Source organism: Variovorax sp. HJSM1_2, from assembly GCF_049316285.1.
GTDB lineage: Bacteria > Pseudomonadota > Gammaproteobacteria > Burkholderiales > Burkholderiaceae_C > Rhodoferax_B.
The window spans coordinates 1-55,318 of the sequence record NZ_JBMOXA010000025.1 but is presented as its reverse complement, the minus strand read 5'-3'; the positions used below and the strand labels follow the sequence as shown (position 1 = coordinate 55,318).

Here is a 55,318-nt window from a genome sequence, read left to right as displayed (position 1 = left end):
GCTTCGCCAGCCCCTTGGCCAACTTCAGGTTAAAGGAATCCTTGCGCAAGCTGCCAACAATGACAGCGACCTTGATCTGGGCCATGAAACACTCCAAAGTTGAATGTCGAAAATAACCAGCACGCCGCTGCGCTCGCAGCAAACGTCGCCACATCATCGCCGCTTTGCAAAAGGCTAGCAATTTGCTGTGGCCTGTTGGCGCGGGCTCTCCGCTTGACTCCAAACCAAAAGGGCTTGCTCGCAGGTCTGGGTGTATTGCAGCAGCTTTTATTTTGATAGCACCCCAGGTCAGCAGGCATTTCCCAGCGCGCTTGGCGGACATGCCAAGTCTGCGATCATCGCCCCATGAGTTCCACGTCTGCGCCCTCCGCTTCCCACCCTGCCCTGGTCGCCTGCCTGTGCGCCGATTGGTGCGGCAGCTGCCGCGAGTACCAAGACCGCTTTGCCGCGATGGCCAGGCAGTTTCCTGGCGCCCGTTTTGTCTGGGTGGATATCGAAGACGAGGCCGAGCTGGTGGACCCGGTGGAGGTCGAAAACTTCCCCACGCTGCTCGTCAGCGTTGATGGCCAAGCCACCTTTTTTGGCAGCATTACGCCGCAAGCCGAAACACTGGAGCGTCTGGTGCGTGCGCAACTGGATGCCAACCCCGCGCCCTTGAAGGACACGGCCATACAAGCGCTTGCGCTGCGTTTGCAGCAGCACACAGCGGCTTAAACCGCAAACCCAAGCTCAAGCTACTTTTTTGGCAGAGGTGATGGCGCGGCTGGGCCCAGCTCACTTTCGTCTATGGACAAATAGCGCTGCACCACGGCAAAAAAGCTGTCGTAAAACTTCTCTGAAGAGATGGTTTCACTGGCGATACGCACCATGGAGTCGTTGCTGGCAGAGAGCGGCACGGACACCGAGCCCAAGGCGCCCACCCCCAGGCTGGCCGAGTTGTTGCTCTTCTTGAGCGCGTAACGGTCTTGCAGCGCGGTGACAAAGCCCAGCGTCAGTTGCCCATCGCGGCTCTCGGGTGCACACACCACACGGATTTCCATCTGCAGATGGGTCTCGTGGTCGGGCTGAAAACTCTTTTGCCCCTGTACCTGCTCGGTGCTGCTGGAGGTGATCACATACCCCTGGCTCAGCAGCGCGCGGCGCGACGCCTCACAGGTCTGCTTGGGCGAAGCGTCGAACAAACGGGTGAAGGTTTCCGATGAGTTGAAGTTTTCCTGCATGGGCACCGACTGCAGCGGCATGGAACACCCCGCCAGCCACACAGCGCCCCCGAGCCCGCACCAGGCCCAGCGACGCACAGACATTGACCAGCGAGAAAAGATGCGAGGCAAAACCGTCAAAGAAAGGCACTCCATTCAGAAATCGTAGTGTGTCGGGACTTCCGATAAAACCGAAAGTTCCAACGGCCGTATCGCGCCCATCCAGATCGCACGGTCGCGGTGGTCAACCAGATCGTTGCCGGTAACCGGGTGGATGAACACCACCAGGCCATTTCTATGCAGGGTCAACCACGGTATCAATTCTCCGAAAACCGGCGGCGCAAATGCCAGTTGGCAGCTCCAGTCGGGATGTGGTCCTACAGGTTTTTCATGCACGCGGCCCATCTTCAGCTTGAAAAGGCCAGCGGCTTGCTCACACAGCGCACGCGCTTGCGGCAAGGTAGTGGCATCAAAATACACATGCGCGTGATAGCCCATGATGCGCGGCGCATTGGAGAACGACGGAGTGGTCATGCAGGTAGCCGTGAGAGGAAGCAAATCCCCATTCTGCACGCTATCAACGCGCCACAAAGCAGACGGGGCCAAAAGAATCGCTTCTTTTGGCCCCGTGGTAAAGCAGTGGTTAAAAGGCGGTAAACCGCCCGTCAACAATGCTTCAGCTTATCTCAAACCGGCTTAGAAACCCGTCAGAACCGAGCCCTTGAACTCGGTCTTGATGAAGCTGCGCACAGCGTCCGAATGGTAGGCCTTGACGAACTTGGCGACCCAGGGCTGGCTCTTGTCCTGCTCGCGTACCACCAGAATGTTCACGTAAGGCGACTTGGCGCTTTCCTGGGCGATGGCGTCCTTCAGCGGATCCAGGCCGGCGGACATGGCGAAGTTGGTGTTGATGGCCGAGACTTCCAGATCGTCGAGCGAGCGTGGCAGTTGCGCGGCTTCCAGTTCCACGAACTTGATCTTCTTTGGGTTTTCGGTCACATCCAGCGGCGTGGCCTTCAGGCCGGCTTCGGCACGCACCTTGATCAGGCCCAGCGACTGCAGCAACAGCAACACGCGGCCACCATTGGTGGGGTCATTCGGAATGCCGAACTTGGAGCCGTCCTTCAGATCCTTCAGGTCCTTGATCTTCTTGGAGTAGATGCCGATGGGGTACAGCACGGTGTCGCCCACGGCCACCAGCTTGTAGCCGCGGTCCTTGACTTGCAGGTCGAGGAAGGGCTTGTGTTGGTAGCTGTTCGCATCCAGGTCACCCGAGGCCAGCGCGGCATTGGGTTGGATGTAGTCGCTGAACTCCACGATCTGGATCTTCAGGCCGTCTTTTTCGGCAACCTTCTTGACCTGCTCCATGATCTGCGCGTGGGGGCCGGCGGTCACACCCACCTTGATGGAAGACTTGTCTTGGGCGAACGCCGCACCGGCGAAGGTCACGGCCACCGCAGCGGCGATCACGGATTGGAGAAGAGCACGTTTTTGCATGGAAATCCTTGGCTTGAAAACTAAAGAAAAAATCAAATCGCTTATTTGTGGCTGAGCCGGCGCACCAACCAGTCGCCACCGCTTTGCAGCAGTTGCACGAACAGAATCAGCACGATGACCACGGCCAGCATCACTTCGGGCAGAAAGCGCTGGTAGCCGTAACGAATGCCGAGGTCACCCAGGCCGCCGCCGCCCACGGCACCGGCCATGGCGGAGAAGCCGGTCAGGCTCACCAGGGAAATCGTCAGGCCGGCCACAATGCCCGGCATGGCTTCGGGCAACAACACCTTCCAGACGATCTGGCTGGTGCTGGCGCCCATGGCCTGGGCCGCCTCAATCAGCCCGTTGTCGACTTCGCGCAGCGCGGTCTCCACCAGACGCGCGACAAACGGCGCGGCCGCAATCGTCAACGGCACGATGGCCGCTGCAGTGCCAATGGACGAGCCGGTGATCAAGCGCGTGAGCGGAATGATGGCCACCAACAGGATGATGAAAGGCGTGGAACGAACGGCGTTGACCACGCCACCCACAATGCGGTTCACGGCAAGGTTTTGCAGCACGCCGCCCTGGTCGGTGAGGCGCAGGAACACACCCAGAGGAATGCCGATCAAGGCCCCCACAAAACCCGAAATGCCGACCATCACAATGGTTTCCCACAGCGAGGTGGCAAACAAGTCGAGCAAGGCGTCGGTAAAACTAGCGAACATGGTTCAACTCCCCTGCTGGTGCACTCGCGGCGGCAGCCGTTACTTCCTGGACAACAACACCGGCTCCGCGCAGCGCGGCCACAGCGGCCTGCAGTTGTTCACGCGCGCCCTTGGCGAATACCGCCAGGCTGCCGAATGGCTGACCTTGCACTTCGTCGATCTGGCCATGCACGATGCTCAAGTCCAGGCCAAAACGCTGGATCAGCTCGGAGAGCAATGGCCGGTCCGAACCCTGGCCGGAGAACGACAAACGCAGCAGCTGCGAAGACTGTGTGCTGTCGGCCGCCTGCTGGTCCTGCATCAACACACGAATCCGCGCGAGCACACTCTCGGGCAACTCTTGGGGCACGATTTCGTCGATCAAGCTGCGCGTGGTCGCATGTTGCGGGCGAGTGAACACGTCGATCACCGGGCCACTTTCCACGATGCGACCGGCGTCGATCACCGCCACCCGGTCGGCGATCTGTTTGATCACCTGCATCTGGTGGGTGATGAGCACAATCGTCAGGCCGAATTCCTGGTTGATGCGTTTAAGCAAGCCCAGAATCGAACGTGTCGTTTCCGGGTCCAGCGCCGAAGTTGCCTCGTCGCACAACAACACCTTGGGCCGGCTGGCCAACGCGCGGGCAATCCCGACACGCTGCTTCTGGCCGCCGCTGATCTGCGCGGGATAACGGTCGGCCAATTCGCTCAGGCCGACCAACTCCAGCAAAGGCTCGACACGGGCCTTGATGTCGGCGGCGTTCAGGCCGGCAAATTCCAGCGGCAGGGCCACGTTGTCATAGACGGTACGCGAAGACAGCAGGTTGAAGTGCTGGAACACCATGCCAATGTCACGCCGCGCCTGGCGCAGGGCCGCGCCATCAAGTGTGGTCAGGTCACGGCCATCGACCAATACCTGGCCGGCACTGGGATGGCTCAGCAGGTTGATCACGCGCACCAGCGAGCTTTTGCCCGCGCCGCTGCGGCCGATGATGCCGTACACCTCGCCTTGGCGAACCTCCAGGTCTACGCCTTTCAGTGCTTCTACAGGGCCTTTGGATCCCTTGTACGTTTGGACTATGCCCCGGAGCTCTATCATGGAAAACTGACTCTTGCAGCGCGCGCTAAGCGACGGCTGCGAAAAATGGATAAGTAAGAAATTTACATGCTCTTCTAACGATCTCAAAATATTAATAAATAGTATTCTTAGATCGAAAAGATGTTTGGCTGCGCAAAAGCCAATCTGGCAGCCTCAAACTTCAGCATGCTTTCTCGCGGTAGCGCATCAGGCGATTGCGAGAGCGGCTAGCATTTTAGTAGCGTCTGTCGGCAATACCCCAGGCTGCGCTCGGATGCCCCTACAGCTGTCTACGGGCCTTGAACGGCCAGGCTATGCTCAGGCGCTCTGCAACAATCCGCCATCCCTGGCTTTTCCATGCATCTACAAGGCGTTCTCTTACATGTGGCCGGCCTTTGGCTACTGTCCGTTCTGGACGCCACCGGCAAATGGCTGGTGATGGGCGGCGTCTCGGTGCTGATGGTGGCGTGGTTTCGTTATGTGGTGCACGTGGCGCTGATGGCGGCCATCGTTGTGCCCCAGCGCGGCCTGAGCATTTGGCGCACCCACAGCCTGGCCTGGCAGATGGTGCGCGGGACCTGCATGATCGCCACCACGGTTTTGTTTTTCAGTGTGCTGGGGCGCCTGCCGCTGGCCGAAGGCACGGCCATGAATTTTATGGCACCGCTATTCTTGATGGCCATGGCACCATGGCTGCTCGGCGAGCCGCACCGTTTACACCGCTGGGTGGGCGTGCTCGGCGGCTTTGTGGGCATGCTGATTGTGGTGCGTCCGGGCGCGGAGCTGGACCCGATTGGCATCGCCTTGGGCTTGCTCACGGCGCTGGTATTTGCGTTCTTCCAGATGGCCACGCGCCGCGTCGGGCGCGACGACCCGCTGACCACCAATTTTTACGGCGGCGTGTTTGGTGCGCTGGCGCTGACGCTCGCCCTGCCCTGGTTCTGGTCGGTCGACGGCCTGAGCACGGCGCAATGGCTTTTGCTGGCCTCCACCGGCGTTACCGGTTTTTTAGGGCATTGGCTGCAAATCACGGCCTATAGCCGCACACCCGCCACCCTGCTGGCCCCTTTCAGCTACCTGCAAATCCTGGCGGCCACGACCCTGGGCTGGCTGCTGTTCAACCAATTGCCTGGGCGCACCACGGCTTTGGGCATAGGGCTGATCTGTGTTTCGGGCCTGGGTGTGGTGCTGGTAGAGGTGTTGCGCCACAAACCACTGACGCCCGCCAGCACCCCAAGCGAAGAGACTGGCGCCAACAAAAAAGCCAATGGATAGACGCCGCGAGGCACCAATCCATTGGCTTTTTTGCATCCGACGGGCTAGCACCGGGGTGCCACGCCAAGCGGATCAAGCGATACGCTTAACCTTGGCGAGCGCGCTTGCCTGGGTTCTTCTTGCTGCGCGTCGCCACGCCGCGTTCCAGGCTACGCTTTTGGCCACGGCTGACGGGCAGCGAGTAACCTGGCAGAGGAATTGGCTTGGGCGCGCAGCGGTCGCTTTCGGTACGAATGATTTTTGCCATGACGGACTCCGGTGAAAAAATGAGGTGAACGGGAAAAACCCAGTATTAGGCCACAGACTGGACGGACTTTCGCCCGGACAGCCAATCTAATGCTGGGTTTAGAGCTGAACTCGATTGCCTTGAGCCACTGTTGAAGGCTCCGCTTAGCTCAGGAAGCCGCTTCGTCCATTGCCTTGCAGGAAGGCGAACAGACCACTTGCGACGTACCCAGCAGCTTACGTGTGGTCATCAGCGAGCGGGTACGGTGTTTGCCGCACAGAAAACAGGACATCGTGGCGCCGCCAAATGAGGACGCCACCGCAAACGGCGAACCGGATGCTTTGGACTTGTAACGCAGGCCATCGGCCAACATTGTGGTTTTAACTTCGGACTTGGCCATGGAGCCCTCCTTTGGGTTCGCCATGCATGGCGCGTTGAATGGAATCTCTCGCCAGCCGTTCCGCGGCCAACGAGGCGTCGAGTGACGATCGGCATAAGCCGGCCACGTCGTAATACAAGTTTTCATACAGCTCTGCAGCTGCGGGGTGAGCGTCAAGCAATGCGCCCAGCTCAGCGCCGTGCGGAATCAGATGCAGCTCGTTCATGAGGTGGTCCACCACTGAACGGTACTGCGCTGCTCCTACGGGTTTGGTGCTGTTCTCGAGTCGATCAAGCAGCTGAGCCAGCACACGGGTGACAGTCAAGTCTGCGATTTTAAACTGGTTAGCGGCATCGGTATTCATGTAGGGTATATGAGGCGCATCAACTGGGTTACAAGATGCGCAGTCTGATGCACAGCTTGTCGTGCACATCGGGCCGTTTTCAACGGTATACACCCAGCTGTCGCAACAGGTCCGCGGTCTCGAACATGGGCAAGCCCATGATGCCGGAGTAACTGCCGCTGATATGGCTGATAAAGGCCGCCGCCGCCCCTTGAACCGCATAGGCACCGGCTTTTCCCATGGGCTCACCACTGGCCACATAGCCCTGGATCTGCGCCTTGGTGAGGGGTGCAAAACGCACCCGCGAATCGCTCAAGGCCTGCAAGCGTTTGCCGCGGTGCTGCAGCGCCACGGCGGTCAGCACGCGGTGGGTTTTACCTGCTAGTTCTGACAGCATGCGCTGCGCGTCAGCGCCATTTTCAGGCTTGCCGAAGATGCTGCGCCCCATCGCCACCGTGGTATCGGAACACAAAATCGGCGCCATCGGCAGCTTGCGGCGCTTCAGCCGGGCCACCGCCGCGTCAAGTTTTAGGCCTGTGACGCGCTTCACATAAGCGGAAGGCGCTTCGTTAAGCATAGCAAGCTCGAGGCCTTCCGCATCTTCATCCGCGTCGGGCAACAGCAATTCGTGGGCCACGCCCAGCTGCTCCAGCAGTTGGCGGCGGCGTGGGCTTTGGGAAGCCAGGTAGATAAAAGCGCTCATGCAGCAAAAAAAGTAAAAGAATCAGGCAGGTTCGTCTTCACGGGCCACGGCGGCCACCGGCATGTCCGGGGCGTTGTCATCGGACTCTTCTCCCAGGAAACCACCGCTCTGGTGCGCCCATAACCTTGCGTACAAGCCGTTTAAGGCCAACAGGCTGTGGTGGTCGCCGGTCTCGACAATCTGCCCTTGGTCCAGCACCACCAGCCGGTCCATGGCCGCGATGGTCGACAGCCTATGGGCAATGGCGATCACGGTTTTGCCCTCCATCAAGCGGTACAGGCTGTCCTGAATGGCCGACTCAACCTCGGAATCCAGTGCACTCGTGGCTTCGTCAAGCAACAGAATCGGCGCGTCTTTGAGCATCACGCGTGCGATGGCGATGCGCTGGCGCTGCCCTCCCGAAAGCTTCACACCACGCTCGCCCACGTGTGCGTCATAAGCCCGGCGGCCCTTGGCGTCGCTCAAGTCCTGGATGAAGTCGTGTGCCTCGGCCCGGCGCGCGGCGACCAGCATCGCCTCGTCACCCGCATCAGGCCGGCCGTACAGAATGTTGTCGCGTACCGAACGGTGCAACAGCGAGGTATCTTGCGTGACCATGCCGATCTGCGCGCGCAGGCTTTCTTGCGTGACCAGCGCCACATCCTGCCCGTCAATGAGAATGCGCCCCTGATTCACGTCATAAAAGCGCAGCAGCAAGTTGACCACGGTGGATTTGCCCGCCCCGGAGCGCCCCACCAGACCAATCTTTTCACCCGCCTTGATGTGCAGCGACAAATCCTTGAGCACCTGCCGCTGCTCAGCACCCGCGCCGTAGGAGAACCCCACATGTTCAAAGTGCACGTCACCACGCGTCACCTGCAGCGGCTTGGCTTGAGGCGCGTCCTGCACGGCATGAGAGCGCGACAGGGTTTGGATGCCGTCCTGCACCGTGCCCACATGTTCAAACAGCGCGGCCATTTCCCACATCACCCAATGCGAGATGCCATTGAGCCGCAAAGCCATGGCCGTGGCCGCCGCCACCGCCCCAACCCCGACCTGCCCCTGAATCCACAGCCACAGCGCCACACCTGCGGTTGACAGCGTGAGCAGCACACTCAGCAGCTGGTTGACGACCTCGAATCCACTCACCAGCCGCATCTGGCGATGCACCGTGACTAAAAATTCCTGCATCGCCGAACGTGCGTAACCGGCTTCGCGCCCGGCGTGTGAAAACAGTTTGACGGTCGCGATATTGGTATAGGCATCGGTGATGCGGCCCGTCATCAAGGAACGCGCATCGGCTTGGGATTTCGACACCTTGGCCAGGCGCGGCACAAAGTAACGCAACGCCACACCGTACAACACGGCCCAGGCGACAAACGGCAGCAGCATCCATAAATTGAACGCACCCGCCACCCCCACCATGGTCACAAAGTAAATCGTGACGAACACCAGAATGTCGCCCAGGATGAGGCACACGTCGCGCACGGCCAAGGCGGTTTGCATCACCTTGGTGGCCACACGGCCGGCAAACTCGTCCTGGTAGAAGGCCATGCTCTGGCCCAGCATCAAGCGGTGAAACTTCCAGCGCAACAACATGGGGAAGTTGCCCGCCAGTGTCTGGTGTTTGATGAAGGTCTGAAACGCCACCAACAACGGGCTGGCAATCAGAATGCCAGCCAGCAAAAGCAGGCTCTTGTGTTCGCGCGCCCACAACTCGGCCGGCGGTACGTTCGACAACCAATCAACGATGCGCCCCATCATGGCGAATAGCAGTGCCTCAAAGGCTCCGACCACCGCCGTCAGCAGGGTCAACGCCAGCACATAGCGGCGCACGCCATGGGTTCCGGCCCAGATAAAAGCGAGAAAACCGCGCGGAGGCGGCTTGGGCGGGGCATCGTCGTAAGGATGCACCAGAGATTCGAACCAACGTAGCATCACCCGAGTATCCCTGGGAATGCTTTAGACGGCCTTGGTGGTAGCGAGAAGGCCCACCGCCTTTACTGGTTAGCCGTGAAGCTGCAACAGACATGCAACGCCAAAACGACTCGCACCATTCGCACTATTCGCGGTGGTAAGGATGGTTGGCGTTGACCGACCAGGCGCGGTACAGCTGCTCGATCAGCAGCACCCGCACCATGGCGTGCGGCAAGGTCAGGTCCGACAGGCGTATGCGCTCATGCGCGGCTTGGCGGAACGCGGGCTCCAAACCATCCGGGCCGCCTATGACCAAGGCCACATCGTCACTTTCCAACTGCCAATGCTTGAGTTTGCCAGCCAGCGCCAGCGTGGTGAGCGTGGTGCCGCGCTCGTCTAGCGCCACCACGCGTGCGTTGCGGCCAATACTGCTTTGAATCGCCGCCTCTATACGTTCACGCTCGGCGGCCAGCAGCGTTTCCAGGGACTTGGAGCCGCGTGGCTCGGTCTTGACGGCCTTGAGTTCGACCTTGAGCTCTGACGGAAAACGTTTGGCGTAATCGTCGTAGGCCGTTTGGGCCCAATCGGGTACCCGCTGGCCCACGGCCACAATCACCAGCTTCACAGCAAAACCTTTTGTTTAGGCTTTGCGCGCCGTCGTCTTCTTGGCGGGGACCTTGGCTGCGGCCTTCTTGGCTACCGTCTTCTTGACGGCGGCTTGCTGGCGTTGCACCGAGACAGGCGCCTTGACCACCACGGTCTTGATTGGCACGGCTTTGGCAGGGGCCTTGGGCGCGGCCTTCTTGGCTGCGGTTTTAGGCGCAGCAGTCTTGGCAGGTGCCGGCTTGGCCGCAGCGCGCTTGCCCGTAGGCAAGACTGGACGCTCAGGGGCCAGCAATGCAGCTTCCGTCTCTTGGCGTTCTTTCTTCGCCTGAGCAGGTGTGAGCTTGCGCGCCACCTTCTTCGCTGGCGCCTTGGCTACAGGCTCGGCGGCCTTGGGCAAGGGCTTGGCCGCACCCAGCTTCAAGCGCACAGGCTTTTCACCCCAGAGTTCCTCGAGGTGGTAGTACTGGCGGATGGCGGGTTGCATCACGTGCACCACGGCCGAGCCGCAATCCACAATGATCCATTCACCGTTGTCTTCACCCTCGACGCGTGGCTTGGGGAAGCCAGCGTCACGCACCGCATCACGCACGCTGGCGGCAAGGGCTTTGGTTTGACGGTTGGAAGTACCCGAGGCCACCACCACGCGCTCGAAGAGCGGCGACAAGTGCTCGGTGTTGAAAACCACAATGTCTTGCGCCTTGACATCTTCCAGACCATCAACGATGGCCCGCTGAAGTTTTTGTGTGTCTTTTTTGGCGACAGATTCGGTTTGTGTTTCAGAGGTCATCGAGCAGTTTGGTAAAGATGATGTTGTTCAATATAGCGCGCAACGGCTTCGGGAACCAGATGATTGATCCCCTGTGTTGCGCCTACACGCTGGCGAATATTGGTGGCACTGACGTCAGTGGCGGGCAAAAACAAGGCCTCAAACCGGCCTGCGGCGCTCTCGGCGGGCAGGCTCTTGACGTCAAATAGAGTGCTAACGCCGCTTGAATCGGCGCGCTCAGCTACCGAAATTATAGCGATTTGCAAAATCTCCTGCCAGGCATGCCAAGTCGGCAGCGCGCGCGCCTGGTCGGCGCCTATCAAAAGCAGCAGTTCGGCATCCGGCATTTCGGCCCGCAACTCGCGCAAGGTGTCGACGGTATAGGTCGGGCCCGCGCGCAAAATCTCGCGCCCATCGACCACCACGTTCGCCTGCGACGCAAAGGCCAGACGCGCCATCGCCAGGCGGTGTTCGGGGGCACTCAAGGTACGCGTTTTGTGCCATGCCTGGCCGGTGGGAAACACACGCACCTGGTCCAGCCCGTGCTGCTGTATGGCCGCGTGCACCAGCGCGAGGTGGGTGTTGTGGGGTGGATCAAATGCGCCACCAAACACCCCAACCCGCCTAGGCCGCGCAGGCGCTGGGCTCAAATCCACTCCCGCGCCGTGAGGAAGTGGCCGGTCAAGGCTTGCTCAGCCGACCCCGGCTCAGCCTGGTATTGATAAGACCATGCGGCAAGCGGCGGCATAGACAGCAGGATCGATTCGGTGCGCCCACCCGACTGCAGGCCGAAGTGGGTGCCCCGGTCCCACACCAGGTTGAACTCCACATAACGCCCGCGGCGGTAAAGCTGGAACGCACGTTCGCGTTCACCATAAGCGGTGTCACGCCGGCGCGCCACGATGGGCAAGTAGGCATCCAGGAAAGCCGAGCCCACGGCCTGCGTCATGGCCATACTCTGCGCCTGGCCCAGCTCGGCAAAATCGTCAAAAAACACACCACCAATGCCACGCGGCTCGTTGCGGTGCTTCAGATAGAAATAGTCGTCGCACCACTGCTTGAAGCGCGGGTATTTGTCGTCGCCAAACGGCGCCAGACTGTCATGGCAAACACGGTGAAAGTGCTGCGCGTCTTCGTCAAAGCCATAGATGGGCGTGAGGTCCATGCCGCCGCCAAACCAGCAGACCGGGCTCTTCCCCTCGGGGGTTGCCGCGATCATGCGCACGTTCATGTGCACCGTCGGCACGTAAGGATTGCGCGGGTGAAACACCAGCGACACGCCCATGGCCTCAAATGGCGCACCGGCCAATTCTGGCCTGTGCTGCGTGGCCGAAGGCGGCAATTGCGGGCCGCGCACATGCGAAAAACCGCACCCGGCGCGCTCGAACAGCGCGCCGTTTTCCAGGATGCAGGTAATGCCCTGGCCCTGCAGCTTCTCGCCCGGTGGTTTCTCCCAGGCATCGGTCAGAAAGCGGCCACCATCCAGGGCAGCCACTTCGCTGACGATGCGCTGCTGCAATTGCAGCAGATAGGCGCGCATGACTTCGGGTTGAAGTGCCACAGATTCAGAAGCGATGGGCGCCACAGCGGCGCCGAATGCCGTCATCCGCGCGCGGCGCGGTGGCCGATGTCGCGCCGGTATTGCACGCCGTCGAACTGGATGCCACGCGTGACCTCGTAAGCCCGCGCCTGCGCTTGTTTGACGTTGTCGGCCAATACCGTCACACACAATACGCGCCCACCCGAGGTCGTCACCTTGCCATCAGCTTCGGCTGTGCCAGCGTGGAACACCATGGCATCGGCCTCTTCCTTAGGCAGGCCGGTGATCACGTCGCCCTTGCGCGGGCTCAGTGGATAACCGTGGGCGGCCAGCACCACGCCCAGCGCGACGCGGCGGTCCCATTCGAGCTCGACCGTGTCCAGGCGGCCATGGCTGCCAGGTTCGGTCGCGGCCCAGAAGACTTCGAACAGATCGGACTTCAAGCGCATCATCAGCGGTTGGGTCTCGGGGTCACCCAAGCGGCAGTTGAATTCCAGCGTCTTGGGGCGTCCCTGGGTGTCGATCATCAAGCCGGCGTACAGGAAGCCGGTAAAGGCGATGCCGTCTTTTTCCATGCCCTTGATGGTAGGGATGATGATCTCGCGCATGGCGCGGGCGTGTACATCGGCCGTGACCACGGGTGCGGGCGAATACGCGCCCATGCCGCCGGTGTTCGGGCCCTTGTCGTCGTCCAGCAAACGCTTGTGGTCCTGGCTGGTAGCCAGGGCGGTGACGTTTTTGCCGTCGCACATGACGATGAAGCTGGCTTCTTCGCCCTGCAAAAACTCTTCGATCACCACGCGTGCGCCGCCTTCGTTGTGCGTCACACCCAGGGTGTTGTCGACCAGCATGAAGTCAATGGCTTCGTGCGCTTCGGCCAACGTGGTGGCGACCACCACACCCTTGCCTGCGGCCAGGCCGTCGGCCTTGACCACAATGGGCGCCCCCTTCTTGTCAACGTAGGCGTGGGCCAACGCTGGGTCGGAGAAGGTTTCAAACTCCGCCGTGGGAATATGGTGGCGCTGCATAAACGCCTTGGAAAAGGCTTTCGAGCTTTCCAGTTGTGCAGCGGCCTTGCTGGGGCCAAAAATCCGCATGCCGTGGGCACGGAATTCGTCGACCACACCGCCCGCCAACGGGCCTTCAGGGCCCACCACGGTCAGGGCTATGCCCTCTTTTTGCGCCCATTCGCGCAGCGCCACGATGTCGGTAATGGGCACATTGGTGAGCTGGTCGTCCAGCGCCGTACCGCCGTTGCCGGGTGCCACAAAAACCTCGGTCACCCGGGCGCCTTGTCTGAGTTTCCACGCCAGGGCGTGTTCGCGGCCTCCGCCGCCTATTACGAGTACTTTCATTCGGATATTGCGGCGTTGTGAAACACTTCTTGTACGTCGTCCAAGTCTTCTAGTGCGTCCAGCAGTTTCTGCATGCGCACCGCGTCGTCACCCGCCACCTCAACGGTGTTTTCCGCGCGCATGGTGACTTCAGCCACCTCGGGTTTCAGGCCAGCGGCCTCCAGCGCGTTCTTCACCGTTTCAAATTCTGCTGGCGCAGTGAGCACTTCGATGACGCCATCGTCGTCGCTCACTACGTCCTCGGCGCCAGCTTCCAGCGCCACTTCCATCACCTTGTCTTCGTCAGTGCCAGGGGCAAACACCAGTTGGCCACAATGCTTGAACTGGAAAGCCACCGAGCCTTCGGTGCCCATATTGCCACCGAACTTGCTGAACGCGTGTCGTACATCAGCCACGGTTCGCACGCGGTTGTCGGTCATGGTGTCCACAATCACGGCCGCGCCACCGATGCCGTACCCTTCGTAACGAATCTCTTCGTAATTCACACCTTCTAGCGCGCCGGTGGCTTTGTCGATGTTGCGTTTGACTGTGTCTATGGGCAAATTGGCCGCCTTGGCCTTCTCCACCGCGAGGCGCAGGCGTGGGTTTGTACCCAGATCGCCGCCACCCAGGCGTGCGGCCACCATGATTTCCCGGATCACGCGGGTCCAGATCTTGCCTCGTTTTTCATCCTGGCGACCTTTACGGTGCTGAATGTTTGCCCATTTACTGTGTCCGGCCACGAGTAGTTCTCTTTCGTTTGATTTAATCTACGGAGGATTTTACTTTCCCCCCCGGCGACTTCGCTGACAACCTGTCCAGGATAAATTTCATGGCCGAGCCCCTACTGATTGCCAAGAACGCCACCGCCGAGTGCTTTTTGCTGCCCAACCTGGCCAACCGCCATGGTCTGATCACCGGCGCCACCGGCACCGGCAAGACCGTCACGCTGCAAACCATGGCCGAACAGCTGTCGCGCATTGGCGTGCCGGTCTTCATGGCCGACGTCAAAGGCGACCTCACCGGCTGCAGCCAGGCCGGCAGCATCAGCCCCAAGCTGGCCGCCACACTCAAAGAGCGCGGCATAGAGCCCCCCACAGCGCAAGCCTGCCCGACCACGTTATGGGACGTGTTTGGTGAGCAAGGTCATCCGGTGCGCGCCACGGTGTCCGACATGGGGCCGCTGCTGCTGGGCCGCATGCTGAATTTGAACGAAACCCAGTCGGGGGTTTTGAACCTGGTGTTCAAGATTGCCGATGACAACGGCCTGCTGCTGCTCGACCTGAAAGACCTGCGCGCCATGCTGCAGCATGTGGGCGAAAACGCCAGCCAGTTCACCACCACCTACGGCAATATCAGTGCCGCCAGCGTGGGCGCCATCCAGCGCGGGCTGCTGCAGATCGAGGGCCAGGGCGGCGACAAATTCTTTGGCGAGCCCATGCTCAACATCAGCGACTTCATGCAGACCGACAGCAACGGCCACGGCATGGTCAACATTCTGGCGGCCGACAAGCTGATGAACTCGCCACGCCTGTATGCCACCTTTTTGTTGTGGATGTTGTCCGAGCTGTTCGAGCAGTTGCCCGAAATCGGCGACCCCGACATGCCCAAACTGGCCTTCTTCTTTGACGAGGCCCACCTGCTGTTCAACGAAGCACCCAAGGTGCTGGTGGAACGTATTGAACTGGTGGTGCGCCTGGTGCGCTCCAAAGGCGTGGGCGTTTATTTTGTGACGCAGAACCCGCTGGACATCCCCGACTCGGTGCTCGCCCAGTTGGGCAACCGCGTGCAGCACGCCCTGCGCGCCTTCACCCCGCGCGACCAAAAGGCCGTGAAGGCCACGGCCCAGACCATGCGCCCCAAGGCGGGCTTGGACATCGAAGCCGCCATCACCGAGCTGGGTGTGGGCGAAGCCTTGGTGAGCTTTCTGGACACCAAGGGCCGGCCGACGGAAACCGAGCGCGTCTACGTGTTCCCCCCGGGCAGCCAGCTCGGCCCGATTACCCCGGCACAACGCCAGGCCTTGCTGCAGAACTCGCTGGTCGCCGGGGTGTATGAAAAAGCCCAGGACCGAGAATCGGCTTACGAAATCCTCAAGGGCCGAGCCGAATCGGCTGGCACAGCCCCCACTGCGGGTGCCGGCAAAGGCGGCGTGGCGGCCAAGGAAGACGGCGGCATGATGGGTGAACTCAACGAGCTGCTGTTTGGCTCCACGGGCCCGCGCGGCGGCAAACGTGATGGTTTGGCGCAAACCATGGCCAAGTCGGCCGTGCGCACCATGGGCACAACGGTGGGACGGGAAATTCTGCGCGGCGTGCTGGGCGGCATCTTCGGTGGCAAAAAACGCTGAAGCCCCCACTGTGCTGGTGACAAAACACACCATCTGTGTCTGTACTGCGATTCAAAAGCCGAACATCATTCCCCTATGACCGACCATCACCTCCCCACCTATGCCGATGTAGAAGCTGCGGCTGCCCGCATCGCGCCCCAAGCGCACCGCACACCGGTGCTGACCTCGAGTACCCTTGACACACGCCTGGGCGCCAAGCTCTTCTTCAAGGCCGAGAACTTCCAGCGCATGGGTGCCTTCAAGTTTCGCGGCGGCTTCAATGCCTTGTCACGCTTCACGCCAGAGCAGCGCAAAAACGGCGCTATCGCCTTTTCGTCAGGCAACCACGCGCAGGCAATTGCACTGTCGGCCAAACTGCTGGGCATGCCGGCCGTCATCGTGATGCCGCAGGACGCACCTGCCGCCAAGCTGGCCGCCACGCGTGGTTATGGCGCCGAAGTCGTGACCTACGACCGCTTTACCGAAGACCGTCAGCAGATCAGCCAACGCCTGGCGGAACAGCGCGGCATGACGCTGATTCCGCCCTACGACCACGCCGATGTACTCTGCGGCCAAGGCACGGCCACCAAGGAGCTGATTGAAGAAGTTGGCCCGCTCGACTATCTGTTTGTCTGCCTGGGCGGCGGCGGCCTGCTCAGCGGCTCGGCCCTGGCGGCGCGCGCCTTGTCGCCCGACTGCCGCATCTACGGTGTGGAGCCGGCCGCGGGCGACGACGGCCAGCAGTCTTTCCGCGCCGGCAAGATCATTCACATCGATACACCACGCACCATCGCCGATGGCGCGCAAACCCAGCACCTGGGTGAGATCACCTTCGGCATCATCCGCCGCGACGTGACCGACATCCTGACCGCCACCGACACCCAACTGGTCGACGCCATGCGCTTCTACGCCGAACGTATGAAGATCGTGGTCGAGCCCACGGGTTGCCTGAGCCTGGCCGGTGCCGAACACAGCGGGCTGGACCTGCGCGGTGCACGCGTCGGCATCATCATCAGCGGCGGCAACGTTGACCTGGCGCGCTACGCCAGCTTGTTGAACGGCACGCTGTAAATTCAAAAACCAGCGTGATGCTGCTGCCACGCACTCGCCAAGCGCTGCAAGCCAGCTTGGCTGTTTGGCTGGTGCTCACGGCAGGCGGCGCCTTTGCGCAGACCAAGCCTCGCCCCAGTTGCACAGAAGCCGCTTCGGATGCCTGCTACACCGCGTTCCGCCCGCGCATCGATGGCGGGTGGCTGCACTACTACAGCTCGCTCAGGCCGGGTGTTGACACAGCGCGCCCCACGACGGCTTTGATCGCCATCCACGGCCATCCACGCGACGCCAACCGCACTTTTAATGCTGCAACGCGCGCACTACAAGCTGCTGGCACACAAGAGCCAAGCTTGATCGTCGCCCCCGTGTTCCAGGTGGCAGAACCTGGCGCCGCGCGCTGCCAAACCAAAGGCGTGCCCGGGCCCCAAGCCGATGACTTGTTGTGGACCTGTGCGTCGTGGATGGCAGGTGGCGGTGCATTTTCATCTTTCGCCGCGCTGGATGCACTGGTCACCGAGCTGCGACAACGCTGGCCCAGCCTGCAAACCGTGACCATCGCCGGCTTCTCTGCAGGGGCTCAGCTGGTGCAACGCTACATCGGCTTCGCCGCGCCGCCACAACCAGGCGCGCCCCGCGTGCGCTACGTGGTCGCCTCGCCCGGGTCCTGGCTGTACTTCGACGCGGCAAGACCGGTTGCGACCACACAAGCGGCCTGCCCCAGGCAAAACCGATGGAAGTACAGCACCGAAAAGCTTCCCGACACGCTGGGCCGCAATGCTGAAGAAGCGCGCCAAGCCTACGCCGCAGCCGATGTGCACTATCTGGTGGGCGCACTCGACACCGGCGACGCCCCCGGCACCCACTACCCAAGCCTGGACAGATCTTGCGCCGCCAACGCCCAGGGGCCCTATCGCCTGGAACGCGCGCTGGCTTATGCCGCAGCCGACAACCAGCAGCGTCTTGCGGCGAACCAACCCACGCGTGAAGTCACCGTGGTTCCGAGCTGCGCGCACGACGTGGCCTGCGTGTTCACGTCGCCCGCTGCGCGTTCCGCGCTATTGCCCTAACGCTAGAGTCCTAACGCTATCGCCCTAACGCCATGCCCCTAAAACTGCGTGCCCACCGTCAGGTACAGGCGTAGCGTAAGGGGCATTCTTGAATCGTTGCGCACCGCTCTGACAAGCGCATCCAAGTGATTGCGCTCGCGCCAGACGCAGGCGTTGCCCATGTTGAAAAGACCGATGCGCCAGTACCCGAGCCAGGGAAACACGCTGCCGAGGGTTGAGCTGTGCCTGCCGTTGTCGTCGTGCGCCGGCCACACCACGGTCTCTTCCGGCAATTTGAACGCCCCCTCGGTCAGGCCTGGTGCGGCGCATGTGCGCTGTCCGATGGAAAGTCGGTGCGCCCGCAGCCGTTGATCAGCTAGGTGTTGCCGGTGAACACATGGCCACGCCACAGGTGGCCCATGCGGCCAGCGGTGTGGCCGGCTGTGTGCAACACCTGCAGAATTTCATCACCAACCTTCAGCGTGTCGCCATGCACCAGTTGTGCGGCTGCGGAGGTGATGTGCTCGGCACGGGCCTGACTCTACCGTCCGCGCCAGGCGCACGCCGTGCTTTTGCAGCGCAGCCAAATCGCTCCAGTTGCAGGGCCACCGGGTCAATGATGAGGGCATTACGCGTTTGCGGGGGCTACCAACAGATCAGGTCTAGGTGCTGGAGGCCGGGTCTAAAAGCTGGGCCGGGCTGAAGGATGAACTCATGGCATGGGCCCGTGCACAGCGCGGCGCCCTTGACTTGATAGATTTTCAGAATGCCTACCAATAATAATTAATGACTTTTGGCGATTAAGCGAAATTCGTATCATGCAATTCACTTCATTGTTTGGATGATTATGAAATTCACTATCTGCAAAATCATTTATGCGGCGCTGTTAATTGCACCGACTCTGACCATGGCGGCTGATTACCCCGATAAACCCGTACGTTTGATCGTTCCATATCCACCCGGTGGGGCTTCAGACACGGTAGCCAGATTTTTAGGACAGCAGCTTTCCGCTCGTTTAAATCAGCCTTTTATCATTGAAAACAAACCAGGTGCCACAGAACAGATTGCAGCCGGGTATGTGGCCAAATCCCCTGCCGATGGTTATACGATATTACTCGCCTCTACAGCCGGGTTATCGGTGAACCCAACCCTGTACAAAGGCAAGCTTCCTTACGCACCCGAGCAGGATTTCGCGCCCATTGCCTTGGTGGTCACACTCCCCAGCATTGTGATGGTGAACCCCAGCCTGCCGGTCAAAACCTTTGATGAACTGACGGCCTACATCAAATCATCACCAACCCACCTCACCTACGCATCTAGTGGCGCTGGCAACCCAAGCCACCTGGGCATGGAGTTGTACAAACGAAGCGCGGGTGTGGATGTGACCCACGTACCCTACAAGGGCGGCGCACCGGCGATGCAGGATTTGATGTCTGGCCAGGTGGCGATGATGATGGCCATTGGCCCGGAGTCGCTGCCCATGGCCAAGGCCGGGAAGATGAGGGCTCTGGCCATCACCACCGCCAAACGCTCCGCCGCCTATCCTGGCCTGCCCACCGTGTCTGAGTCCAGCGGCTACAGCAGTTTTGAGCTTCTACATTGGTTTGCGTTGGTGGCACCGGCCAAAACCCCGGCGCCTATCGTTTCCCGTTTGAACCAAGAAATCAATGAAATCTTGAATCAAAAAGAAAACCGCGAAAAATTGATTGGTTTAGGCATGGAGATTGATGGCGGAACACCTCAGCGTTTAGCCGACACCATTAAAAAAGACCGTTTGAAATGGGAAAAAGTCATTGCCGACTCGAATATCCAGCTCGACTAAACCATTACCCAAACCTCAAACCAGCTTAATTCAATAAATATGTTACTCCAAGGCACAGGCGTATTAATTACTTCCATGCAGGTTCTTCCCGAGGAAGATACTGACTTCAATGTATGGTTCGATAAAGAACATTTACCCGAACGTGTGGCCATTCCGGGTTTTCTGGATGGCAGGCGTTATGAATCCACCAACGGCTCCGGCCGGTATTTGCAAATCTATAACACTGTGGATTTTGCGGCACTGGATAGCGCGGCGTACCACAAGGTGCTGGCCAACCAGACCGACTGGTCTAAGCACCACATACCCAAGTTCATCCGTCCAACACGCGTCGTGGGCCAGTTGGTTGAAAGCCGTGGTTACGCACGGGGTGCGGCGGTCACGCTCATACGCTTGCGGCCCAAGGGTGACGCAAAAATGTTGCCCGCGTTGCAGCCGCTTCTGGCCTTGCTTGATGCCGCTGGCGTCACGGCCTTGCACTTCGTTGAAGGAGACGCTGAGCTGTCCAAACCGCTGATGACCGATGTGCCCTATGTCGGTAGCGAAGACGGCTACATCGTCGTCGAAACGTCTAGCGTGGCCGATGGGGAGCGTATTGCGGACCAGTTAGAGTCCCAACTGAAAGCTTCATTGGAAACCTCACTCAAAGCCTATGGCGAGTTGATCGACATGGCCACCTACCGCTACCGCCTGGATGTGAGCGCGCCAGTCCATCGCCGTTAAATCGTAGATACCGGCCCCTCAGGCTGCCCCACCAGCGGGGGCAGGGCATCCAAGGCGCCCTGCTCGGCCGCGCGAACGTCTGGCAAAAAGAACCGCGTAAGGGCCAGGTTGCGCTGCGCAATGTCGCGCAGCCGGGCGGTGGTGGCGCTGTGGTGATGCGCCGGAAATGACAGGTAATACGCCACTGCGGGCAAGGCCGGCTGGCTGTCGAGCACACGCATGGCGCCAGACGCCAGGTGCTCTCGCACGATGGACACCGGCAAAACCGCGATCGCATGGTCAGACAGCACCAGCGACAGCATCAACGACAAAGAATTGCAGCGGCTGAACTCCTCGGTTTCAAAGCCGCCCGACTTCAGCCACTTGGCCATGGAGTCGTTCAAGGTGGACGGTGGCGGGTTGCACACGATGCGGTGCGTGATCGCCTGCTCTGGCGTGAAGACCCCCGGCAGCACCGCCGCATCGCGCGCCGCCACCCACTGGTGTTCGGTCCACCCGAGAAAAAGACTGGTGACGTTGGCCTGGTCGCTGCGGCCGGTGTGCAACGCCATGTCGAGCTCGCCATGGTTGATTTTCTCCAGCAGCTCGGCGCCGCCCCCCACCTTCAGATCCACGCGCACGCTGGGGTGGGTTTCCTTCAGGTCGCGCAGAATGTGCGGCATGCCGACGATGGCACAGGACTCGTCCACGCCGATGCGGATCAGCCCGCTGATGGAGTCGGTCAAATCCAGCCGCGCCATTTCCTGCGCGGACGCCAGCACCCGCTCGGCATAGACCAACGCGTTGCGGCCCGCTTGCGTGACCTGCAGGCGCTGGTTGTGGCGCTCGAACAGCTTGATCGACATCTGGTCTTCCAGTTCCCGGATGCGGTTGGAAACCGCTGGCTGGGTCAGGCTGAGATGTTTCGCCGCAGCGTGTACGGTGCCGAGGCGAGCGGTACAGGCGAATGCTTGCAGTTGGCTTAACGTAAATCTCATCGATGCAAACCTCGTGGCTATCCTGTGGCGGTGTCGTTGCAAATTTCAAGCAACAGCTTACGACGAATGACGCAGCTTGAGGATAGGGTGCAAGGCGCGTGCCAATCACCCATTCATCACCAATTCATCACCCACTGAACAGCACCGCTGCAAAGTCGATCTGCACCATGAAGAACGGACGCCGCAGCGTCCGTGATGGTGATCCCTAGACTGCGCGCAACTACTGCGGCGTGATCTTTGCGGTCTTGACCAGACGCTCGTAGTTTTCCGCATCCTTGCGTATGAACTCGCGGAAGTCTTCGGGCGAGCCGTCGGCCGGAATCAGCGAAGTCTCTTCCAACTGCTTGCGCAGATCGCCACGCAGCGCTGCTCTGATCGAGGCGTTGAGTTTGTCAACGACGGGTTTGGGTGTGCCGGCTGGTGCCGCAATGCCGGTCCACGTCACCACTTCAAAGTTGGGCAGGCCGGCCTCTTTCATCGTAGGTACATCCGGCAGCAACGGTGAACGCTGGCCGCTGGTGATGGCCAAGGCGCGCAGCTTGCCGCTTTTGACATACGGCAGAGCGGTGGGTGACGTATCGAACAGGAAGTCGATCTGCCCACCCATCAAATCCGTCAGCGCAGGCGCGCCACCCTTGTAGGGCACGTGCAGCAATTCCACCCCAGCTTGCTGCATCAGCACTTCGGCCGAGAAATGCTGGGCCGACCCGACACTCGCGCTGCCAAACGTAAGCTTGCCGGGTTTGGCTTTTGCCAGCGCAATCAACTCCTTGAGGTTATTCGCCGGAAAGCTCGGGCTCACTACCAGGATATTGGGCTGATCGACCACGCGCATCACCGGTGCAAACACCTTCTGCGGGTCAAACGGTGGGTTGGCATAGAGGTATTGGTTGGCGGCAAATACCCCCGCGCTGCCCACCAACAGCGTGTAGCCATCGGGCGGCGACTTCGCCACAAAGTCCGCGCCGATATTACCCGAGGCGCCGGGCTTGTTGTCGATGATGAAGGGTTGCTTCAAGCTGTCGGACAAGCTCTTGCCCACCAGGCGCGCCACCAGATCCACACTGCCGCCCGGCGGAAACGGCACGATCAAGCGCACCGGTTTCACCGGATAGTCCTCGGCCATCGCCATGTGGGTTACGGCAACCAAAGAAAGGGCAAGAGTTAGCTTACGCATCGACGACCTCTAGAGGGCTGGTATTGACAGGGCGCACCACTTCTTCCATCGCGGCGGCGACCGCCAGCAGACGCCGGTCGTCCCACGCACGTCCCACAAGCTGCAAGCCAATGGGGCGGCCGTTCGTATCAAAGCCAGCGGGCAGCGACAGCGCACACAGCGCCAACAGATTCATCGGCCGGGTGAAGTGCACCGGCGCCTGGCTGTGGTCTACCTCTTCAATACGCGGCGCGGTGCATGTGGTGGTAGGCATCACTACGGCCGAGATGTCCAGCCGGTTCATGCTGTCGGCGAACTGAAGTTTCCACTGGGCGGCTGTTTCCTGTGCATGCAAATAGTCGACAGCCAAGGTAGCGCTCGCGGCCACCAGGCGCGGGCGAACTGACGCATCGATGGGCGCTTCTGCATCTGCCAGAAAACGCGCGTTGGCCGCAGCCCCTTCGGTGATCATGATGGCATTTGTCACGCTTTTGAAAGCTTCAATGGCCACCGGAAATTCGAATGGCACCAAGGTGTAACCGGCCTGCGCCAACTGCGCCAAGTTGGTGGCGTAAGCGCGGGCCACATCGGGAAGCAACGCCGAGAGTTCATTCGGCAGCAGATGGCCCACTCTTTTCGACGCAGCAGGTTCTGTGCCGGCCACTCGTGGTGCTGGCTGCAGGGCTTCAAAGCAGATGTGTGCATCGTCAATGGAACGCGTCAACACACCCACACTGTCCAGGCTTTGGCTCAATGGGAACACGCCCTGCCTGGGCAGCGCGTCAATCGTCGGCTTAAAACCCACGATGCCGCAAAACGCCGCCGGCACACGCACCGAGCCGCCGGTATCGGTGCCCAGCGCCCATGGCACCAGATTCGCGGCCACAGCCACGGTGGAGCCGCTGCTCGAGCCACCAGGGACCAATGTCACATCAGTAGAGCCGTAGGGGTTGCGCGGCGTAGGCATGTGTTGGTTGGTACCCCAGGAGCCCAGCGCAAACTGCACCAGATGTGTCTTGCCCACGATGATGGCGCCGCAGCGTTCAAGCCGGTCCACAACTTCGGCATTTTGTGCGGCCAGGTTCTGCAGCAACAGCGGCGAGCCCGCCGTCGTGGGTTTGCCTTTCATGTCGAACAGGTCTTTCAGCGCGACCGGAATGCCGTGCAACGGCCCCTTGTCCACGCCAGAGGCCAGGTCTGCGTCAGCTTGCGCGGCCGCCTTCAGGGCTTCATCCGCATACACCGCGATAAAGCATTGGAATGCGGCATCGAAGCGGGCAATACGCTGCAGGCAGTCTTGGGTCAAATCGAGGCTTGAGGTTCTGCCGGAACGCAGGTCAGCGGCAAGCTGGCGAAGCGATGGAAATTCGGCAGGCATCTGGAGGGTCTTTGTGGTCATGAAGTGGCTCGGGTGGTGTAGTGCAAGGTGGTGCCCAGAATTTCGGGATAGGTCTGCCCGTTTCTCAACTTGATCAGCGTTTCTTTTTCTCGCTCCTGCAATGCAATCGCCTGCAAGGCCGCACTTTCGATCTCATCGGGCGGCAAAACGAGGATGCCGTTTTCGTCGGCCAGGACCGCATCGCCAGGTCGAACGGTGACGCCGCCGCAGCTCACGGGCACACAAAAGGCGCCACGCAAGCCTTCGCTGCGGGTGGTGCGCGCGCTCAGTCCTCGGGCCCAGATGGGCAGGCCGATCTCGCGCAGTTCCTGGATGTCGGTGACACATCCGTCGACGATGATGCCCGCCGCGCCCCGGACGCTGGCCGCCAGAGCGCTGGCGCCGCCGATACAGGCGATGGTGTCGTCGCCGTCGCGGTCGACCACCAGGAAGTCGCCAGGCCGCAACTGTCCGAGCGCATGGTGCAGCACCGAACCATCCAGGCCGTGCAGCCTGACCGTGACGGCTGTGCCCACGGTTCTTTGCACACTGTTGAGGGCTTTGACGCGGCGATGGATGAAACCGTGCTCGCGAAAATGGCCAATGGTGGCGGGTTCGGCTTGCGCCAACAGCCGCAGTACGCCGGGGTCTAAAGGGTTTGGCAGTGGCCCGATTTCAATGGAGCGATGTTGAGTCGTTGAGGTCATGCAACGATTCTAAAAATGACACTTCGCCACCGATACTGATGAATTCTGAGGATGGTTGATATGAAAACCTTATCAACACCCCGAGCCGCATCGGCCCTCCAGAGGGAGCCTAGAGCGCGTCGAACAATCCAGGCCCCTGCCCTAACACCGCCCGCTCAATCTCCAGCATGCGCAGCTTGGTATTCAGCCCGCCAGCCGCCGAAAAACCTCCCGCCCCGCCGTTTGCCGCCAACACCCTATGGCAGGGCACCACGGGCGCGAAAGGGTTGAAGCCCAGCGCCTGCCCTATGGCACGTGCGGAGCCTGGGCTTTGCAGCGCCTCGGCCATGGCACCGTAGCTTGTGGTCTGGCCCGGGGGAATCTGCCGCGCCAAGGCGTAGACCCTTTGATAAAACGGCGAGATGCCATGCATGTCCAGCGCAATGTCCAACAGGTCGTCCATCTCACCACCAAGCAAGGCGGCAATGCGGTCCATGGCCTGCTGCACCGCCGCTGGCGGCGTGGCTTCCACACTGCCGGGTGCACGGCTGTGGATGCGCTCAAGCGCGCGGGCCGGATTCACTTCGGGCAATTGCACGGCGCACAAGCCTGATGTGCCCCAAGCCACGCCGCAGCGGCCTAGAGGAGTGTCAAAAAACGCGTGGTGCAGGGACGGCGACATGGCAGGATTTGCTATCAATTCAAAAGCAATCGCCGCTTATCCATAGTGCGCCAGAGACCAGTTTTCTTCAAGACTTCTGGCCGGCCCGCAACGCCGCGCGCAGTTGCTCGCCGAGTTCCGGCTTGTGGGCAAACGGGTCGCTGGGGCTGCGGCTTTGCATGATGTCTTCCAGCCGCGTTTGCACCGCGCCCAACGCTTGCGGGTGGCTGAAGATATAGAACTGGTCAGCGGCCAGCGCATGAAACACCAGCTGCGCCACATCACTGGCCGAGACCTTGCTGGCGGACACGGCTTTATCGACCATCGCCTGGCCCACGCGTTGGCTTTGTGTGGCACAAGAGCTGGCAGCCGCCGCTGCGGGCCGGTTGCGTTCGCTGTGGTGTATGCCGGTGGGCACGAAGTATGGGCACAACACACTGGTGCTGACTTGGCTGCTGACCAGGCGCAGGTCCTGGTACAGCGTCTCGGTCAGGCTCACCACCGCATGTTTGCTCACGTTGTAGATGCCCATATTGGGCGGCGCCAACAGGCCGGCCATGCTGGCGGTGTTGACCACGTGGCCACGGTAGGCCGGGTCGGCCTGGGCGGCAGCCAGCATCATGGGCACAAACAGGCGCACGCCGTGCACCACGCCCCACAGGTTCACACCCAGTATCCACTCCCAGTCTTGGACCGAATTTTCCCAGAGCAAACCGCCCGCGCCCACACCGGCGTTGTTGAAGACAAAATGCGGCGCGCCAAAACGCTGCTGCACGTCTTGGGCCAGTGCCTCCATCTGCGTTGCATTCGATACATCGACCCGGCGTGCCAGCACCTGCGCGCCGGCAGCGGTGAGTTCGGCTTCGGCGCGGTCGAGTGCATCTTGCTGCACGTCCACCAGCACCAGCTGCATGCCTCGGGCTGCGGCGATGCGCGCACATTCGAGGCCGAAGCCGGAACCGGCGCCTGTGAGCACGGCGGTCTTGCCTTTGAGATCGTGGAGCATGGTGACTTGTCTCCGTTAGGTTTGCCTGCGGCCAATCCAGAAAGCCGGACCGGCTTTCAGCCTTCTGCTTTTCTCAGCACATAACCTATGCGCGGAAAGTGCACATGCAGCGTGCCCGCACGCTCGTCTTGCCGTCGCAGCGTGTAGTGCATGCGTGTAGCGGCGAGCAGCTCACCTTCCGTGGCTTCATGGCCAAAAATTTCCGGCGTGACCGTGACACGGCTGCCGAGTGGAATGCCGTGTTCGTCGACAAACGGCTCGTCGGCCAGTGGCGCAGGAGTATTGGCGGCGGCGACTGCAATGGCGTCGAGTGGACTCAGCTCTGCGGGCCTGCCGTGGCCAAACGCCGCAATCGAATCCATCCACGGCAGCAATCCCGGCGTGGCGTCCAGAATGTCGGCCATCACCGGGTTGATGACACGGCTGAACCACAGCGGGTGGTAGGCGGAAAAGTCGGCCAGCGAAGGTGCATCGCCCAGCAGATAAGGCTGATCGCTGAGCATGTTGGCCAGCCGGCGCAGGTAGCTTCTATAAGCGGCTGTGGCATCCCCTGGCCGCAAGCGCGTCATGCCCACGGCCATGGCCGCACGGTCCTGCACAAACGCCTTGGCGACCGCCTCGGGTGTACCGGCAAACAGTGCCGCCGCCCCCTTGGGGCTGAGGTTGTAAGCCATGGCCGCCCAGAACAGGCTGGTGTCAGCCCACTGCGCAATGATGCGTGTGGCGCCCTTGACGGCGGGCGGGTACAAGGTCGGTGTGGACGCTCTGTGCTCCAGCACATCGCAGATCAGCGCGGTGTCGCAGTAAACGTCAGCCCCGATCTGCAGCACCGGCGCACGACGATAACCGCCGGTGAGCGCCTGCAACTCGGGCTTGGGCATGACACGCGGCATCAACACCGATTGATAGGCCAGTTGTTTGTAGCCCAGCACCGCGCGGATTTTCTCGGCAAACGGTGACATGGGGTAATGGTGCAGGATCAGGTCGGACATGGGAGGCTCCTGAAGTTCAAATCAGCTTGACCAGTTGCTTGCCGAAGTTCTTGCCTTTGAGCAAGCCGAGAAACGCCTCGGGCGCAGCCTCAATGCCCTGCGCCACGGTTTCGCGGTATTTGATCCGGCCGGTAGCCACACCCTTGCCAAGCTCGGCCAGCGCTTCGGGCCACACCTCCATGTGTTCCCCGACGATGAAGCCCTGCAACTTGAGGCGCTGCGTCAACAGCAAGGACGGGTTGGCCAGCGCCATGGGTTGGCCGTCGTAGCCGGCAATCATGCCGCACAGCGCAATCCGGCCAAAGGCGTTCATGCGCGAGAGCACCGCGTCCAGCACCATGCCGCCGACGTTTTCAAAATAGCCATCGACGCCATCGGGCGCGGCCTCTTTCAAGGCCAGCGACAAGGAACGGGCGTTGGCGTGCGCCTTGTAGTCGATGCAGGCATCGAAGCCGAGTTCATCGACCACATAGCGGCATTTGTCCGGCCCGCCGGCAATGCCCACGGCGCGGCAGCCGCGCGACTTGGCGAGCTGCCCGACCACGCTGCCCACGGCGCCACTGGCCGCGCTGACCACCACGGTCTCGCCGGCCTTGGGTTCGCAAATACGCATCAGGCCATACCAGGCGGTGACGCCGGGCATGCCCACGGGGCCGAGGTAGGCGCTGAGCGGCACGTGTGTGGTGTCGACCTTGCGCAGATAACCAATCTGCGTCGCATCAACCACCGCATACTGCTGCCAGCCACCAATGCCGACCACGTGATCACCCGGCTTGAAACGCTCGTTGCGGCTCTCGATCACCTCACCCACGGTGCCGCCTATCATCGGTGTGCCCAGGGCTTGTGGCGCAGCGTAGCTTTTGCTGTCGTTCATGCGACCGCGCATATAGGGGTCCAGGCTCAGGTAGTGGTGGCGCACCAGCACCTGGCCATCTTGCAGCGCCGGCGTCTCTACCGTGACGAGTTTGAAGTTGCTGACCGTGGCTTCGCCCTGGGGGCGGTTGTCGAGCAGGATTTGTTTGTTCTGTGCCATGGTGATCGTGGGAAGAAATAGAAGAAGAAACACCAGCGCTGAGGAGGTCGCTCAGTCGGTGGCAGGGTGTTGGGTGGTTTGCATCGCGTTATGGGTGGCGTCTTCCGCTTGCGCGGGTGGGCGCTGCACGTACTTGAACGTGCCGGTGGCCTGGGCGCACAGGCGGCCCTGGGCGTCGAGCAATTGGGCTTCGGTGAAGGCCATCTTGGTTGTGCGGTGCAGCAGCTTGCCCACGCCGCGCAGCGCACCCTTGGCGGGCTGCATGAAGCTGGTTTTCATCTCTATGGTGACCACCCCCATCTCGGCTTGCACGCTGCGCGCAGCGGCCGCCATGGTCACGTCCATCAGGGTCATGATGGCGCCGCCATGGGTTACGTTGAACGAGTTCATGTGCTCGGGGCGCGGATTGAAATCGATTTGTGATTGGCCGTCTTCAAAACGCACCAGCTCAAAGCCGAGGTGATCGACAAACGGAATCGGAACACCAAAACCAAGAGACACTTTTTGCTCTGCCAATTTATCCCCCGAGCACGGCGCTCACGCCGCCATCCACCGCCAGCCATTGGCCGGTGATGTGTTTGCCCGCATCGCTGGCGTACAGCAGCGCCAGGCCTTTTAAATCTTCATCGTCGCCCAGGCGGCGCAAAGGTGCATGGGCAACCATCTTCTCTTCGCCCAGGGTCTCAATCAACACGGTTGAGATTTTGGTCTTGAAGAAACCGGGACAAATGGCGTTGACGCGTATGCCGTAGCGCCCCCACTCGGCCGCCAGCGCGCGCGTGAAGTTGATCACCGCGCCCTTGGAGGTGTTGTAGGCAATGGTGCGCATCTCCACCGGGTTGCCGGCCAGTCCGGCAACGGACGCGATGTTGATGATGCTGCCGCGCTTGCGCTCTATCATGCTGCGCTTGGCCACCTGCTGGCTCAGCAGGAAATAGCCGCGTACGTTGAGGTCCATCACCTTGTCCCACGCGGCCACGGGGTGCTCCTCAGCCGGCGCGCCCCAGGAGGCACCGGCGTTGTTGATCAGGATGTCGATGGCGCCCATGCGGTTCAGCGTTTCGCTGACCAGGTGCTCGATGTCAGCCTCTTTGCCGCAGTCGGCGGCGATCCAGCGGGTGTCTATGCCCAGGTCCTGCAAAGAGGCAGAGGCTTCTTCCAGGTCGCCCGCCTTGCGCGAGGTCAGCATGATGCGCGCACCGGCCTCGCCCAGCGCCTGCGCCATCTGCAGGCCCAGGCCGCGTGAGCCGCCAGTCACCAAAGCGGTCTTGCCCTTGAGGTCGAAGAGTTGTTGCACGGTACGGGTCATCGCTTGTCTCCTATTGATTTTTTATCTTGGGCATAGGCGCGGCAACACTGGCCTTAAACCACGTAGTCCATACACTGGCGCGTGTCGCGCGTGGCGCCGATAAACGGCTTCAAGGCCACGTGCTGCGGGTGGTTCTGGTAGGCGTCTAGCGCGGCCTGATCGACGAACTCGGAGTACAGCGCCAGGTCTTCGGTGGTTTCACAACCGGGCTGGGCGGTGATGACTTCAAACTTCAGAATGCCCGGCACCAGGTTGGCGCAGGCTTCAAGCAGCGCACGGGCCTTGGCGGTGTTTTCGGCGCGCGTGGCGCCCTCGGCGTGTTCTTTGAATTTCCAGAAAACGATGTGTTTGATCATGCTGATGAGTGAGAGCTAGTCAGGAGTGAGTTTGAGGCGTGAACGCACGTAGATGAGCGCGAAGCCCAGCAACGCCACCACGCCCCCAAACCACGACAAAGAGGTACCCAGTTCCGCATCTACGCGTTGTGTGAACAGGCCGAGTATGAAGCTCAGCAAGCCACCATAAACCAGCACCCAGATGAGGTTTTGCAGGCGCTTGATGTTTTTGGCTTTGGTCATGGTGGCACTGTACTAAAAACGATCCTCAGGCATATTGGCGCAGGTCAAATCGCAATGTTCGACCACCTGTAGCCACGCGCCAATCTTCGGTAGTTCGTAGGCATAGAAGTAGGCGTTGGCATAGCTTACACCTGTGCTCGAGGAGTATGCATCCTGCGCCGCCTTTGTGGCCGCGCAGCAGGCCAGATCCAGCCAGATCCACGCCATCACCACGTGGCCAAAAGCTTGCAGGTAAGGCACGGCGTTGGCCAATGCCAGCCTGGGGTCGCCAGCGGACCAAGCCAACTCTGTGGCGTGCAGCACCTGCTGCCATGCCAACTTCAAGGCGCTGGCGTGGTTCTGCAATGCGGCCACGTCACAGGCTTTCGCCACCGTGGCGTGGATGCGCTCGGTCAGCAACTGCAGGCCCCGCCCCTGCTCCATCAACACCTTGCGGCCCAGGAGGTCGGCGGCCTGGATGCCGTGTGTGCCCTCGTGGATCATGTTGAGGCGGTTGTCGCGCCAGTATTGCTCTACCGGGAAATCGCGCGTATAGCCATAACCGCCGTGCACCTGTATGGCCAGCGAGTTGGCTTCCAGGCACCATTCGCTGGGCCAGCTTTTGGCGATGGGCGTCAGCACTTCCAGCAGCAGCCGGGCCACATCAGCCGTGGCGGCATCGGCCGTGTGTTGCTCGTCGACCAAACGTGCGCAATACAGCTCCAGCGCCAGAGCACCTTCGCAGTAGGCTTTCTGCGCCAGCAACATGCGCTTGACGTCGGTATGTTCGATGATGCGCACCGGCGGCTTGGCCGCATCTTTACCTGTCGCCCCCACGGGCCGGCCCTGGCTGCGGTTGCGTGCATAGTCCAGCGACGCGTGGTATCCCGCCATGCCCAGCATGGTGGCGGCCATGCCCACGCCGATGCGCGCTTCGTTCATCATGTGGAACATGCAGCGCAAGCCCTCACCGGGCTGACCTACCAGATAAGCTACGGCACCAGCGCGGCCATCCACCGGGTATTTGCCTTCGCCAAAATTCAGCAGCGTGTTGGTGGTGCCGCGCCACCCAAGCTTATGGTTCAGCCCGGCCAGCGCCACGTCGTTGCGCACGCCGGTGAGTTGGCCGTGTTCATCAACCATGTGTTTGGGCACGATGAACAGCGAGATGCCACGCGTGCCCGCAGGCAAGCGACCGTGTTCATCCGGGATTTTCGCCAGCACGATGTGCACGATGTTCTCGGTCAGCTCGTGGTCGCCCGCCGAGATCCACATCTTGTGGCCAACCAGCCGGTAGCGCGGGCCCAGCGGGTCGGCCGCAAAGGCTTCGCCATCGGGCACGGCGCGTGTGGTGATGTCACCCAGGCTCGACCCTGCCTGCGGCTCCGACAGGCACATGGTGCCGGCCCAGCGGCCAGAGAACTCATTGTGCGCAAACACCTGCTGCTGCAGCGGCGTGCCGTGCACCATCAGCAGGTTGGCATTGCCGGTGGTCAACAAACTGGCGTTGATGCTGACCGAGGCCATGGCGAAAAAGCTATTGGCCGCCGCCTGCACGCTGTAGGGCAGCTGCATGCCGCCAATCGCATAGTCTTGCGCAGCCGCCAACATGCCGGATTCGGCATACGCGCGGTGCGCGGCGTGGGTGGCCTCGGGCAGCACCACCCGCTCGCCATCAAAGTGTGGCTCTTGGGTGTCCACCGTGCGGTTGTGTGGCGCGTATTTGTCGCGGGCGATACGTTCGCAGGTTTGCAGCACGGCATCGAAAGTCTCACGCGAATGGTCGGCAAATCGCGGGCGCTGGTTCAGCGTCTCGACCTCCAGCCAGTCGAACAGCAGGAAGTCGAGCGTGCGGCGCAGCGTCAAGCGGCCTCCGCCTTGGATGGCAGGCGCGCGATGGTGCACTGGGCCAGCGCGCAGAGTTTTTCAACCCCTGCGGTCACCGCAAACACCTCGCAGGTGCACACCGCTTGCGAAGCGCCCACGTGCTCCGCCTTGGCACGCGCGATCAAGCGCTCGCCCACACCGGGTCGCACGTAGTTCACCTTGTACTCCGACGTCACCACCGGCACCTGCATGGCCGTGCCGCCCGCAAAGGTGAGTGCGTTGTCGGCCAGGTAACTCAGCACACCACCGTGCGCAAAGCCGTGTTGCTGCAGCAGTTGCGGCGTGAGGTCCAGTTCCAGTTCAACCTGCCCCGGGCTCACGCTGTTGAGGCGCGTGCCCAGCAGTTGGCTGAACGGCTGGGAGGCCAAGGCCTCCCGCGCCATGGCGACAAACATCTCAGGTGACACCTGGGGGGCAGCCATGCTTAGAGGACCTCGAACACGCCCGCCGCACCCATGCCGCCGCCAATACACATGGTGACCACCACCTTCTTCGCACCACGCCGTTTGCCTTCGATCAAGGCATGGCCGGTGAGGCGCTGGCCACTCACACCGTAAGGGTGACCCACGGCGATGGCGCCGCCGTTGACGTTCAGCCGGTCGGCCGGAATACCCAGCTTGTCGCGGCAGTAGATCACCTGCACGGCAAAGGCTTCGTTGAGTTCCCACAGGTCGATGTCGTTCATCGTCAGGCCCAGGCGCTTGAGCACCTTGGGAATGGCAAACACCGGGCCGATGCCCATTTCATCGGGTTCACAACCGGCCACGGCAAAGCCGAGAAAACGCCCCAGTGGTTTCAGGCCACGGCGGCTGGCCACGTCTTCGTTCATCACCACCACGGCGCCGCCGCCATCGGAAAACTGGCTGGCGTTGCCGGCCGAGACCAGACCGCCCGGCAAGGCCGAGCGCAGGCCTTGAATCGCCTCCACCGTGGTGCCGGGGCGAATGCCTTCGTCGGCGCTACAGGTCACTTCTTTGGTGCTGAGGCCACGCACCGGGTCGGCCACACCCATGGTGACGGTGATGGGCGCGATTTCGTCCCTGAACAAACCGGCTTCCAGCGCAGCGGCGGCGCGCTGCTGGCTGGCCGCGCCGTATTCGTCCATCTGCTCGCGCGAGATGTTGTAGCGCTTGGCCACTTGTTCAGCGGTCTGCAGCATGTTCCAGTAGATCTCTGGCTTGTTCTTGTCGAGCCAGGGGTCGCGCAGCATGTGGATGTTCATCTCTTGCTGCACACACGAGATGCTTTCGACACCACCGGCCACGTAAATATCACCTTCGTTGGCGATGATGCGTTGCGCGGCCATGGCAATGGTTTGCAGGCCAGACGAACAAAAACGGTTGACGGTGGCGCCGCTGGTGGTCACCGGGCAACCGGCGCGCAAGGCCACCTGGCGTGCGATGTTGGCCCCGGTGGCGCCTTCGGGCGTGGCACAGCCCATCAACACGTCGTCAACCTCTGCGGCCTCAATACCGGCGCGTTGGATGGCGTGGGCCACGGCGTGGCCGCCCAAAGTGGCGCCGTGGGTCATGTTGAAGGCGCCCTTCCAGCTCTTGGCCAGGGGGGTGCGCGCGGTGGAAACAATCACTGCTGCGGTCATGGTGCGGTCCTCAATTGAATGTCTTGCTGTCGGCCACGAGCTTGGCCAGCAGCGGCGCGGGCTGCCAGAACTTGGCGTCGTCCAGCGGGTTTTGCGCAAAGTGGTTCATGCTCTGCACCACGTTGAACAGGCCCACCTGGTCGGCGTACAACATCGGGCCACCACGGTGGATGGGGAAGCCATAACCCGTGAGATAGACCATGTCGATGTCGCTGGCCTTGGAGGCAATGCCCTCTTGCAGAATGTGCGCGGCCTCATTGACCAGCGAATACACCAGGCGCTGCACGATCTCATCGTCGGAGATCTTGCGTGGCGTGATGCCCTGCGCCGTGCGGTGGTCGGCAATCATCTTCTCGACCAGCGCGCTCGGAATGGCGTCGCGCTTGCCCGCCTGGTAGTCGTACCAGCCAGCGCCGGTCTTCTGGCCGTAGCGGCCCATTTCGCACAACAGGTCGGCGGTCTTGCTGTATTTAAGGTCTGGCTTTTCCACATAGCGGCGCTTGCGGATGGCCCAGCCAATATCGTTGCCCGCCAAATCACCCATACGGAACGGGCCCATGGCAAAACCAAACTTCTCCACCGCCTTGTCCACCTGCGCGGGCGTGGCACCCTCTTCCAGCAGGAAGCCGGCTTGGCGGCTGTATTGCTCGATCATGCGGTTGCCTATGAAACCGTCGCACACACCCGACACCACGGCCGTTTTGCGGATCTTCTTGGCCACGGCCATCACGGTGGCGAGCACGTCTTTGCCGGTCTTTTCGCCGCGCACCACTTCCAGCAGCTTCATCACGTTGGCCGGGCTGAAGAAGTGCATGCCAACCACGTCTTGCGGGCGTTTGGTGAAGTGGGCAATTTTGTTGACGTCGAGCGTTGAGGTGTTGGACGCCAGAATGGCGCCGGGCTTCATCACCCGGTCCAGTTCCTTGAACACGGCTTCTTTCACGCCCAGTTCTTCAAACACCGCTTCTATCACCAGATCGGCCTGGCCGATTTCGTCGTAGCGCAGCGTGGTGCTCAACAGCGCCATGCGCTGCTCGTATTTGTCTTGCTTGAGCTTGCCCTTCTTCACCTGGGCTTCGTAGTTTTTACGTATGGTGGCGAGACCTCGGTCCAGCGCCTCCTGCTTCATCTCCAGCATCTTCACGGGGATGCCGGCGTTCAAGAAGTTCATGGCGATGCCGCCGCCCATGGTGCCGGCGCCGATGACGGCCACGGACTGGATGTCGCGCTTGGGTGTGTCTTCCGGCACGTCGGGGATTTTGGACGCGGCACGTTCGGCCGCGAAGATGTGGCGCAGCGCGCGGCTCTCGGGTGTCCACATCAGGTTGATGAACATCTCGCGCTCGGTGAGCATGCCCTGATCAAACTTTTGTTTGGTGGCGACTTCGACGGCGTCGACACACTTCAGCGGCGCGGGGAAGTTCTTTGCCATGCCCTTGACCATGTTGCGCGCAAAGCCGAAATAGGCATCACCCAGTGGGTGTTTGCATGGCAGATTGCGCACCAGTGGCAGCGGACGCACAGCAGCAACTTCGCGCGCAAAAGCCAGGGCTTCTTCGGCCAGAGATTCCACCGAGGCCGCCAGTTTGTCGAACAGTTTTTGGCCGGGCACACTGGCCAGCAATTCACTCTTCACCGGCTCGCCGCTGACGATCATGTTCAGCGCGGCTTCCACCCCCAGCACACGTGGCAGGCGTTGTGTGCCGCCAGCGCCTGGCACCAAGCCTAACTTCACCTCAGGCAAGGCCACGCTGCAGCCAGGTGCAACGATGCGGTAATGGCAGCCCAGCGACAGCTCCAGACCACCGCCCATACACACGGAATGCACGGCGGCCACCACGGGTTTGGCGGAGTTCTCCACCGCCAGAATCACGCTGAGTAAATTGGGCTCGGCCAGCGCCTTGGGGCTGCCGAATTCCTTGATGTCCGCGCCACCCGAGAAGGCCTTGCCGGCGCCGGTGAGCACAATGGCAATGACTGCGGCATCAGCATTGGCTTTGGCCAGGGCATCGGTGATGGCCAGACGGGTGGCAAAACCCAGGCCGTTGACGGGCGGATTGTTGAGGGTGATCACGGCGATATCGCCGTGGACTTTGTATTCAGCAGTCATGCGGACACCTCGATATTTAATAGAACGATCGTTCGATTTTTATTTTAGAAATCTGCGCTTGCAGGTCCAGCCGTTTTTGTCTCGGCTGGGACAGACTTCACGGCGAGAAACCCCGGAGCAAACGCGCGCCAACGTGCCGTCTCTCGCGCCGTCACGCCGGCCTTTGCGCTTACAGACCTGGCAACTTGTAGTCGGCCAGTTGCTCGCGCAGCTTGGCCTTGAGCATCTTGCCGGTGGCGCCTAGTGGAATGGCATCAACAAACACCACGTCGTCGGGAATTTGCCATTTGGCTGTTTTGCCTTCATAAAACGCCAACAACTCTTCACGCGACACTTCAGCCGCCGGCTTCTTGGCCACCACCAGGATAGGGCGCTCATCCCACTTGGGATGGAACACCCCAATACAGGCCGCCATGGCCACAGCCGGGTGGGCCACGGCGATGTTTTCAATGTCGATGGAGCTGATCCACTCACCACCCGACTTGATCACGTCTTTGCTGCGGTCGGTGATTTGCATGTAGCCATCGGCATCGATGGTGGCCACGTCGCCGGTGGGGAACCAGCCTCGGCCATCAGCGTCCTGGATCAGCACATTGGTGTTGTCACCTTTGTAGTAGCCTGCGACCGTCCACGGGCCCTTGACCAACAGGTCACCATAGGCCTTGCCATCCCAGGGCAATTCGGCACCAGCGCCATCCACGATCTTCATGTCCACACCGAAGATGCCCCGGCCCTGTTTCAGGCGAATCTTCATCTGTTGCTCGGCAGGCAAATCCAGGTGTTTGTTCTTCAGCGTGCACAAGGTGCCCAAGGGGCTGATTTCCGTCATGCCCCACGCGTGCAGGACTTCCACGCCATAGTCGTTCTGGAACGCATGGATCATGGCTGGTGGACACGCCGACCCGCCAATCACCGTGCGCTTCAAGCTGGAGAAACGCAGCCCATTGGTTTGGATATGGCTCAACATCATTTGCCACACGGTGGGCACACCGGCGGCGAAGGTCACCTTTTCAGCTTCGATCAGATCGAAGACCGATTTGCCGTCCATGCCCGGGCCGGGAAACACCACCTTGGAACCAGTCAATGCCGCCGCATACGGCAGGCCCCAGGCGTTGACATGGAACATGGGCACCACGGGCAACACAGCGTCACGTGCGCTCAGGCACATCACGTCCGGCAATGAAATGGCGTAGGCGTGCAGTACCGTGGAGCGATGGCTGTACAACGCAGCCTTGGGGTTGCCCGTGGTGCCGCTGGTGTAGCACATGCTGGACGCGGTGTTTTCGTCCATCACCGGCCAAGCGTAGATACTGGCTGCGGCACCCATCCAGGCCTCATAACTCTGCAGCCCGGGAATGCCGCTGTCGGCGGGCAGTTTGTCGGCGTCACACAGCATGATCCAGGCTTTGACGGTGGGGCATTTGTCCGCCACGGCCTTGATCAGCGGCAAAAAAGTGGCGTCAAAACACATCACCTGGTCTTCGGCGTGGTTGATGATCCAGGCGATTTGCTCGGGGTGCAGACGGGGGTTGACGGTGTGCACCACGCGCCCCGAACCACTCACACCAAAATACAGTTCCATGTGGCGGTAGCCGTTCCAGGCCAGGGTGGCCACACGTGCAGCGGGTGGCACGGCCATGTCGTTTAACGCGTTCGCCACCTGGCGTGCACGCTTGGCCAAATCGCGGTAGGTGTAGCGGTGGATGTCTCCCTCTACCCGGCGCGAAACAATCTCGGCATCGCCATGGTGCCGTTCGGCAAACTCGATCAGGGACGAAATCAGCAGTGGTTGGTCTTGCATCAAACCCAGCATTGGCGGCTCCTAAAATTCTGTGTCTCTTGGATTGGTTGTCTCGCTTTTCCGTTTACAGGAAAGACTTTGACAGTATTGCCGACACCACCTTAGCCCTGCGGGGGATTAACCCGGAAAAATGTCACCGACGAGTCAGCGGCAAGCGACTGTTACACGACACCGAGCGACCACCCGGACGCTACTTTATCCATAGCGCCCGCCGCTTACCCACAGATCATCACAGGCCAATTCTTGCCTGACTACAATGTGTTTGATAACGCTTGGACCTGCCACTACATTCAGGCTCTAAACTTGCATCCTCGGCCACGGCCTCCAGATGGTGTGGTGCACTCGTTTCGCCACCCCGGCAATCCCGCCTCCAGAACACGCCATGAAAACACTGCTCGACTTTCTCCCCATTCTGCTGTTCTTCGGCGCTTACAAATTTGCAGACATTTATGTGGCCACCGGTGTGCTGATGGCCGCCAGCGTAGTGCAAATGGCCGCGATCTACCTGATAGACCGCAAGCTGCAGACCATGCACAAGATCACCTTGGCACTGGTGCTGATTTTTGGCGCACTCACCTTGATGTTGCACGACGAACGCTTCATCAAATGGAAACCCACGGTGTTGTACGCGGCCATGGCCATCGCCTTGACGTTTGCCGTCTGGGTGCTGAAGAAAAACTTCCTGAAAATGATGCTGGGCAGCCAGTTGCAATTGCCCGATGCGGTGTGGATGCGGCTAAACGTGGCCTGGATAGGCTACTGCGTGTTCATGTCCATCGTCAATGGCTACGTCGCGGCCTACTACACCACCGAGCAATGGGTTGATTTCAAGCTGTGGGGCTATGTGTTCCCGCTGGCGTTCATCATTGGCCAGGGGGTTTATGTGTCGCGCCACATCCAGCACGAAGACAAGCCCGAAAACACATGAGCACCGCGCACACCAAACCCACGACCGAGACCATCACGCAGCGCCTGCGCGAACGGCTGGCGCCAAGCCAGCTGGAGGTGCTGGACGAAAGCGCACTGCACGCCGGCCATGCAGGCGCCGATGGCAGCGGCTTCGGCACCCACTTTCGGGTGCGGATCGCTTCACCAAACTTTGCGACACTGAGCCGCGTGGCGCGCCATAGGCTTGTGTATGATGCGCTGCAAGATTTTATGGACCAAGGGCTTCACGCCGTGGCCATTGAAGTGCTCTGACCGGCACGCGAAACCTCAACCCCCTAAGTTCACGCATCTTCTCGGCCGCCGTCAGCGGCCAAAACTATTATTCAAGGACATTTGATGAAGAAGAACCTGATTTCTGCTCTGGTTACAGCAGCCGTGATGGGCGCGGTGGCCGTTCCTGCTTTGGCGCAAAACGTGGCAATCGTGAACGGCAAGCCCGTGCCTTCGTCGCGCGTCGATGCCTTGTCTCAGCAGTTGTCCAAGGCCGGCCGCCCTGTGCCGCCAGAGATGCAAGAGCAACTCAAGCAAGAAGTCATCACGCGCGAAATCTTCATGCAGGAAGCGCAAAAGCGCGGCCTGGATGCCACCGAAGACTACAAGAACCAACTCGATCTGGCACGCCAGTCGATCCTGATCCGCGAACTGTTTGCCGACTATCAAAAGGCCAACCCCATCACCGACGCCGACATGAAGGCCGAGTACGACAAGTTCGTCGCCGCCAACAGTGGCAAGGAGTACAAGGCGCACCACATTCTGGTGGCGACCGAAGCCGAGGCCAAGGCCATCATCGCCAGCCTGAAAAAGGGCGGCAAGTTTGAAGACATCGCCAAGAAACAATCCAAGGACCCAGGCTCTGCCGTGAATGGTGGTGCATTGGATTGGGCTGCTCCTGGCAGTTACGTGGCCGAGTTCACCACCGCGCTGACCGCGCTGAAAAAAGGCCAGACCACCGACACCCCCGTGAAGTCGCAGTTTGGCTACCACATCATCCGTTTGGACGACGAACGCGCCGCCGAGTTGCCCAAGTTTGAAGACGTGAAGCCACAGATCGCCCAGCAAATGCAACAGCAGAAGCTGGCACAGTTCCAGGAAGAACTGCGCGCCAAGGCCAAGGTCGAATAAGCCCGCAGGCTAGACCGTTCCCTACAAAAAACGCGGCCCCGGCCGCGTTTTTTGATTGCGCCTTGGTTTGTTAGCGGCGTCCGACAAACCAGCCAAACACCAACAACAGGCCCATCAGCACCGGCTGGTGCAGCATGTAATAAGACAAACTCCACCTCCCCAACAAGGCCAACGGTTTGCCTAGCTTTGGAAGCGGCGCCTGCAGCCATGCCAAACGCTCGCGCAGCAACCATTGGCCGCAGGCCATGCCCCACCACATCACGCCCAGCCAGGGGAACACCGGCACGTAATCTTCGGTAAAAGGTTTTTGGCTGATCCAGCCCAGCCAGTTCAGATAACGTTCGTTAAAGAACATGAGGTTAGCGCTTGCTGATATTGCGTAAGCAGCTATGAATTTTGATGCAATAGCCAAAGCACCTAGCCACCACAGCGCCCGCCCCCAGCCGGCCGTGAGCCGAGCGATGATCAGCATCACAGCCAAACCGTGTAACACGCCAAAGTAGATGAAGCTCTGCGGAAACATCCAGTAAGAGCCTATGCTCACCAGCACCGCGCAGCCCGCCACCCAACGCCAGCGCTGCCAGAAACGCGGCCAGCGCAGGCCCTGCGCAAACGCCACCGCCTGGCTCAGCCCCGCGCAAAACAAAAACAGACTGACGATGGCCGTGCGCTGCCAAGTCCAGAACGGGTCGCCACGAAAGTCCTGTGCCCAGTAGCCAAAGTGCTGCAGGTCAAAACAGAAATGGAAGACGGTCATCCAGACCATGGCCAAGCCACGCAGCGCGTCGATACGGTCGAAGCGCTGCGAAGATGGTTTTGCGCCAGCAACCGGCATGGAAGCCAGCGGCGACGCCCCCTCACCCTTAGCCCTGGGCGGCAACCCGGTCAGCCTTGCTTTGCAGCTTGTTCAGCGCGCTGAGGTAGGCCTTGGCGGAAGCAACAACGATATCTGGGTCGGCGCCCACACCGTTGACCACGCGGCCGCTGTTTTGCAGGCGCACCGTGACTTCGCCCTGGCTTTCGGTCGAGCCGCTGATGGCGTTCACCGAATACAGCACCATCTCGGCGCCGCTGTTGACGTGCGCTTCGATGGCCTTGAGCGAAGCGTCCACCGGGCCGTTACCGTCAGAGTCACCACGCACCTCCTTGCCATTGACCGAGAACACCACGCTGGCCTGCGGGCGCTCACCGGTTTCACTGTGCTGCGAGAGCGAAACAAAGCTGTAGATTTCTTCGGACGAGGTGCCTTCGTCGCTGACCAAAGCCAGAATGTCTTCGTCGAAGATTTCGCTCTTGCGGTCGGCCAGTTCCTTGAAGCGCGCGAAGGCGGTGTTGATGTCGGCCTCGCTTTCCATCGCCACACCCAGGTCCTGCAGGCGTTGCTTGAAGGCATTGCGGCCGCTGAGCTTGCCAAGCACGATTTTGTTGTTGGTCCAGCCCACGTCTTCGGCACGCATGATCTCATACGTGTCGCGCGCCTTGAGCACACCGTCCTGGTGGATGCCCGAGGCGTGGGCAAAGGCGTTGGCGCCGACCACGGCCTTGTTTGGCTGCACCACAAAACCCGTGGTCTGGCTGACCATGCGGCTGGCGGCGAGGATGTGCTGGGCATCAATGTTCAGGTCGAGGCCAAAGTAGTCCTTGCGCGTCTTCACCGCCATCACGATTTCTTCAAGCGAGCAATTGCCCGCGCGTTCACCCAGGCCGTTGATGGTGCACTCGACCTGGCGTGCGCCGCCGATCTTCACACCGGCCAGCGAGTTGGCCACGGCCATGCCCAGATCGTTGTGGCAATGCACCGACCAAATGGCCTTGTCGCTGTTGGGAATACGCTCGCGCAGCGTCTTGATGAAGTTGCCGTACAGCTCGGGAATGGCGTAACCCACGGTGTCAGGCACGTTGATGGTGGTCGCACCTTCCGCAATGACGGCCTCCAGCACACGGCACAAATAGTCCACATCGCTGCGGTAGCCGTCTTCGGGGCTGAATTCCACATCCGCCACCAGATTGCGCGCAAAGCGGACCGCCTGCTTGGCTTGCTCGAACACCTGGTCGGGCGTCATGCGCAGCTTCTTCTCCATGTGCAACGGCGAGGTTGCAATGAAGGTGTGGATACGTGCGTTGGCAGCGTCTTTCAGCGCCTCGCCAGCACGCGCGATGTCGCGGTCGTTGGCGCGCGACAGGCCGCAGATGGTGGAGTCCTTGATGGTGCGCGCAATCGCCTGCACCGCCTCAAAATCACCCACGGAGCTGGCCGGAAAACCCGCCTCGATGACATCCACCTTGAGGCGTTCCAACTGGCGCGCAATGCGCAGCTTTTCGTCGCGTGTCATCGACGCGCCTGGCGACTGCTCGCCGTCACGCAAGGTGGTGTCAAAAATGATGAGTTTGTCGGCCATGGGGTGCTCCGTTTTTATGGGTGTGAGGCAGTTAAGCGGCAAGTTTGTCGAGGTTATTGTCCGCTGTGTGCCGGGTATTTTCGCTGGAACCGGCCTGGCGCATCTTCTGCCGCTGCATGCCCGACAAAATCGCCTTCAACGAGGCCGACACGATGTTGCTGTCAATGCCCACGCCGAAGCAGGTTTCCTGTTCGCCAAAACGCATCTCCAGATAGGCCACCGCCTGGGCGTTGGCGCCCGCGCCTATGGCGTGTTCGTGGTAATCCAATACCCGTACCGACTGACCAGTCGCCTGGCTGATGGCACTGACAAAAGCATCGATAGGGCCGGTACCCTGCCCTTCAAGCTTCAAGGTCTGGCCATTAAACGCCACGTCGGCGGCAATGCTCAGAGGCTGACCCGCCGCTTCCGCCAAGCGGTACTGCGGTGTGGCCACGTCGTCGATGTGATAAACCTTGCGGAACAAGGCCCAGAGGTCGGCGGCGGCAAGCTCCTTGGCGTTGGCGTCCATATTGGCCTGCACCACCTGGCTGAATTCGATTTGCAAACGGCGTGGCAACTCGAGGTCGTAGGCGTTCTCCAGCAAATAAGCGATGCCGCCCTTGCCGGACTGGCTGTTGACGCGGATGACGGCTTCGTAGCTACGCCCCAGGTCCTTGGGATCGATGGGCAAATACGGAATTTCCCAGATATCGCCCTCTTGGCGCAACGCAAATGCCTTCTTGATGGCGTCCTGGTGCGAGCCCGAGAACGAGGTGTAGACCAGGTCGCCGGCGTAAGGGTGGCGCGGGTGCACGGGCAATTGGTTGCAGTGCTCCACGGTACGGCGGATCTCGTCGATATCGGAAAAGTCGAGTTCGGGGTGCACGCCCTGGGTGTAAAGATTCAAGGCCACGTTCACCAAGTCGAGGTTGCCGGTACGCTCGCCGTTGCCGAACAAACAGCCCTCGACGCGGTCTGCACCGGCTTGCAAGGCGAGTTCAGCGGCCGCCACACCGGTACCACGGTCGTTGTGCGGGTGCACAGACACCGAAGCGTTGGCGTGACGGTGCAAGCGCCGGCACATCCACTCAATCTGGTCGGCGAACACATTGGGCGTGGCGTGTTCCACCGTGGTCGGCAAGTTGAGGATGATGGGACGACCTTCACCCCAGGCGGCAATCGCGGTTTCGCAGGCTTGGAGAGACACTTCCAACTCGGCCATGGAGAAAGTCTCAGGTGAATATTGCAACACCCATTCGGTCTCGGGTTGGGCATCGGTCAAGCGTTTGACCAAACTCACCTGCTCATTCACCAAGGCCATGACTTGCGGCACGTCCATGCCAAACACCACCTTGCGCCATACCGGCGCAACCGCGTTGTAGATGTGCACGATGGCACGGCGCGATCCGCGCACGGCGGCCACGGTTTTCTGAATCAACTCTTCACGCGCTGGTGTCATGACCTGTATGGTCACGTCGTCGGGAATCAGGTTTTCGTCGATGAGCTTGCGCACAAAGTCGAGTTCGATCTGCGAAGCGGCGGGAAAGCCGACTTCAATCTCCTTGAAGCCAATACGCACCAGCGTGTGGAACATCTGAATCTTGCGCTCGATGTCCATGGGCTCGATCAGCGCCTGGTTGCCGTCCCGCAGATCCGTGCTCAGCCAGACGGGGGCCTTGGTCAGGACGGCATCAGGCCAGGTGCGATCACGCAATTGCACCGGGGCAAAGGCACGGTACTTGGTGGACGGTTGCTGCAACATTTGGAGGTTCTCGCTGGTGGATTTATCAAAACCAGCAACCCCATGAAAAACGGCCCGTTGCTGGTGCAATCGGGCCGTGTGACAGATTTCGCGTGCGCGCTCTACCAACTCCGCCCGAAGGGGATTAGTAGTAGGGCTAGCGAAATACGGTTCATGCGAAAAATCTTAACACACAAATATGGCTTGAGGCACCGAGCTCGGCTTATTTGTGCAGGCCACGTTCATCGGGTTCGTCGGTCGAGGTGCTGATCACACTGGTCTGCTGGCCTTTGGTACGGCGCCACGCATAAACCACATAACCGCTGAAGCCGTAAACCACAAACACGCTGAACAGCACGGTTGGCGGGTGGATGTTGATCACCGCAATCGCCAATGCGATCGCCACGATCACCGCAAACGGCACGCTGCGCTTCATCTGTATGTCTTTGAAGCTGTAGAACGGCACGTTGGTCACCATCGTCAAACCAGCATACAAGGCCAGGCCGAACATCACCCAGTGAACGTCGGGACCGGGAATTTCAAGCTCGTTCATCAGCCAGATGAAGCCCGTGACCAAAGCCGCCGCCGCAGGAGACGGCAAACCTTGAAAGTAGCGCTTGTCCACCACGGCTGTATTGACGTTGAAACGCGCCAGGCGCAGTGCCGCACAGGCGCAATAGACGAAGGCAGCAATCCAGCCCCAACGGCCCAGGTCCTTCAGCGCCCAGACATATGAAATCAACGCCGGCGCGGCACCGAAGGACACCATGTCGGACAAGGAATCCATCTGTTCGCCAAACGCGCTTTGGGTATTGGTCATGCGCGCGACGCGACCATCCAGGCTGTCCAGCACCATCGCGCAAAACACGCCGGCGGCGGCCAGGTCGAAGCGGCCATTGATGGCCATGACAATCGCATAAAACCCGCCGAACAAAGCCGCGAGCGTGAACAGATTGGGAAGAATGTAGATCCCTTTGCGGCGCTTGCGCACCACAACGCCAGGGTCTTGGTTTTCTTCTAGATGGTTGGCGTCATGCATGGATGATTGTGGTCCTCAAAATGTTTGTTCACAACAAGTCAATGCCTGTCTCGGGCAAACTGGAATAACGCCAGATCTCGATACCGACCTGCGCCTGCAGACCCGATAGAACTGCTGATACAAGTGTAAGTCAGGCCTGTGATGGCGCGAAATCTGTAGGGACGAAAAAAGGGCCACCGAAGTGGCCCTCTTCTTGTAGGTCAAAACCTATTAGTTGCGCGACTTGTCGACCAACTTGTTGGCCTTGATCCAAGGCATCATGGCGCGCAGTTGCTCGCCGACGACTTCGATCTGGTGCTCGGCGTTCAAACGGCGGCGGCTGATCAGCGCAGGCTGGCCGGCTGCTGCTTCGAGCACGAAGCTCTTGGCGTATTCGCCGGTCTGGATGTCCTTCAGCACAGCCTTCATGGCCTTCTTGGTTTCTTCGGTCACGATACGTGGGCCGGTGACGTATTCACCGTACTCAGCGTTGTTCGAGATCGAGTAGTTCATGTTGGCGATGCCGCCTTCATAGATCAGGTCGACGATCAGCTTGAGTTCGTGCAGGCATTCGAAGTAGGCCATTTCAGGGGCGTAACCGGCTTCCACCAGCGTTTCGAAACCGGCTTTGATCAGCTCAACCGTACCGCCGCACAAAACAGCTTGTTCGCCGAACAAATCGGTTTCGGTTTCTTCGCGGAAGTTGGTTTCAATGATGCCGGCCTTGCCGCCACCGTTGGCCATGGCGTAGCTCAAAGCCAGGTCACGGGCCTTGCCGGACTTGTCTTGGTGCACGGCCACGAGGTGGGGCACGCCGCCACCTTGCGTGTAGGTGCCGCGCACGGTGTGGCCAGGGGCCTTGGGCGCAACCATCCAGACGTCGACGTCTTCGCGAGGCTGAACAAAGCCGTAGTGCACGTTGAAGCCGTGTGCGAACACCAGGGATGCACCCGACTTGAGGTGAGGAGCCACGTCGTTCTTGTAGACGGCGGCGATTTGCTCATCTGGCAACAGGATCATGACCACGTCTGCGGACTTGACGGCATCGGCCACTTCAGCAACCTTCAGGCCGGCCTTTTCGACCTTGGGCCACGAAGCGCCACCCTTGCGCAGACCAACCACAACCTTGACGCCGCTGTCGTTCAGGTTTTGAGCGTGTGCGTGGCCTTGGCTACCGTAACCAATGATGGCAACAGTCTTGCCCTTGATCAGGCTCAGGTCGCAATCCTTGTCGTAAAAAACTTTCATGATGTACTCCGAAATAAGTTCTGGCGGAAATGCCTATTTTTGACAGGCTCAAGGCGAACGTTAACAACTATCGCCGTCCATTATCCGTTCGCGCTGAGCCTGTCAGAACACGCACGGACGATTCGTTTAAACCCGCAGGATGCGCTCGCCGCGGCCAATGCCACTGGAGCCGGTGCGAACCGTTTCCAGAATGGCGCCGCGGTCGATGGCCTCCAAGAATGCATCATTCTTGGATTGGTCGCCTGTGAGTTCAATGGTGTAGCTCTTGTCGGTCACGTCGATGATGCGGCCACGGAAGATATCGGCCATGCGTTTCATCTCTTCGCGCTCCTTGCCCACCGCACGCACCTTGACCATCATCAGTTCGCGCTCGGTGTAGGCACCTTCAGAGAGGTCCACCACTTTCACCACTTCGATGAGGCGGTTCAGATGTTTGGTGATCTGTTCAATGATGTCATCAGAACCCGTGGTCTGAATCGTCATACGTGACAGGCTGGGATCTTCGGTGGGAGCCACCGTCAGGGATTCGATGTTGTAGCCGCGGGCTGAGAACAAGCCCACCACGCGCGACAAAGCACCAGGCTCGTTTTCGAGCAAAACCGCAATGATGTGTTTCATGATGTGTGATTCCTCTTTTCGCTGCCCTCCCCCGTGCACGGTAATGCACGGGCTTGGCAGGCAATAGATTCGTCAAAAAGTTGGTTGTAGCGCTGAACCCAGATTCAGATCAAAGATCTTCTGAACCGAGCAACATTTCGGTGATGCCCTTGCCGGCCTGCACCATAGGGAACACGTTCTCGGTGGGATCGGTACGGAAGTCCATGAACACCGTACGATCCTTGAGGCGGCGCGCCTCACGCAATGCGGGCTCGACATCTTCCGGGCGTTCGATCAACATGCCGACGTGGCCATAGGCCTCGGCCAGCTTGACGAAGTTGGGCAAGGCATCCATGTAGCTGCTGCTGTAGCGGCCGGCGTATTCCACCTCTTGCCACTGACGCACCATGCCCAGGTAGCGGTTGTTCAGCGAAACGATCTTGATCGGTGTGTTGTATTGCAGGCAGGTCGAAAGCTCCTGAATACACATCTGCACCGAACCTTCGCCGGTGATACAAAACACTTCGCTATCCGGCTTGGCGAGCTTGATGCCCATGGCGTAAGGAATGCCCACACCCATGGTGCCCAGGCCACCGGAATTGATCCAGCGGCGTGGCTCGTCAAACTTGTAGTACTGCGCGGCCCACATCTGGTGTTGGCCCACATCGGAGGTGATGTAGGTGTCCACATCCTTGGTCATGTTCCACAACGTTTCGATCACGCGTTGCGGCTTGATCACGTCACCGTTGCCCATGCTGTACTTCATGCAATCACGCGAGCGCCAGCCTTCAATCGTGCTCCACCAGCTGCCCAAAGCATTGGCATCGGGCTTGAGGCCAGATTCCTTGATCATGGCGATCAGCTCGGTCAACACGTCCTTGACGTCGCCGACGATAGGCACATCCACCTTCACGCGCTTCGAAATGCTCGAGGGGTCGATGTCGATGTGGACGATCTTGCGTTCGTTTTGCGCGAAGTGCTTGGGATTGCCGATCACGCGGTCGTCAAAACGCGCACCGACAGCCAGCAGCACATCACAGTTCTGCATGGCGTTGTTGGCTTCAATCGTGCCGTGCATGCCCAGCATGCCCAGGAACTTGCGATCCGATGCGGGATACGCGCCCAAACCCATCAACGTGTTGGTGCAGGGATATCCGAGCATATCGACCAGCGTGCGCAACTCCTGCGAAGCATTGCTCAGCAAAACGCCACCGCCGGTGTAGATATAGGGTCGCTTGGCAGCCAGCAACAGCTGTAAGGCCTTGCGAATTTGTCCGCTGTGGCCCTTGCGCACGGGGTTGTAGGAGCGCATTTCCACGCTCTCAGGGTAGCCGGTATAGGCCGCCTTTTTGAAAGACACGTCCTTTGGAATATCCACCACCACAGGACCGGGACGCCCCGTGCGCGCCACGTGGAAGGCCTTCTTCAGCGTGATGGCGATGTCTTTCGCGTCTTTGATCAGGAAGTTGTGTTTGACGATAGGACGGGTGATACCCACCGTGTCGCACTCCTGGAAAGCGTCTTGTCCAATGGCCGCAGTCGGCACCTGGCCGCTGATGATGACCATCGGAATGCTGTCCATGTAGGCCGTGGCGATGCCGGTGACCGCGTTGGTCAGGCCAGGGCCGGATGTGACCAGCGCCACACCGACGTCACCCGTGGCACGGGCATAACCGTCTGCGGCGTGCACTGCAGCCTGCTCGTGCCGAACCAGCACGTGCTGAATAGTGTCTTGTTTGTAGAAAGCGTCGTAGATGTACAGAACCGCGCCGCCTGGGTAACCCCAAATATGCTTGACGTTTTCGGCTTGGAGGCACTTGACCAGAATCTCGGCGCCCATCAGATCGACGGAAGCGGATTGGCTTGCGCGTGCGGCGGACTGTGCGGCCGAAGCGATGTCGGCTTTGGAATTTTCCATGATCAACCTTTGTGAATTTCTCTAACGAAATACCTTGGGTGCTCTTTCACTGAGCTCTTGTGAAGCCGTGTCAGAACTTAGGACCAGCAGCCATGGGCAACATGCTTGCGTTGCCGGACCGTGACCCGTTTGCCTTTTGAATTGCAGCCAGCATTATGGCATTGCGCCGCAGGCATTTCGGCCGCTGCCCGGAAATTCATTTCAGGATGACATAATTCTGTCGAATAACCTGATGTGCCCGTTGCATAACGCGCACTGCTTCTGCCCCACACGACAGCCTCACGGCGCCACCCTTTTGGCAACAGAACAAGAACTCTCCGACTTTCTGAAAAGCGTCGAAAAGCGGGCCTTCAAACGCTCGCTGTTTCACGTTCGCAATACAGAGTCGGCCCTGGATATCGTCCAGGACAGCATGCTCAAGCTGGCGGAGCACTACGGCGACAAACCCGCTGGTGAGTTGCCCATGCTTTTCCAGCGCATACTTTCCAATTGCACCCTGGATTGGTTCAGGCGCCAGAAAACGCGTGGTGCGCTTTTTGTCAACATGGGCGAGTTCGAAGGCAATGGCGAAGACGGAAGTTTCGATTTGCTTGAAACTTTACAAATAGTTGAAGACTCACAGCGCACTGAGAGCGCGGAAGATAGCACTCGACGGGCGCAGATCTTGCATGAAATCGAGGCACAGATACAAGAGCTACCAGGCCGTCAACGAGAAGCTTTCTTAATGCGTTATTGGGAGGAAATGGATGTCGCAGAGACAGCCGCAGCCATGGGCTGCTCTGAGGGAAGCGTCAAAACCCATTGCTCACGTGCAGTACAGGCGCTCAGCAAAGCGCTGAGGGAACGAGGAATACATCTATGATCAACGTCACTTCGCGGGAAATACCGGCTGTTGAAGACCGTTTCGGCCGGTTGGTGTGCGCTCGGCTGGATGACACAACGTCTGCCCTGCCCTACGATATCAGTGAACGTTTGCGCGCCAGCCGTGAACGTGCCCTATCCCAACGCAAGTTGGCTCCACAGATTCGCCCCGCAGTTGCCATGAATTCCAACGGTGGCAGCGCCACGCTAACCCTGGGTGATGGAGAGCAGAGTCCCTTGGGCTGGTTGGCCTCGTTGGTTCCGCTGCTGCTGCTGCTCGTGGGCTTGCTGATGATCCAGTGGGTGCAAGACGATAACCGGGCTTCGGAGTTGGCCGACGTCGATACCGCCTTGTTGACCGATGACTTGCCCACTGCGGCTTATACCGACCCCGGCTTTCTCGAATTCCTGAAAACCAACCGGGAGTCCACCCAGTAATGTCGCGCTCCATTTCGCGTGCAGTCGGTTTCAGCGCGCATGTCGAGTTCCCTAGCACCGGCTTCGCTCCCCTGACAGAAACGCGGCCACTTCAACTGTACCCACGGCTGTTCGCGGCTGCATTGTGCTGCACTTTTTTAGCAGCCCAAGCCCAGGACCCGGCGAAAACGCAAGCAAGCGCGGCACCCAGCGCCGTCAAGGCGCCCGTAGCCGCGCCACGCGCGTCAGCCATAGGACCACAGTGGCATGAACTCTCCACCCAAGAACGCAGGGCGCTGGCCCCCCTGCAAGCCAGTTGGGGCGGGATCAGCGAAGGACACAAGCGCAAATGGATGGCTCTTTCGGCTCGGTTTGACAAGTTATCGCCCGAAGAACAGCAAAAACTGCAGGAGCGCATGACGGAATGGGCTGGCTTGAGCGTGGCCGAGCGCAACCGCGCACGCCTCAATTTCGCTGAAACAAAACGACTTGACCCGACTGAGAAGCAGGCCAAATGGGAGGCCTACCAAGCCCTCAGCGAGGATGAAAAACACAAGCTAGCAGAGCAGGCACCCAAGCCCCCTGCAGGCGCTGCGCCCGCCGTGCGTTCAGTCACCCGCCCGAAACTGGCCAACACCTATGCGGAGCAAAAACCAGGGCAACCCGTGCAACTCACACCCCCGATGGAGCATCGCAACGTTGACCCCACCACGCTGCTACCCCAGCAGCCCTGACCGCGCCATCAGCGTTTGCGCCGCGGCAACTCGGCTAGAGGCTGCACCATCCTTTCTTTCTGGCTCGCTGACTGCAGCTTGCGCCCCTCGGGTGCAGGCGAAAAATGCTCATGCGCTTGCGGTACATTGCAAGCTTTCCAGAAAAGCCGCACTTCTCGTCCACAGCGCCGCAACGCGCATCGCACTCAACGCCTCTTAGCCATGACCGCTGCCGACCCCGCTGCTGCCACTGCCCCGCCCACTGCACACGCAACCGCCATGCCCTTGCTCGCCCCCAGCCTGCGCCGCCGCATGGCTTGCTGGATGTATGAAGGCATGCTGATGTTTGGTGTGGTTTTCATCTCCGGCTACCTTTTCGGCGCCCTGACCCAGACCCGCAATGCCCTGGACAATCGGCATGGACTGCAGGCTTTTCTGTTTTTGGTGTTTGGCATCTACTTCACTTGGTTCTGGGCCAAAGGGCAAACCTTGGCCATGAAAACCTGGAACGTCCGCGTGACCGATCGCACCGGCCGGCCCATCACCCAGCGGCGTGCGCTGCTGCGCTTTGCACTGAGTTGGCTGTGGGTGTTGCCACCGCTGGCCGCCATCGCACCGTTTGGCCTTTCCGGGGGCGAAGTGGCCGTGATCTTCTTCGGTTGGGTCCTGGTTTGGGCCTTGCTCAGCCGGTTTCACCCGGAACGGCAGTTTTTGCATGACGCCTGGGCCGGTACACGCCTGGTGCCGTCCATGCCGCTGAGCCGCTGAACGGCAAATCCGCTGAACCGTCACCACCCAAGGCCATGCCCAGCCCAAACCCCATCGAAGACCCGACCGCTCAGAAGCGCCGCAAAGGCTTGGCCCGCGTCTGGCACGCCTTTGGCTACTCACTCGCCGGTTTACGCGCAGCTTGGCTGGAAACCGCGTTTCGACAGGAAGCACTCGCCGCCATGGTCCTGCTCCCGGCCGCATTCTGGCTCGGTCAAGGCTGGGTGGAATACACACTGCTCGCGGGCTCGGTGCTGCTGGTACTGATCGTCGAGTTGCTGAACTCGGGCATTGAAGCCGTTGTGGACCGGATTGGTCCCGAGTGGCACGACTTATCCAAACGCGCCAAAGACATGGGTAGCGCCGCAGTACTGCTGAGTCTGCTGTTGAGCGCCACGGCCTGGGGTGGCGCCCTTTTTCACTTGATGACCAAATGACCTCTTCATTTTCAGTTTGTGTTTATTGCGGCTCGCGCCCCGGTGCGAAGCCAGAGTTTGCCGACACCGCCGCACGTGTAGGCCACTGGATTGGCAGCAATGGCGGCCAGTTGGTCTATGGCGGGGGCCGCAGCGGGCTGATGGGTGTGGTGGCAGATGCCACCTTGGCCGCAGGTGGCCGCGTGGTGGGCGTCATTCCCAAGGCCTTGGTCGACAAGGAGCTGGCGCACCACGGCTGCACCGAACTGCACATCGTCGACACCATGCACGAGCGCAAGGCCTTGATGGCAGAACACGCCGATGCGTTTCTGGCCATCCCGGGCGGCATTGGCACGATGGAAGAGTTTTTTGAGGTGTGGACCTGGCGCCAACTGGGCTACCACGACAAGCCGGTAGGCCTGCTCAACCAAAATGGCTTTTACGACGCCCTGCTGCAGTTCCTGTCCAGCACCGTGGAAAGCGAACTGATGAACGCTTGGCAGATGAGCTTGATCCAGACATCGGACGACCCGATTGCGCTGCTGCAAAGCCTGGTGCAAGCGGCGGGCATGAATGCCACCGAGACGCCGCTACGCAAGGTGATCTGAAGCGGGGCCATCGTGCCCCGCAGCGGCGACGGTGTTAAACAGCCGCCTCGTCTTGCTCACCCGTGCGGATGCGCACCACACGCTCCACGCTGGTGACAAAGATCTTGCCATCACCGATCTTGCCGGTGCGCGCAGCCCGCACGATGGCGTCGACGCAGCGGTCCACGTCGTCGCCATTGACCACCACCTCGACCTTGACCTTGGGCAGAAAGTCGACCACATACTCTGCGCCGCGGTACAACTCGGTATGGCCCTTCTGCCGGCCAAAGCCTTTCACCTCGGTCACCGTCAGGCCGGTCACGCCACATTCAGCCAAGGCCTCACGCACTTCTTCCAGCTTGAACGGTTTGACGATGGCGGTAATTTGTTTCATGGTTGTTCCTTCATTTTTCAATCTGCGGGAGGCTGCTCTGGATTTCGTGTCCAGATCACGCGTGAACGCGAAGACGAGGCGCGGGCATGGCGTATGCAAGCCTGGCGAAGTCGACAAAGTGCACGGCTGATCTGGGCGCGAAATCAAGCGCGGAATTTGCTGGTTATAGGATAGCGCCAATCCTTGCCAAAGCTGCGGTGCGTCACACGTATCCCTACTGGAGCCTGGCGTCTCTTGTATTCGTTGATCTTGATGAGCTTGGTGACACGGTCCACATCGGCGCGCGCAAAGCCCGCGGCCACAATCTCTTCGAGGGGCTGGTCGTTCTCCATATAACGCTCCAGAATCGCGTCCAATACCTCGTACGGCGGCAGGCTGTCCTGGTCGGTCTGGTCCGGGCGCAGTTCGGCACTCGGTGGACGCGTGATGATGCGCTCCGGAATCGGGTTTTGGCCCGTGCCATACGGGTCGTTTTCGTTGCGCCAGCGCGCCAAGCGAAACACCGTCGTTTTGGCCACGTCTTTGATGACCGCAAAACCGCCGGCCATGTCGCCGTACAGCGTGCAGTAACCCGTGGCCATTTCGCTTTTGTTGCCGGTGGTGAGCACGATGCTGCCAAACTTGTTCGACAGCGCCATCAGCATCACGCCGCGCACACGCGCCTGGATATTCTCTTCGGTGGTGTCTTCCGCCAAGCCCTTGAATTCACCGGCCAGCGATGCCTTGAAGGCCTCGAACTCCGGCACGATGGAAATTTCGTCGTAGCGCACCTGCAAACGTGCGGCCATGTCACGCGCGTCAATCCACGAAATGTCGGCGGTATAGGGCGAAGGCATCATCACCGTGCGCACACGCTCGGCGCCGAGCGCGTCGACCGCGATGGCCAGCACCAAGGCCGAGTCGATACCGCCCGACAAACCCAGGATGGCCCCCGGAAAACCGTTTTTACCCAAGTAGTCGCGCACACCCAATACCAGGGCGTCCCACAGGTCAGCCTCGGGGCTGCGGTCTGGGCTGATGTTCGCCGCATCCACTACAAAATTCGCAGCAGCCCCCACACTCTCCAGCTGCGTGTAAAGCAGATTTTCCTTAAAGGCCGCAGCACGCGCGGCGAGTTGGCCATTCACGTTCAACGCGAACGATGCGCCGTCAAACACCACCTCGTCCTGCCCGCCCACCAGGTGCGCATAAACCAAAGGCAAACCCGTCGCCTTTGCACGTTCTGCCATACGCGCCACACGCTCGCCGCTTTTGCCCACGTGGAAAGGCGAAGCGTTGATGACCGCCAGCACTTGTGCGCCGGCTTCCTGGGCTGCGCATGCGGGGGCTTCAAACCAGGCATCCTCGCAAATCAACAGTCCTATGCGCACGGCATGCCCGGCTTCGCCGGCTTCAAACACACAAACGCCATGGCCTGGCGTGAAGTAGCGGCGCTCGTCAAACACCTGGTAATTGGGTAATTCGCGCTTGGCGTAGGTTTGCTCGACCACACCGTGGCGGATCACGCTGGCCGCATTGAAGCGCTGCTGCACCGCCACCGAACGTGTGCGGCTGTCGCCCCCCTGCGGGTGGCCGACCACGATGGCCATGCCTTTTAACCCGGCGGTCTCACGGGCCACTGTTTTCACGGCATCATCACAGGCCGCCACAAACGATGGGCGCAGATAAAGATCTTCGGCGGCGTAACCGCAAATCGACAGTTCGGGGGTGAGCAGTACACGCGCGCCCTCGGTGTAGGCGGTGTGCGCCGCATCAACAATTTTTTGCGCGTTGCCGGCCAGGTCGCCGACCACAAAATTCAATTGGGCTACACAGAGTTTGAGCGTCATGAAAACTGAAGGTACCGGGTTAGAAATAAACGACGCCAGTGCCGTCTTGCCAAAAAGGCTGCGGAGCGCCCGGGTATGAAACGACTTGATTATGTCATTCGGGTCGTCGATTCGCCGGCCGCGATAGAGGCTGCGGCATGGAATGCATTGCTCGCCCTGCATCCCCAAGCCGGGCCGTTCATGCGCCACGAATACCTGCTGGCCATGCACACCAGCGGCTGCGCCAGCCCGCGCACCGGCTGGACGCCGCAGTTCATCACCCTGTGGCTGGACGACGTATTACACGCTGCCTGCGCGCTCTACCTCAAAGACCACTCTTACGGTGAATATGTTTTCGATTGGGCCTGGGCCCGCGCCTACGAAGAACACGGCGTGCCCTATTACCCCAAGGCCTTGGTGGCCGCACCGTTTACCCCCGTGCCCGGCCCACGTTTGCTGGCACGCGACGCGGCGGCACGCACAGCCTTGGTGCAGGCCCTGGTGCAATGCTGCAGCGAGCAAGAGCTGTCAACGCTGCATTTGTTGTTCACCACGGACGAAGACGCCGCCGCCTGCGCGCAAGCCGGTTTGATGCTGCGCCACACCGTGCAATTTCACTGGAAGAATGTGGCCCCCACGCTCGGCACTGGCGTGTCCTCGCTGCCCCCCGAGGGGGCGCGTTTCGCCTTGGGGCGGCCCGGCGGCGAAACTGTGGCCCCCACGCCCG

At 60.5% G+C, this 55,318-nt stretch carries 61 protein-coding genes (1 of these 61 cut by a window edge); 17 read left to right on the top strand and 44 right to left on the bottom strand.

Going from position 1 to position 55,318, the window contains the following annotated elements:
* On the bottom strand, positions 1-85 hold the start of the coding sequence (locus ACFQ95_RS21130; protein ID WP_422834197.1) for an NADPH-dependent FMN reductase. It extends 464 nt beyond the left edge of the window; 85 of the gene's 549 nt are visible here — the first part of the coding sequence; its start codon is at positions 83-85; its stop codon lies beyond the left edge, outside the window.
* 260 nt (positions 86-345) lie between these two features.
* Between ACFQ95_RS21130 and ACFQ95_RS21125 the strand changes: the two genes are divergently transcribed.
* The gene (locus ACFQ95_RS21125) at positions 346-714 is read left to right on the top strand and encodes a thioredoxin family protein (protein ID WP_422834195.1); all 369 of its coding nucleotides are present in this window, start codon (positions 346-348) and stop codon (positions 712-714) included.
* 20 nt (positions 715-734) lie between these two features.
* Here the strand turns inward: ACFQ95_RS21125 and ACFQ95_RS21120 are convergent, their stop codons facing one another.
* From ACFQ95_RS21120 to ACFQ95_RS21100, 5 genes are all read right to left on the bottom strand, one after another.
* Complete coding sequence (locus ACFQ95_RS21120) at positions 735-1,304, bottom strand: DUF2242 domain-containing protein (protein WP_422834193.1); 570 nt, start codon at positions 1,302-1,304, stop codon at positions 735-737.
* Positions 1,305-1,355: 51 nt separating this feature from the next.
* Positions 1,356-1,733 carry a DOPA 4,5-dioxygenase family protein gene (locus ACFQ95_RS21115; RefSeq protein WP_422834226.1) on the bottom strand — a complete coding sequence of 126 codons (378 nt, stop codon included), beginning with the start codon at positions 1,731-1,733 and terminating at the stop codon, positions 1,356-1,358.
* 162 nt (positions 1,734-1,895) lie between these two features.
* Positions 1,896-2,696, bottom strand: coding sequence for a MetQ/NlpA family ABC transporter substrate-binding protein (locus ACFQ95_RS21110; RefSeq protein WP_422834191.1), 801 nt, complete (start codon positions 2,694-2,696; stop codon positions 1,896-1,898).
* Between the two features lie 41 nt (positions 2,697-2,737).
* Positions 2,738-3,403 (bottom strand): methionine ABC transporter permease, encoded by a 666-nt coding sequence (locus ACFQ95_RS21105; protein ID WP_422834189.1) that lies wholly within the window; start codon positions 3,401-3,403, stop codon positions 2,738-2,740.
* Positions 3,393-4,484 carry a methionine ABC transporter ATP-binding protein gene (locus ACFQ95_RS21100; protein ID WP_422834188.1) on the bottom strand — a complete coding sequence of 364 codons (1,092 nt, stop codon included), beginning with the start codon at positions 4,482-4,484 and terminating at the stop codon, positions 3,393-3,395. The genes ACFQ95_RS21105 and ACFQ95_RS21100 overlap by 11 nt, the downstream gene beginning before the upstream one ends.
* A gap of 336 nt (positions 4,485-4,820) precedes the next feature.
* Here ACFQ95_RS21100 and ACFQ95_RS21095 point away from each other — a divergent pair, with 336 nt between their 5' ends.
* Positions 4,821-5,738, top strand: coding sequence for a DMT family transporter (locus tag ACFQ95_RS21095; RefSeq protein WP_422834186.1), 918 nt, complete (start codon positions 4,821-4,823; stop codon positions 5,736-5,738).
* An 85-nt stretch (positions 5,739-5,823) separates the two neighbouring features.
* Here the strand turns inward: ACFQ95_RS21095 and ACFQ95_RS21090 are convergent, their stop codons facing one another.
* From ACFQ95_RS21090 to ACFQ95_RS21040, 11 genes are all read right to left on the bottom strand, one after another.
* Entirely contained in the window at positions 5,824-5,985 is a 162-nt protein-coding gene (locus ACFQ95_RS21090) for a hypothetical protein (RefSeq protein WP_422834184.1), read from the bottom strand.
* A 148-nt stretch (positions 5,986-6,133) separates the two neighbouring features.
* Positions 6,134-6,364, bottom strand: a complete 231-nt coding sequence (locus ACFQ95_RS21085; RefSeq protein ID WP_422834182.1) for a hypothetical protein — start codon at positions 6,362-6,364, stop codon at positions 6,134-6,136.
* On the bottom strand, positions 6,345-6,707 hold the full coding sequence (locus tag ACFQ95_RS21080) for a hypothetical protein (protein ID WP_422834180.1): 363 nt from the start codon (positions 6,705-6,707) through the stop codon (positions 6,345-6,347). Before ACFQ95_RS21080 ends, ACFQ95_RS21085 begins: the two co-directional genes overlap by 20 nt.
* A gap of 79 nt (positions 6,708-6,786) precedes the next feature.
* On the bottom strand, positions 6,787-7,389 hold the full coding sequence (locus ACFQ95_RS21075) for a Maf family protein (RefSeq protein WP_422834178.1): 603 nt from the start codon (positions 7,387-7,389) through the stop codon (positions 6,787-6,789).
* A gap of 21 nt (positions 7,390-7,410) precedes the next feature.
* Positions 7,411-9,306, bottom strand: a complete 1,896-nt coding sequence (locus tag ACFQ95_RS21070; RefSeq protein ID WP_422834176.1) for an ABC transporter ATP-binding protein — start codon at positions 9,304-9,306, stop codon at positions 7,411-7,413.
* Positions 9,307-9,430: 124 nt separating this feature from the next.
* A complete protein-coding gene (gene rlmH / locus ACFQ95_RS21065) occupies positions 9,431-9,910 on the bottom strand; it encodes a 23S rRNA (pseudouridine(1915)-N(3))-methyltransferase RlmH (RefSeq protein WP_422834174.1) in 480 nt (159 codons plus the stop codon).
* A 15-nt stretch (positions 9,911-9,925) separates the two neighbouring features.
* Positions 9,926-10,678: a ribosome silencing factor gene (rsfS, locus tag ACFQ95_RS21060; RefSeq protein WP_422834172.1), complete on the bottom strand. Its 753-nt coding sequence runs from the start codon at positions 10,676-10,678 to the stop codon at positions 9,926-9,928.
* On the bottom strand, positions 10,675-11,313 hold the full coding sequence (gene nadD, locus ACFQ95_RS21055; RefSeq protein ID WP_422834170.1) for a nicotinate-nucleotide adenylyltransferase: 639 nt from the start codon (positions 11,311-11,313) through the stop codon (positions 10,675-10,677). Before nadD ends, rsfS begins: the two co-directional genes overlap by 4 nt.
* The gene (hemF, locus tag ACFQ95_RS21050; protein ID WP_422834224.1) at positions 11,304-12,197 is read right to left on the bottom strand and encodes an oxygen-dependent coproporphyrinogen oxidase; all 894 of its coding nucleotides are present in this window, start codon (positions 12,195-12,197) and stop codon (positions 11,304-11,306) included. The genes nadD and hemF overlap by 10 nt, the downstream gene beginning before the upstream one ends.
* Positions 12,198-12,259: 62 nt before the next feature.
* On the bottom strand, positions 12,260-13,552 hold the full coding sequence (gene purD, locus ACFQ95_RS21045; RefSeq protein WP_422834168.1) for a phosphoribosylamine--glycine ligase: 1,293 nt from the start codon (positions 13,550-13,552) through the stop codon (positions 12,260-12,262).
* Complete coding sequence (locus tag ACFQ95_RS21040; RefSeq protein ID WP_422834167.1) at positions 13,549-14,274, bottom strand: YebC/PmpR family DNA-binding transcriptional regulator; 726 nt, start codon at positions 14,272-14,274, stop codon at positions 13,549-13,551. Before ACFQ95_RS21040 ends, purD begins: the two co-directional genes overlap by 4 nt.
* A gap of 89 nt (positions 14,275-14,363) precedes the next feature.
* On the opposite strand from ACFQ95_RS21040, the gene ACFQ95_RS21035 reads away from it, so the two are divergent.
* From ACFQ95_RS21035 to ACFQ95_RS21025, 3 genes are all read left to right on the top strand, one after another.
* Complete coding sequence (locus tag ACFQ95_RS21035) at positions 14,364-15,881, top strand: helicase HerA-like domain-containing protein (protein WP_422834165.1); 1,518 nt, start codon at positions 14,364-14,366, stop codon at positions 15,879-15,881.
* A 75-nt stretch (positions 15,882-15,956) separates the two neighbouring features.
* Positions 15,957-16,931, top strand: a complete 975-nt coding sequence (locus ACFQ95_RS21030) for a threo-3-hydroxy-L-aspartate ammonia-lyase (RefSeq protein WP_422834164.1) — start codon at positions 15,957-15,959, stop codon at positions 16,929-16,931.
* Between the two features lie 17 nt (positions 16,932-16,948).
* Positions 16,949-17,980, top strand: coding sequence for a hypothetical protein (locus ACFQ95_RS21025; protein ID WP_422834162.1), 1,032 nt, complete (start codon positions 16,949-16,951; stop codon positions 17,978-17,980).
* A gap of 38 nt (positions 17,981-18,018) precedes the next feature.
* Here the strand turns inward: ACFQ95_RS21025 and ACFQ95_RS21020 are convergent, their stop codons facing one another.
* Entirely contained in the window at positions 18,019-18,252 is a 234-nt protein-coding gene (locus tag ACFQ95_RS21020; RefSeq protein ID WP_422834161.1) for a hypothetical protein, read from the bottom strand.
* Positions 18,253-18,806: 554 nt separating this feature from the next.
* On the opposite strand from ACFQ95_RS21020, the gene ACFQ95_RS21015 reads away from it, so the two are divergent.
* Entirely contained in the window at positions 18,807-19,781 is a 975-nt protein-coding gene (locus ACFQ95_RS21015) for a Bug family tripartite tricarboxylate transporter substrate binding protein (protein ID WP_422834159.1), read from the top strand.
* Between the two features lie 75 nt (positions 19,782-19,856).
* Positions 19,857-20,501, top strand: coding sequence for a hypothetical protein (locus ACFQ95_RS21010; protein ID WP_422834157.1), 645 nt, complete (start codon positions 19,857-19,859; stop codon positions 20,499-20,501).
* Here ACFQ95_RS21010 and ACFQ95_RS21005 read toward each other — a convergent pair.
* The 17 genes from ACFQ95_RS21005 to ACFQ95_RS20925 form a co-directional block, all read right to left on the bottom strand.
* Positions 20,498-21,478, bottom strand: coding sequence for a LysR family transcriptional regulator (locus ACFQ95_RS21005; protein ID WP_422834155.1), 981 nt, complete (start codon positions 21,476-21,478; stop codon positions 20,498-20,500). The genes ACFQ95_RS21010 and ACFQ95_RS21005 overlap by 4 nt on opposite strands.
* Positions 21,479-21,698: 220 nt before the next feature.
* Positions 21,699-22,628, bottom strand: coding sequence for a Bug family tripartite tricarboxylate transporter substrate binding protein (locus tag ACFQ95_RS21000; protein WP_422834153.1), 930 nt, complete (start codon positions 22,626-22,628; stop codon positions 21,699-21,701).
* Between the two features lie 19 nt (positions 22,629-22,647).
* Entirely contained in the window at positions 22,648-24,033 is a 1,386-nt protein-coding gene (locus ACFQ95_RS20995; RefSeq protein WP_422834151.1) for an amidase, read from the bottom strand.
* A complete protein-coding gene (locus ACFQ95_RS20990) occupies positions 24,030-24,719 on the bottom strand; it encodes an RraA family protein (RefSeq protein WP_422834149.1) in 690 nt (229 codons plus the stop codon). The genes ACFQ95_RS20995 and ACFQ95_RS20990 overlap by 4 nt, the downstream gene beginning before the upstream one ends.
* 109 nt (positions 24,720-24,828) lie before the next feature.
* A complete protein-coding gene (locus ACFQ95_RS20985) occupies positions 24,829-25,380 on the bottom strand; it encodes a methylated-DNA--[protein]-cysteine S-methyltransferase (RefSeq protein WP_422834147.1) in 552 nt (183 codons plus the stop codon).
* A gap of 67 nt (positions 25,381-25,447) precedes the next feature.
* Complete coding sequence (locus ACFQ95_RS20980) at positions 25,448-26,365, bottom strand: SDR family oxidoreductase (protein WP_422834145.1); 918 nt, start codon at positions 26,363-26,365, stop codon at positions 25,448-25,450.
* A 56-nt stretch (positions 26,366-26,421) separates the two neighbouring features.
* Positions 26,422-27,357 (bottom strand): glutathione S-transferase family protein, encoded by a 936-nt coding sequence (locus ACFQ95_RS20975; protein ID WP_422834143.1) that lies wholly within the window; start codon positions 27,355-27,357, stop codon positions 26,422-26,424.
* Positions 27,358-27,373: 16 nt separating this feature from the next.
* Complete coding sequence (locus tag ACFQ95_RS20970; RefSeq protein ID WP_422834141.1) at positions 27,374-28,390, bottom strand: NADP-dependent oxidoreductase; 1,017 nt, start codon at positions 28,388-28,390, stop codon at positions 27,374-27,376.
* 51 nt (positions 28,391-28,441) lie between these two features.
* Complete coding sequence (locus tag ACFQ95_RS20965; RefSeq protein WP_422834140.1) at positions 28,442-28,891, bottom strand: PaaI family thioesterase; 450 nt, start codon at positions 28,889-28,891, stop codon at positions 28,442-28,444.
* A 16-nt stretch (positions 28,892-28,907) separates the two neighbouring features.
* Positions 28,908-29,699 (bottom strand): SDR family oxidoreductase, encoded by a 792-nt coding sequence (locus tag ACFQ95_RS20960; RefSeq protein WP_422834138.1) that lies wholly within the window; start codon positions 29,697-29,699, stop codon positions 28,908-28,910.
* 53 nt (positions 29,700-29,752) lie between these two features.
* Positions 29,753-30,055, bottom strand: a complete 303-nt coding sequence (locus tag ACFQ95_RS20955; protein WP_422834137.1) for a Dabb family protein — start codon at positions 30,053-30,055, stop codon at positions 29,753-29,755.
* A gap of 15 nt (positions 30,056-30,070) precedes the next feature.
* On the bottom strand, positions 30,071-30,277 hold the full coding sequence (locus ACFQ95_RS20950; RefSeq protein WP_422834136.1) for a hypothetical protein: 207 nt from the start codon (positions 30,275-30,277) through the stop codon (positions 30,071-30,073).
* A gap of 12 nt (positions 30,278-30,289) precedes the next feature.
* Positions 30,290-32,122, bottom strand: coding sequence for an acyl-CoA dehydrogenase (locus ACFQ95_RS20945; protein ID WP_422834134.1), 1,833 nt, complete (start codon positions 32,120-32,122; stop codon positions 30,290-30,292).
* Positions 32,119-32,565, bottom strand: a complete 447-nt coding sequence (locus tag ACFQ95_RS20940; protein WP_422834132.1) for a PaaI family thioesterase — start codon at positions 32,563-32,565, stop codon at positions 32,119-32,121. Before ACFQ95_RS20940 ends, ACFQ95_RS20945 begins: the two co-directional genes overlap by 4 nt.
* Positions 32,566-32,567: 2 nt before the next feature.
* Positions 32,568-33,743, bottom strand: a complete 1,176-nt coding sequence (locus ACFQ95_RS20935) for an acetyl-CoA C-acyltransferase (protein WP_422834130.1) — start codon at positions 33,741-33,743, stop codon at positions 32,568-32,570.
* 10 nt (positions 33,744-33,753) lie between these two features.
* Positions 33,754-35,853, bottom strand: coding sequence for a 3-hydroxyacyl-CoA dehydrogenase NAD-binding domain-containing protein (locus ACFQ95_RS20930; RefSeq protein ID WP_422834128.1), 2,100 nt, complete (start codon positions 35,851-35,853; stop codon positions 33,754-33,756).
* Between the two features lie 169 nt (positions 35,854-36,022).
* Positions 36,023-37,666 (bottom strand): 3-(methylthio)propionyl-CoA ligase, encoded by a 1,644-nt coding sequence (locus ACFQ95_RS20925; protein ID WP_422834126.1) that lies wholly within the window; start codon positions 37,664-37,666, stop codon positions 36,023-36,025.
* Between the two features lie 370 nt (positions 37,667-38,036).
* Between ACFQ95_RS20925 and ACFQ95_RS20920 the strand changes: the two genes are divergently transcribed.
* From ACFQ95_RS20920 to ACFQ95_RS20910, 3 genes are all read left to right on the top strand, one after another.
* Positions 38,037-38,582 carry a septation protein A gene (locus ACFQ95_RS20920; RefSeq protein WP_422834125.1) on the top strand — a complete coding sequence of 182 codons (546 nt, stop codon included), beginning with the start codon at positions 38,037-38,039 and terminating at the stop codon, positions 38,580-38,582.
* Positions 38,579-38,854, top strand: coding sequence for a BolA family protein (locus ACFQ95_RS20915; RefSeq protein ID WP_422834124.1), 276 nt, complete (start codon positions 38,579-38,581; stop codon positions 38,852-38,854). The genes ACFQ95_RS20920 and ACFQ95_RS20915 overlap by 4 nt, the downstream gene beginning before the upstream one ends.
* Positions 38,855-38,938: 84 nt before the next feature.
* Complete coding sequence (locus ACFQ95_RS20910) at positions 38,939-39,724, top strand: peptidylprolyl isomerase (protein WP_422834122.1); 786 nt, start codon at positions 38,939-38,941, stop codon at positions 39,722-39,724.
* 70 nt (positions 39,725-39,794) lie between these two features.
* On the opposite strand, the gene ACFQ95_RS20905 is transcribed toward ACFQ95_RS20910, so the two are convergent.
* From ACFQ95_RS20905 to ACFQ95_RS20875, 7 genes are all read right to left on the bottom strand, one after another.
* Positions 39,795-40,559, bottom strand: a complete 765-nt coding sequence (locus tag ACFQ95_RS20905) for a heparan-alpha-glucosaminide N-acetyltransferase (RefSeq protein WP_422834121.1) — start codon at positions 40,557-40,559, stop codon at positions 39,795-39,797.
* Positions 40,560-40,587: 28 nt separating this feature from the next.
* Complete coding sequence (locus tag ACFQ95_RS20900) at positions 40,588-42,123, bottom strand: 2-isopropylmalate synthase (protein ID WP_422834119.1); 1,536 nt, start codon at positions 42,121-42,123, stop codon at positions 40,588-40,590.
* Between the two features lie 31 nt (positions 42,124-42,154).
* Positions 42,155-43,867, bottom strand: a complete 1,713-nt coding sequence (gene leuA, locus ACFQ95_RS20895) for a 2-isopropylmalate synthase (RefSeq protein ID WP_422834118.1) — start codon at positions 43,865-43,867, stop codon at positions 42,155-42,157.
* Between the two features lie 202 nt (positions 43,868-44,069).
* Positions 44,070-44,885, bottom strand: coding sequence for a CDP-diacylglycerol--serine O-phosphatidyltransferase (pssA, locus tag ACFQ95_RS20890; RefSeq protein ID WP_422834116.1), 816 nt, complete (start codon positions 44,883-44,885; stop codon positions 44,070-44,072).
* Positions 44,886-45,095: 210 nt separating this feature from the next.
* Positions 45,096-46,112: a ketol-acid reductoisomerase gene (ilvC, locus tag ACFQ95_RS20885; protein WP_422834114.1), complete on the bottom strand. Its 1,017-nt coding sequence runs from the start codon at positions 46,110-46,112 to the stop codon at positions 45,096-45,098.
* Positions 46,113-46,238: 126 nt separating this feature from the next.
* Positions 46,239-46,730, bottom strand: coding sequence for an acetolactate synthase small subunit (gene ilvN / locus ACFQ95_RS20880; RefSeq protein ID WP_422834112.1), 492 nt, complete (start codon positions 46,728-46,730; stop codon positions 46,239-46,241).
* Between the two features lie 109 nt (positions 46,731-46,839).
* On the bottom strand, positions 46,840-48,627 hold the full coding sequence (locus tag ACFQ95_RS20875; RefSeq protein WP_422834111.1) for an acetolactate synthase 3 catalytic subunit: 1,788 nt from the start codon (positions 48,625-48,627) through the stop codon (positions 46,840-46,842).
* Positions 48,628-48,922: 295 nt separating this feature from the next.
* On the opposite strand from ACFQ95_RS20875, the gene ACFQ95_RS20870 reads away from it, so the two are divergent.
* From ACFQ95_RS20870 to ACFQ95_RS20845, 6 genes are all read left to right on the top strand, one after another.
* A complete protein-coding gene (locus tag ACFQ95_RS20870; RefSeq protein ID WP_422834109.1) occupies positions 48,923-49,489 on the top strand; it encodes an RNA polymerase sigma factor in 567 nt (188 codons plus the stop codon).
* Positions 49,486-49,926 (top strand): DUF3619 family protein, encoded by a 441-nt coding sequence (locus tag ACFQ95_RS20865; protein ID WP_422834107.1) that lies wholly within the window; start codon positions 49,486-49,488, stop codon positions 49,924-49,926. The genes ACFQ95_RS20870 and ACFQ95_RS20865 overlap by 4 nt, the downstream gene beginning before the upstream one ends.
* Positions 49,926-50,639, top strand: a complete 714-nt coding sequence (locus ACFQ95_RS20860) for a DUF3106 domain-containing protein (RefSeq protein ID WP_422834105.1) — start codon at positions 49,926-49,928, stop codon at positions 50,637-50,639. Before ACFQ95_RS20865 ends, ACFQ95_RS20860 begins: the two co-directional genes overlap by 1 nt.
* A gap of 201 nt (positions 50,640-50,840) precedes the next feature.
* Positions 50,841-51,386: an RDD family protein gene (locus tag ACFQ95_RS20855; RefSeq protein ID WP_422834103.1), complete on the top strand. Its 546-nt coding sequence runs from the start codon at positions 50,841-50,843 to the stop codon at positions 51,384-51,386.
* Between the two features lie 35 nt (positions 51,387-51,421).
* The gene (locus tag ACFQ95_RS20850; protein WP_422834101.1) at positions 51,422-51,823 is read left to right on the top strand and encodes a diacylglycerol kinase; all 402 of its coding nucleotides are present in this window, start codon (positions 51,422-51,424) and stop codon (positions 51,821-51,823) included.
* Positions 51,820-52,410 carry a TIGR00730 family Rossman fold protein gene (locus tag ACFQ95_RS20845; protein ID WP_422834099.1) on the top strand — a complete coding sequence of 197 codons (591 nt, stop codon included), beginning with the start codon at positions 51,820-51,822 and terminating at the stop codon, positions 52,408-52,410. The genes ACFQ95_RS20850 and ACFQ95_RS20845 overlap by 4 nt, the downstream gene beginning before the upstream one ends.
* A 34-nt stretch (positions 52,411-52,444) precedes the next feature.
* Here ACFQ95_RS20845 and ACFQ95_RS20840 read toward each other — a convergent pair whose 3' ends face one another.
* Positions 52,445-52,783 (bottom strand): P-II family nitrogen regulator, encoded by a 339-nt coding sequence (locus ACFQ95_RS20840; protein ID WP_422834097.1) that lies wholly within the window; start codon positions 52,781-52,783, stop codon positions 52,445-52,447.
* Between the two features lie 143 nt (positions 52,784-52,926).
* Complete coding sequence (locus ACFQ95_RS20835) at positions 52,927-54,612, bottom strand: NAD+ synthase (RefSeq protein WP_422834095.1); 1,686 nt, start codon at positions 54,610-54,612, stop codon at positions 52,927-52,929.
* A gap of 75 nt (positions 54,613-54,687) precedes the next feature.
* Between ACFQ95_RS20835 and ACFQ95_RS20830 the strand changes: the two genes are divergently transcribed.
* On the top strand, positions 54,688-55,318 hold a 631-nt coding region (locus ACFQ95_RS20830), incomplete at its 3' end, for a peptidogalycan biosysnthesis protein (protein WP_422834093.1).

Bases quoted from the DNA above. Each gene is read 5' to 3' on its own strand.
- ACFQ95_RS21015 (WP_422834159.1), top strand. From the start codon at position 18,807: ATGAAATTCACTATCTGCAAAATCATTTATGCGGCGCTGTTAATTGCA.
- pssA (WP_422834116.1), bottom strand. From the start codon at position 44,885: ATGCATGACGCCAACCATCTAGAAGAAAACCAAGACCCTGGCGTTGTG.
- ACFQ95_RS20940 (WP_422834132.1), bottom strand. From the start codon at position 32,565: ATGGCTGCCCCCCAGGTGTCACCTGAGATGTTTGTCGCCATGGCGCGG.
- ACFQ95_RS20935 (WP_422834130.1), bottom strand. From the start codon at position 33,743: ATGACCGCAGCAGTGATTGTTTCCACCGCGCGCACCCCCCTGGCCAAG.
- ACFQ95_RS21115 (WP_422834226.1), bottom strand. From the start codon at position 1,733: ATGACCACTCCGTCGTTCTCCAATGCGCCGCGCATCATGGGCTATCAC.
- hemF (WP_422834224.1), bottom strand. From the start codon at position 12,197: ATGCGCGCCTATCTGCTGCAATTGCAGCAGCGCATCGTCAGCGAAGTG.
- ACFQ95_RS20930 (WP_422834128.1), bottom strand. From the start codon at position 35,853: ATGACTGCTGAATACAAAGTCCACGGCGATATCGCCGTGATCACCCTC.
- ACFQ95_RS21105 (WP_422834189.1), bottom strand. From the start codon at position 3,403: ATGTTCGCTAGTTTTACCGACGCCTTGCTCGACTTGTTTGCCACCTCG.
- ACFQ95_RS20915 (WP_422834124.1), top strand. From the start codon at position 38,579: ATGAGCACCGCGCACACCAAACCCACGACCGAGACCATCACGCAGCGC.
- leuA (WP_422834118.1), bottom strand. From the start codon at position 43,867: ATGTTGCAGCAACCGTCCACCAAGTACCGTGCCTTTGCCCCGGTGCAA.
- ACFQ95_RS21125 (WP_422834195.1), top strand. From the start codon at position 346: ATGAGTTCCACGTCTGCGCCCTCCGCTTCCCACCCTGCCCTGGTCGCC.
- ACFQ95_RS21030 (WP_422834164.1), top strand. From the start codon at position 15,957: ATGACCGACCATCACCTCCCCACCTATGCCGATGTAGAAGCTGCGGCT.
- ACFQ95_RS20960 (WP_422834138.1), bottom strand. From the start codon at position 29,699: ATGACCCGTACCGTGCAACAACTCTTCGACCTCAAGGGCAAGACCGCT.
- ACFQ95_RS20985 (WP_422834147.1), bottom strand. From the start codon at position 25,380: ATGTCGCCGTCCCTGCACCACGCGTTTTTTGACACTCCTCTAGGCCGC.
- ACFQ95_RS21090 (WP_422834184.1), bottom strand. From the start codon at position 5,985: ATGGCAAAAATCATTCGTACCGAAAGCGACCGCTGCGCGCCCAAGCCA.
- ACFQ95_RS20980 (WP_422834145.1), bottom strand. From the start codon at position 26,365: ATGCTCCACGATCTCAAAGGCAAGACCGCCGTGCTCACAGGCGCCGGT.
- ACFQ95_RS20855 (WP_422834103.1), top strand. From the start codon at position 50,841: ATGACCGCTGCCGACCCCGCTGCTGCCACTGCCCCGCCCACTGCACAC.
- ilvN (WP_422834112.1), bottom strand. From the start codon at position 46,730: ATGAAACACATCATTGCGGTTTTGCTCGAAAACGAGCCTGGTGCTTTG.
- ACFQ95_RS20860 (WP_422834105.1), top strand. From the start codon at position 49,926: ATGTCGCGCTCCATTTCGCGTGCAGTCGGTTTCAGCGCGCATGTCGAG.
- ACFQ95_RS21025 (WP_422834162.1), top strand. From the start codon at position 16,949: ATGCTGCTGCCACGCACTCGCCAAGCGCTGCAAGCCAGCTTGGCTGTT.
- ACFQ95_RS21110 (WP_422834191.1), bottom strand. From the start codon at position 2,696: ATGCAAAAACGTGCTCTTCTCCAATCCGTGATCGCCGCTGCGGTGGCC.
- ACFQ95_RS20850 (WP_422834101.1), top strand. From the start codon at position 51,422: ATGCCCAGCCCAAACCCCATCGAAGACCCGACCGCTCAGAAGCGCCGC.
- ACFQ95_RS20865 (WP_422834107.1), top strand. From the start codon at position 49,486: ATGATCAACGTCACTTCGCGGGAAATACCGGCTGTTGAAGACCGTTTC.
- ACFQ95_RS20925 (WP_422834126.1), bottom strand. From the start codon at position 37,666: ATGCTGGGTTTGATGCAAGACCAACCACTGCTGATTTCGTCCCTGATC.
- ACFQ95_RS20920 (WP_422834125.1), top strand. From the start codon at position 38,037: ATGAAAACACTGCTCGACTTTCTCCCCATTCTGCTGTTCTTCGGCGCT.
- ACFQ95_RS21070 (WP_422834176.1), bottom strand. From the start codon at position 9,306: ATGCTACGTTGGTTCGAATCTCTGGTGCATCCTTACGACGATGCCCCG.
- ACFQ95_RS20950 (WP_422834136.1), bottom strand. From the start codon at position 30,277: ATGACCAAAGCCAAAAACATCAAGCGCCTGCAAAACCTCATCTGGGTG.
- ACFQ95_RS21080 (WP_422834180.1), bottom strand. From the start codon at position 6,707: ATGAATACCGATGCCGCTAACCAGTTTAAAATCGCAGACTTGACTGTC.
- ACFQ95_RS21075 (WP_422834178.1), bottom strand. From the start codon at position 7,389: ATGAGCGCTTTTATCTACCTGGCTTCCCAAAGCCCACGCCGCCGCCAA.
- ACFQ95_RS21035 (WP_422834165.1), top strand. From the start codon at position 14,364: ATGGCCGAGCCCCTACTGATTGCCAAGAACGCCACCGCCGAGTGCTTT.
- ACFQ95_RS20900 (WP_422834119.1), bottom strand. From the start codon at position 42,123: ATGGCCGACAAACTCATCATTTTTGACACCACCTTGCGTGACGGCGAG.
- ACFQ95_RS20840 (WP_422834097.1), bottom strand. From the start codon at position 52,783: ATGAAACAAATTACCGCCATCGTCAAACCGTTCAAGCTGGAAGAAGTG.
- ACFQ95_RS20975 (WP_422834143.1), bottom strand. From the start codon at position 27,357: ATGTCCGACCTGATCCTGCACCATTACCCCATGTCACCGTTTGCCGAG.
- ACFQ95_RS20845 (WP_422834099.1), top strand. From the start codon at position 51,820: ATGACCTCTTCATTTTCAGTTTGTGTTTATTGCGGCTCGCGCCCCGGT.
- ilvC (WP_422834114.1), bottom strand. From the start codon at position 46,112: ATGAAAGTTTTTTACGACAAGGATTGCGACCTGAGCCTGATCAAGGGC.
- ACFQ95_RS20905 (WP_422834121.1), bottom strand. From the start codon at position 40,559: ATGCCGGTTGCTGGCGCAAAACCATCTTCGCAGCGCTTCGACCGTATC.
- ACFQ95_RS21095 (WP_422834186.1), top strand. From the start codon at position 4,821: ATGCATCTACAAGGCGTTCTCTTACATGTGGCCGGCCTTTGGCTACTG.
- ACFQ95_RS21005 (WP_422834155.1), bottom strand. From the start codon at position 21,478: ATGAGATTTACGTTAAGCCAACTGCAAGCATTCGCCTGTACCGCTCGC.
- ACFQ95_RS21100 (WP_422834188.1), bottom strand. From the start codon at position 4,484: ATGATAGAGCTCCGGGGCATAGTCCAAACGTACAAGGGATCCAAAGGC.
- ACFQ95_RS20875 (WP_422834111.1), bottom strand. From the start codon at position 48,627: ATGGAAAATTCCAAAGCCGACATCGCTTCGGCCGCACAGTCCGCCGCA.
- ACFQ95_RS20995 (WP_422834151.1), bottom strand. From the start codon at position 24,033: ATGACCACAAAGACCCTCCAGATGCCTGCCGAATTTCCATCGCTTCGC.
- ACFQ95_RS20835 (WP_422834095.1), bottom strand. From the start codon at position 54,612: ATGACGCTCAAACTCTGTGTAGCCCAATTGAATTTTGTGGTCGGCGAC.
- ACFQ95_RS20910 (WP_422834122.1), top strand. From the start codon at position 38,939: ATGAAGAAGAACCTGATTTCTGCTCTGGTTACAGCAGCCGTGATGGGC.
- ACFQ95_RS20990 (WP_422834149.1), bottom strand. From the start codon at position 24,719: ATGACCTCAACGACTCAACATCGCTCCATTGAAATCGGGCCACTGCCA.
- ACFQ95_RS20970 (WP_422834141.1), bottom strand. From the start codon at position 28,390: ATGGCACAGAACAAACAAATCCTGCTCGACAACCGCCCCCAGGGCGAA.
- ACFQ95_RS21010 (WP_422834157.1), top strand. From the start codon at position 19,857: ATGCAGGTTCTTCCCGAGGAAGATACTGACTTCAATGTATGGTTCGAT.
- ACFQ95_RS20955 (WP_422834137.1), bottom strand. From the start codon at position 30,055: ATGATCAAACACATCGTTTTCTGGAAATTCAAAGAACACGCCGAGGGC.
- ACFQ95_RS21085 (WP_422834182.1), bottom strand. From the start codon at position 6,364: ATGGCCAAGTCCGAAGTTAAAACCACAATGTTGGCCGATGGCCTGCGT.
- purD (WP_422834168.1), bottom strand. From the start codon at position 13,552: ATGAAAGTACTCGTAATAGGCGGCGGAGGCCGCGAACACGCCCTGGCG.
- ACFQ95_RS21120 (WP_422834193.1), bottom strand. From the start codon at position 1,304: ATGTCTGTGCGTCGCTGGGCCTGGTGCGGGCTCGGGGGCGCTGTGTGG.
- rsfS (WP_422834172.1), bottom strand. From the start codon at position 10,678: ATGACCTCTGAAACACAAACCGAATCTGTCGCCAAAAAAGACACACAA.